The organism is Pseudomonas sp. BCA17 (assembly GCF_004519405.1).
GTDB lineage: Bacteria > Pseudomonadota > Gammaproteobacteria > Pseudomonadales > Pseudomonadaceae > Aquipseudomonas.
Map to the genome: position 1 here is coordinate 1,832,631 of NZ_SGWI01000001.1, position 53,716 is coordinate 1,886,346.

The window sequence follows — 53,716 nt, forward strand, 5'->3', positions numbered from 1 at the left end:
AATGCCGGGGAACTGCTGGTGAAGTTCTTCGCCCAGGCGGCTGAATGAAAACCGCGACTGGGGATAGGTCAGCGTCGGCTGATAGTCACCGGTACCACTCTCGCGGAACGCCGCACGAATGAACTGTTCCACCTCGGCGCGCAGCTTGGTGCGCTGCTCGACGGTCAGCAGCGGCCGTGCCCACAGGGTCAGGCTCAGCGCGTGCTGGGTTTCTGGCATGACCATCACCAGCAGGTCATCACCGTGGCCATGGTTTCCTTGATCGCGGATATGCGCGTTGATTTGCTCCAGGTAAGTCGCCGCCGGCACGTCTGCATCAAACAGCACGTAGGCATTGGCACTGCCTGGCCCACGTGGTGCACCGTGCAAGAAATACACGCCGTCCGGCCGCACGCCCGGGAAGGCGGAGATCATGGCGCGATACACAGAGTCGGTGTGCCACTGGTTGACCGCCGAGAACTGGTTGCGTATGCGCAAACGCAGCTGATCGTCCGGCTCAGGATCTGCACCTGGTGCAATCAGCCAGCCGTCCGCGTTCACCACTTGGACAATGCCGGCAATGGGCACCGGCAGGATGGCGTAGTAACCCGGGGCCAAGTTGTAACCGCTGCCTACGTCCTCGGCTTCTACCGGGACTTCCAGCTGCAGCACGCCGTCCCCGAAGGTCACGGTCTGGGTAGTGATCAACTGATAGATATGCCCGTTGATCGCTGCGGACTGCACCACGACGCCGGCGGGCAATTCCAACGCACCACCCGGCACATCGCGGGTAAACAGCAGCACCCCTTTGGCCTTGGTCGCGCCTTTGCGCTCGACATTGACCGCCCAGGCCAGCATATCCAGCCATTTGTCGCGTGCGGTTTTGACAAAGAAGTTGGGCAGGATCGTGCCGCTGACGAAATTGATCAGCCACAGCACTGGCTTGGTCACCAGGGCGGTAATCACACGCCAGAACGGCGAATAGGCGCTGGTGTTGCTCATCTTGCTGCCCTGGGCCGCGACTTCCTTTTCCCACGCCTGGCGCAAGCCCTCCTCAGTGACTGGGATGCCGCCGTCAACCAGGGCCTGCTTAAAATCTACGTCGCTCACAGGGTCACCTCGATGTCGCCAAATTTCAGCGTTTTCGCCGTGACCAGGTACTGGCCAGACTCCACTTGTTTAATAAGGGCTGTGCCCGGTACCAGGCGCTCGTCGGCCTCCACCAGCAGTTCCAGTTGCTGGATGCAGTCGCGCTGACGCAGCTTGCTGCGCTCGGCCACCAGCGTGACCAGCAAGCCGCTCTCGCGGATCATGTGCGCGATGTCCTGGGCGATGCTGGCCCGGTCCTCGATCAGCAACGGCTGACGCGATGGGTCCAACACCAGGTCGTTGTCGGCGATCAGCAGGTCGATGTATTCGCTCATCCGCCCACCGCCATGGCCAACATGCCTTCCAGCTCCAGCGGGTTCATCGGTTTGCCGGTGTGAATGTTGACGTTCTCCACGTGCGTGCCCTTGTTTTGGGTTTGGTTGTTGTTCTGGATGCTGGCCAGCAAGCCGCCCCGGGGCACGGCGTCGGGCCGTTTAGGTGACAGGCTGGTTACGGCGTTGTTGATCCGTTGCTGGCTCTGCTCGGCCTTCTCGGTCGGCTTGGACGCGGTGACCAGCGCCGGCGGTTGCGTTGGCTGCGCAACGTGTAGTTGCGGCCCGATCGGCGCCGGTGTTTTTAATGCCGGCGCGGCGACCAGGGCCGGCGCTGCGCGTGGGGCTTCGGGAGCAGTCAGTGGCTGGGCGATCGGCGCCGGTGTTTTCGGCACCGGTGCCAATACCAGAGCAGGAGCTTGGGTCTGCGGCTGCAGCGCGTTGAGTGCTGGCATCGCCGGCGCCGGTGTCTTTGGTGTAGCAGCCAGCATCAGGGGCGACGCCTGGATCGGCTGCTGGGGCGCGCTGACCAACTGCGCCAGCAATGGCGCCTCGACCTGGGGTGCGCTGATCGTCGGCAGATCCGGCGCCGCCGGCATGTCACCGAACACCGCATCGATACTCACGCCGGGGATCTTGTTCAGCATCTCGATCAAGCCATTGATAGCGCTTTTGAAGATGTTGACGATGCCGTCCCAGGCCGCGCTGGCCAGGTTCGACCAGCCGCCCATGGAGTCGAACCACTCCGACAATGCGGTCAGTTGGCTACTGACCCACTGGAACGCCTCACTGTTGAGTAGCGCACTGGTCCACTCGTCCCAGTAAATAATCGCTGCCGCTACGGCCGCGACCAGGGCAACAATGCCGATCACGATCCAAGTCACCGGGTTGGCCAACAACGCCGTGTTAACCAGCCAGATCGCGCCCTGCCACAGCAGCATCCCGCCTTTGACAAGGCCCATCCAGGCGACCATCAGCACCAGGCCGGCCACAAAGCCGATCACCATCACGGTGTGGTAGAGGAACATGGCGATACTGCGCAGGCCGGCCATGGTTAGGACTTTCCACACCGTGACCATACCCAGCCAGACCATCTTCGACATGCCCACAGTCAAGGTAAGCAAGGACATGGCGGCGATGATCCCGAACACCACCAATGTGGCGATTCCGATCACGCGGGTGATATTGGGGAACAACTGGGTCCAGCGGGTCAGCGTCCCGGCAATGCCCACCAGGCGATCCATCAGCGGTGTCAGGATGGGAATCAACGACTGGCCAAAGGCAATACGCAGGGCCTGCACGGCGGCGCTGAACTGCTGCCACGGATCCACCATGTTTTTGGCCATACGCTCGGCATTTTCCAGGCCGCGCACATTGCCCAGCTGTTCCATACCGTTCTTCAACCGCTCGGTGTCGCCCATCAAAGTGGTGATCAACCGCGCCGCTTCGCCGCCAAAGGCGTCGCGTAGCTTCTTCCCATTGGCCTCGATTGTCAGATCCCCGAACTTGCCTTTGAGCTTGTCCAGGACGTCCATGATCGGCAGTAACTTGCCCTTTTGGTCCACAAAGGACATGCCCAGCTTTTCCGATGCACCGCTGACGTTCTCAAAGAACGACTTGTAGAGACCGCCAGCCTCCCCGCCGTCCATGGTGTTGCCAAGGGCGCCCAGCACGGCCATTTGTTCGGCCAGGCTCACACCGGCGGTGCTGGCCAAGCCGCCTGCAGCTTTGAACGCTTCGCCAATCTGCTCGCCACTGGTGCGAAACAGCTGCACCGCCGTGGCGGTTTGGCCTGTCAGGGTTTCGACCCACTGACCTTTGCCCATGGCGTCAGCCTGGCCCTTGAACAGGTTGTACATGGTGCCAACGTAGGTGCCCATGGTGCCGGCGTCGGACTTGGTGGCCTTGGCCAACAGGTTGCTGGCATTGGTGAAGGTGGCCAACTGACTGCCCGCCAGCCCCTTAATAGCGCCCTCGATGTGATACGCCGAGGCAACAAAGTCTTTGGCGTTCTCGCCGTAGGCCACGGAAAACTCCAGGGACTTGCGATTCAGCGCATTCAGCGCGTCTTCGGCCACGTTCAGCGAACGGACTTCGCCCAGGGCGCGGTTCATCTCCAGCGCCGGCTCCATTGATTGGGTGATACCGACATATGCGCCCGTAATGCCCGCAAGGCCGAAGCCCATGGTCTTAATGTGCTTTTCGCTCTGTTCAGCCAGGTCAGAAAAGCCCATTTTCACCTTGCCCATGGGAGCTGTGACCTTATCGGTCAGGCTCAAAATGAAAGCCAGGCGGGCACTTTTGTCAGCCATCAAAATTCATCCGTTCAGTGCGTAGGCGATGCCATTGGCAATGGCGATTTCCATACGGCGCCAATGCTCATCCTCCAGCCACTTGGCCGTGCCCATCACCTCGGCGGTGGGCTCGGCACCAGGTAGCCAGCGGCTGGCCAGGGCCACCAGTTGGCCAAGGCCGTTCTCGGTCAGTCGTTCGGCGTGGTCGAGGGCTTTTTTACGGTGATTTCAACGTCCGGGCCGTACTCTTCCAGCAGCGCACCGGCCAGTTGCATGACCAACACAGGGTTGCCCAACTGGGCCTTGAGGGTGGCGCGTTCTTCCTGCTTAACGGTGGTCACCAGCAAGTTATTCGCCGGCGAAACCTTGTTGGCTTGGGTCACGGCATTGAAGTACTTGGTCACGTCCTGCGGGGTCAGTGCGAAAGTGAATTCCTTGTCGCCTACTTCCAGGGTGATATCGCGCGTATCGGTCATGGGTGTTGCTCCGTTCAGGGTTCAAAGTGGGATGAATCAGCGCAGGCAAACCCGGCGCACGTGGTCCTGCAGGCCCAGGATCATTTGCCGACTGAGGGCAAGCTGATCTCTGAGGGTGAAATAATCTTGTCGAGCGTCGTCTGTGAGTTCGGCGGCTCTGCCATCAGCCAAGCCGCCGGCGCCGGTGGTGTCGGTCGCGGTGGCGCTGCAGGTGGCGTTGAGGTGCAACCGCTTACGGCCAGCAGCAACGTCAAGGCGCAGAGCATCGTTTTCAGCACGTTCATGGTTCAGTTCCAGGGTTCGTTGACGATCAATCGCGTCACGCTCGGCCAGCATCTCGCCGCTGATACGCGCCGCTTCACGCAGGCCGCTGGCTTCGAATAGCGCGGCGTCACGCTCGGTACGTGCGGTGTCGCGCTGCTGCTGCAGCAGGTCGAAGCCGAAGAAGGCGACCAGGCACAGCACCAGGACAAAAATGCCTTCACGCATCACAGGCCCGCCTGACACAGCGCGGCTTCTGCCAGGCGGCGGGCATGTAGCCCCGGGATAAACACCTTCTTGCCCTGGGCGGTGGTGACGAAGGCCCATACCGGTGTTTTGCCGTCAGGTGCCCAGGCCAGTGCCTGACAACCGTCTTTGATGCGACCCGCATTGATCAGGCCCACGGCGCGACTGGCGCACGTGCTGGGCGTGCCGAAGTTGTGGCCATGGCTGCTCAGGGCATCGAAGGTGTTCTGGCCCACGTCCTGGTTGGTGATGCAGTCGGCCAGTTGCAGTTGGCCTTTGCTGATCACCAACTGTTCTACCTCGCTGCAGCGGTCGTCTGACCAGTAGTCACCTACAACCACCGGGTAGGGGCTGGTATGGCGGGTGACGCCCTTGCACACGGTTGGCAACCCACGGGCCAGCTTGTCGGCGTAGACGGTGTTTTGGCCGTTGCCTTCCCAGGTCCCCAGGAACACCACCAGCGTGGAGCTGCAAAGCGCAATGGCGCCGGCAGCGATCTTGCCGCGCAGGCTCATGGCTTCACCTTCCAGTCGCGCAACATCTGGCGGTACTTGGGCACCAACAGCAGGATCTGCAGCACCATATAGAGGGCTGTCAGCATGTAGGCGATAGCCGACCAGTCGACGGCCCCTGTCGCGCCAGTGGCCGCTACACCGATCGCAGGCGACGCTTTTGCCAGTGCGATGGCGGTGTCCTGGGCCGCCTGATTCGTGCTCATCGCTGCATTCCTTTTTCGAAAAAAGACTGGCACGGGACACAGCGAGTCTTGCCGCCGAGCGCTTGGCGCGCTGCCGGAATCTCGTTATCACAGTCCTGGCAGTGGGTAAGGCTTGGGCCCGCTGACTCACGCCGGGCCTGGGCCAACTGGGCGTTGATAGCCTGGTCCCGCTGACGTTGTTCCAGGACTTGGGCGCGATCGAACGGGCAGACCATCAGCTAATACCCTCGATCTCGGTGGCATCCAGGTACGGCACGCCGTTGACACGGATAAAGTCCGGGCTGGTGACCTCGAACGGCACCTTGTGCTTGGTCTTCTCGCCACCTTTGGGATCGATGCTCAGCAGGCTGGATACCTTCAACTTGCAACCGAAGGCCTCAATGCGCAGTTCGTCGTCGCCTGCCTTCGCAAAAAACACCGTGTCGAAGGCATCGAGCTTGCGAAAGCTGCCGGCAGTGCGCGCCGCTTCGATCAGCAGGTTGAAGTTGGTGGAATCCAGCTCCAGTTCGCCGGCCGCTGCCACATCGCCGTCGACGTAGCCGTCAGGCACGCCCCGGGTTTGTGCAGTCTTGCTGTTGTCGGTGATATCCAGGGTGCAGCTTTCGACATGGACCAGCAGATCGCCCAGGTTCACGTCAAAGTTCTTGCCGCCAATACGTGACATGGGGGGTTACTCCGAATCGTCGTTGGAAAGGTCCAGGGCAATGTTCGCCGTGAGGTCTTTCGGGCAGTTGTGCGGCTTGAGCTTGATGAACGCCTCAACGGCGGTTTTGCTCTTCCAAACCAGCACGATGTCGCCGTCCTTGGGCGTTTCGATCTCGCCCGGGAATACCTCGCCGGCGAACTTGACCGACTTGGCCATGCGCCGAAGAGGTGCCATCAGCGCATTGGTGTTTACGGCCATGCTGTTGGGGGTGCTGTTCAAGCGGCGATCGGCCACTCGGCGGATCAACAACGGCCGCACCTGGCGCGCTGCCTTGTCGGCAAGACGTAGGTATTCAATGACCTGGTAGTCGCTACCTGGTGCATCCAACATGTTGCCGTCGCCCCAGTACACGCCCGGGTAATCGGAATAGGTCTGCGAAACCGAGAAGCGCGCCTTGTCCAATTCCGAGCGGATCGAGGACGGCAACGGCACACCCTCGGAGTCGACAGGTACGGGGCCAAGCCCCAGCACCGCACCGGTGGCAACACGCATGGGGCTGTCAGCGATGCTGACCGCCGCGTTGGCCAGCCGGCCGCCCAACACGCCCAGGTCGTTACCGTGCAACTGCGGCACCACCAGGACACGCGGCGCGGATACACCGGCCGTAATCGCTTTTTGGGCCACCAGGTACTCGGCCCAGCTTTGGAATGGGCTTAGCGACAGGCCGGCCGTGGCCGCCATGACGAAGGCACGACGGCCGTAGGTGTCATTCATCGACACGGCGGCGTCATGCATGGCCGACAGTTCGGCACCGGTGGCCACCGGCTTGGTGATCACCACCGCCTCGACGGAAAAGCCCTGCTGCTGGGACATCTCCAGCGCTTTGGTCCAGTCGCCGTCCGGCGCAATCGGCGCCGCCAGGCACGCCCAGCGATCGCCACCGTTCAGGCGTGCGGCAGTGACCTGGGTTTTCAGGTCACTGGCCGGTAGGCCCAGTTGCGTGTCCAGATCGCTGTCAGTGTTGAGGGCGATCAATTTGCCGGTGTTTTTCGGACCGGGACCGATGAAGAGAAAATAGCGCTCGATCTCAGTCACGGCGCCTTGGCCCAGATTGAGATTGTTAACGCTGACTTTGCCAAGTGCCATGCTGTGCCTCGTTAGCGGGGTGAATTAAGGATTTGTTGGAACACCTGGTTAACCAGGTCGCGGGTTTCGCTCCCGCTCTCCACACCGAGGAACTGGCGTTTGGGCAGGGGGATGTCCCAGCTTTGCGCGCCGGTGGACTCGGTTCGTTCGTCGTTCAAAATGCGGATCAGCAAGCCGGCCTTGGCGTAGTTCACGTGTTCTTGAATCCAGGCCACCGACGGCCTGGCCAGTGCCTTTTTGCCCTTCTGGCGAACACGAAAGCCCAGCCGGCGCAGGCGCTTGGCCTGTTTGTCGGTGCAGGCGATGCCTGGGGGGACTTTGTTCCAGCGGCGCATCTGCGCGGCGGTACGTCGCTCGCTGACGCCGTTGTGCTGCTGCGCCGCGACCCAACGGATCAAGGCGTTTTTCCAGCCCAGCTCGGCTTCGTCGGAGCTGACGCGGGTGACCTGCAGCAGCTTGGCCAGGCCGGCTTCCATCTTCTTTTTGCCCTTGGCACTGCCCTTGCGTTCAGCGAATGGGGTGCCGTCGGTGTTCTTCTGTTCTCGCACTCGCTTACGGCTCATCGTCCGCACACGTGTGGTCACTCTGTTCAGCAAACGCCGGCGCAGTTGGGGCGGCAGCTCAAGCAACGCCAACTGAGCGTCGACATCGAGCAAGCCCCTGACATCGAGGTCGAGTGGATTAGCGGCCATGGCTGCCCACCTCGCCATGCTCGGCAACCCACAGATCGAATGGCACGAACGCCCAGGTCTTGCCGAACGCCTCAATCTCGCCATCAGGGTCTTCGGCCAGGTACTGCGGCTCGACGAATTCCAGGGACAGGTCCACGTCGAAGCTGTCCTGGTCGAGTGGTTCAACCGCGAACAGTGGTGCCGGCAGTTCGTGGCGGTCCCGATCGGGATCGTGGTTTTCCAGCCAACTGCCCACCAAAGCCATCAGCCTGGCCGGGTTGCCGGCGAATCGCTCCAGGGAGAACACAGCGCGGTAGCGCATATCGGCCATGTGCAGGCCGTCGCGGTCGGGCTTCCAAATCAGTTCAAGACTGACCTGTTCCGTCCAGCTATCGAACTGCTCCGGCGCCACCAGGTTGCGCGCCATCAGGAAGGCGGTCAGCGCCTGCAGTTGGATCATTGCAGCGACGCCGTGATGCGGCCACGCCCCTGCAACGCACGGACGGCCTGTTGGCTGAAAGCCAGGAAGGTTTCGGCGCGCTCGGGCGCTTCCTTGCCGGTGTTTTCGGCGCTCTCGCGACGGGTAACAGTGGCGAACTGAGGCAGCGAATTACCCTTGGCACGGCTGTAAACAGCACGTTTATAGAGCGTGATTTTATGGGAGTAGGCCCATTCGGCCGGGGTGGCCAAGCCTGCCGCTGCCTGCAGGTTCGATACACCTGCCGCCTGCAGCTTGGTCTTCACACGGGCCAGGTCGGTGTTCACATCGAACATGGCGCTTTTCAGTGTGTCGGCCAGCAGCTCCACCAGGTACTCCGCCGGCAGGCGTTGTTCCTTTTGAAACTCAGACAGAGAGAGGTCAGGCCAGAAGCCGTCATTCTCGATTGTCAGTTCCACAAAGGTGGTGGGTTTCCCGGAAAAGCTCATTGCTGGCCGCTCAAATAGGGCGGGAAGCCTGTTTTCAGTGGGACGATCCATAAATGGGCGGCCACTTCCACAGGTTCCCGCTGGGGGGGGTAGTCGGTTATTCGGTGGCCGGGGTAGCGGCCGCTTGTTTTGCCAGGGCCTTGCGGACCTTTTTGATGCGCGTGTCGTTGCCTGCCTGGGCGTAAAGCTCAGTGGAGCGCTCCAAATGCTTGAGCGCGGTTTGCCACTGCTCGGCCTCCATTGCGCGCATGCCGATCAACTTGTGGTACTTGCTCGGGATCTGCTCCGTCAGTTGCCATTCGCCATCTACACGGGGCAGCAGGTCGGACAAATAAGGCTCAGGACTGCGGCCGGCGTTGTACTCGGCATAAGCCCACTCGCACACGGCGTCGGCCACAAAGGTCTGGATGTCGCGGCGCTTGAAGCGCTCCGGCATCTGTTGGCCCTGCTCCATCAGGAAGTCGGCCAGTTCCAAGGCGTCTTCGAACTGGGCGGTGTCGAACAGCCACACCATGACCTGCACCGCAACGCGGTTAGGGAAGTTCAGGCCCGATTCGCAGTAGCGCTGCACGTATTCCTGATACTTGGGCAGCAGCTCTTCGCGCTTGAGAGCCTGACGCCCTGCCAAGCCGTTGATGGCGCTGATTCGCTCCAAGTCCTGGTCCAACGCCGCTTCCTGCAACAGCAAGTGCTTGCGGGCATTCGCGGGGCTACTCAGAGCCTCGGCCGGGGAGTACGGCAGGGATGCGGCAGATGCCGCCGCCACTACCGCTGCACCACCCGCCGCCAAGGTGCGGCGCTTATGCGCGAGAGCCAGGCTCACTTCACCAGCTCCACATTTTCAGTCATCGCGAACTTTTCCATCTGCTCGATCACGTAACCTTCGTTGCGGCTGTTGTAGTCCTCAACACGGGAGCGCTTCGGGTTGTCGATGGTCTGTTTGCGCCAGCTGGAGTCCTGGTAGTAGATCGACAGGTTGTCGAAGCTGGTAACCACCACGCCGTTGACGGGGAAGAAAGGCACGCTGAACGCTGGCAGGCCACCGTAGGTCGCGATCACCTGGGCGTCTTCGATACGCTCTTTCTCAGTCGGCACGTCGCCTTGCTTCGCGTACAGCTTCGCTTTGTCAGCGGCCAACAGGTCGGTGCCGATGATCGCGATCAGGTCGCCGGCATCACGCAGGCGTTCGTCCACCAGTTGCTTGGTGTCGTGCACCAAAGCATCAAGATTGGCGTAGTCGCCGCCGGCGCCGAGGGTGACTTTGCCGGCAACCTTGCCTTCCTTGAGTACCTGGGCTGGGATCTGTTCACGCGCCTGTTGCAGCCAGCCTTTGTTGACGTCCTGCAGCATCGGGTATTTTTCGATGTCGGTCTGCTGGGCAGCGTGGGTGCCGTGGAAACCCACCATGATGCGGTCCAGGGCGATCTGCTTTTGTACGGCTGCCGAATAGCGCTGATGGAAGTCCGGGAACTTGGCCCAGGCATCGATCTTGGCGTATGGCATGCCTACATCGGATTCGGTCGACGACAGTTCGTAGGTCGACTGATCCAGCGCGGAGGCGTCTTTGGCTTCACGATCGGTGGTTTTGGTGTTGGTTCGGCCGGTGACTGGACCCGACACGCCAATGAAGACTTTCTGGCCCTTGATCTCGCTGACCGGAATGATGTTGATCCGCTCCAGGAAATCGGCCTTCGCGGTAATCGCGTCGTTCAGTTCCTGGGCAATAGTCGGATCGACGCTAAAGTGCTTGCTGGCCAGCTCTACGCCATAACTTTCGGCAATGGCCAGTTGCAGTTCGGCGTACATCTTTGCGCCGTAGGCGCTCAGTGAATAGGCCATATCAGAGCACCCGCTTTTTGACGGTGGTCACCGGGCCGGCGTTGCGGGGCAACTGGCGACCGACTGAGGTTTCCTGCAGAGCCGAGAATTGCTTTTGCAGCTTCTCCAACTGGATCAGTACTGCCTTATTCGAACCACCATTACGGCGGAACTCACGTTCTTGCTCGGCTGTAGTGACGATGTCGTCTACGGCCGCGCTCACATCATCGATGGGTGCCTGGTCGGGTTCTGGTGCATCTGCGGCGGCGGGTTCAATCACAGCCTGAATACCGGCAGCAACGACAAGCAGCTGCTCCAGCAGGGCTTTGAGGGCCGTTGCGGTAGCTTCATCCATTGGGGGTTTGCTCTCTGTTTGGGGTGGAGTGGTTTCGGCGGGTAACGCATCAGCGGCGAAACGCTTGAAGAAGCTGGTCAAGGCATGAATCAGCCCCGTTTCGGCGATGCTGGGGCTGTCGTCCTGCAGGCGGCCGAGTTCGACCGAGGCGGCGTAATAGGAGGCGCGGTTGTTCTTGTGCGAAAAGTAGAGTTCCTGGGTGCCCACGCTGGCGGGCTGGTCGGTAACGCCCAAACCAGTCAGGTAGGCTTTGCCACTGCCACGGAAGTCAGGGGTGATCTCAATGCTGGTGAACAGCTTCTGGCCCTGATCATTCAGGTACAGCAATCGATCGTTGGGCTTCAATTGCGCTTCCAGCGCCACTTCGCCCGGCTCCAGGTCTTCGGCCTCTTCAACTAGGCGTACGGCGTAAACGGTGCCGTGAGAACCTGGCCAGCGTTCGTGATCGCACCAGATCACTGCCGTGTAAAAAGACGGCTTGTAGGTTTCAGCAATATCGCGCAGTTCCTGGGGAAGGATCACGCGCCCATCAACGGTGGCTCCGCTGGTGGCGACACGTTTCCAGAACGAAACAAGGGAACGGGGCATGGGTTTGACTGCGCTCAATCACTGAATGAGCCGCCACGATAGGGAGCAGCCAAGCCCCAAACAAACGGTTCACATGCGCGTTTCTCCTATATCCGCCATATAGTTGAATCGCGGAATTTAACCCCGCGTTCCCAGCGTTTTCGCCGCATAGACTGCGGCCCATGTACTACTCGACCGAAGTTAAAGAAGCCGCCAAACGCCTGTTTCTGCGCCGCTGTAAGGCCAAGGAAATTCAGGCGCAGCTCAACCTGCCGAACATCCGCATCGTGTATTACTGGATACGCCAGGGCGGATGGGAAGACATGCTGTCGGACGAGGAACCGCTGACTGCTGTCGGCCGGCGAATCACCCTGCTCCTGGACAAAGCCAGCAGCCTGACCAAGGACGAACTCAACGAGCTGGACCGGCTGACGACTGTGCGCGAACGCCTGTTAAAGCAAGCGATCAAACCGTCGCCGGCTACTGCCGGAGAATCAGCCGGCGAGCCCCAGGAACGCCGCCAGGGCGGGCGTAGCGAACGTTCGGGTCGTGGCGATAGCGCAGGGAAGAAACGCGAGAAGAAAGCCAAGAACGACATCAGCGGGCTAACCGAAGTCGACTTCCTGGATAAGTTCATCAGCAAGATGTACCGCTATCAGCAAGAGCTGTTCGCGGCCAAGCAAAACCCGCTGACGTGCCGAATCCGCAACATCCTGAAAAGCCGCCAGGTGGGCCTGACGTACTACTTCGCCGGCGAAGCGTTCATGGATGCGGTACTGACCGGCGACAACCAGGTGTTCCTGTCCGCCAGTCGCTCGCAGTCGGAGATTTTCCGCAGCTACATCATTCAGTTTGCCAAGCAGTGGTTTGACATCGAGCTGACCGGCAACCCGATCACGCTCAGCAACGGCGCCGAGTTGCGGTTTCTCAGCACAAACAGCAGCACCGCTCAGGGCTACCACGGCCACGTCTATGTCGATGAGTATTTCTGGATACGTGACTTCGAAAAACTCAGCACCGTGGCCAGCGCCATGGGCACCCACAAGAAGTGGCGCAAAACCTACTTCTCGACGCCAAGCGCGGTGTCACACCAGGCATACCCGTTCTGGTCGGGCGAGGAATTCCGTAACAGCAAGCGCGGCAAGAAAGCCGGCGGCGTCTGGCCCACCGAGGCGTCCTACACCCAGGGCGCACTATGCCCCGACGGTCAATGGCGCAAGACAATCACCCTGGACGACGCCATCGCCGGCGGCTGCGATCTGTTCGACCTGGAACAGCTGCAGCTGGAGTACGACGAAGACAAATTCCAGCAGTTGTTCTACTGCAAGTTCATCGACAGCAGCCAAAGCGCGTTCGGCCTCAAGGATCTGGAGCGGTGTTATTCCGACCTGTCGCTGTGGGAGGACTACAACCCGGAACTGGATCGACCGTTCGGCAACAGTCCGGTATGGCTTGGCTACGATCCGAGCCGTACACGCGACGACGCCACCTGTGTGGTGGTCGCGCCACCACTGGAACCCGGGGCAAAATTCCGCATTCTGGAGAAACACAGCTGGAGGGGGCATTCGTTCACCTTCCAAGCAGCCCAGGTCAAAAAGCTTACCGAACGATTCAACGTGCAACATATCGGCATCGATATCACCGGTGTGGGCTATGGCGTATTCGACCTGGTGCGCGACTTCTACGCGAAAGCCACGCCGATCCATTACAGCCTGGAGACCAAAAATACATTGGTGCTCAAGGCCCAAGACACGATCCAGGGCAGTCGCATCGAGTGGGACGCGGGCTGGACCGATATCGCTCAGGCATTTCTGACCATCAAGCGCGGCACCACCACGAGCGGCCAGGTCACCTATAGCGCATCGCGCACCGACGCCACCGGCCACGCCGACATCGCCTGGGCGGTCATGCACGCCCTGGCCAATGAACCCCTCAACACCAACAAGCGGCGCCGTAGCCGCTACGTCACGAGCGGAAACAATGCCCAAGCCACGACACAGAAAGCCCCAAGCCAACCAGCAGACACGACAGCAGCAGCCCATGCGAGCGTTCACCTTCGGGGAGCCGGAACAGGTGCTGTCTGGCAACATCGGCGAGTACCTGGGGGTATTTCTCAGCGACGACGGCGAAATCTACAAGCCTCCAGTGTCGCGGGCGGGCCTGGCCAAATTGCTACGTGCCAACGCACACCACGGCGCCATTCCCAAGTTCAAACGCAACCTGCTGTTGCGTGAGTTCATTCCGTCCGAAGGCTGCAGCACGCAGACAATGGGCCGGGCGAGTCTGGATTACATGGTGTTTGGCGAGGCGTATTTCTATCGCGATACCAATGCCTTTGGCGAAGTGCTCGAGATGCAGCACCTCCCCGCTATCAACATGCGTGTGAAGGTCGACGGCGGGTTCAGGATGCTGCTGCCAGACAGTAAGTACATGGACTTTCACCAGGACGAAATAGAACACGTCCTGGACTACGACGTGGAACAAAACATCTACGGCGTGCCCGACTACCTGGGCGGCCTGCAAGCGCTGTTGCTCAACGAAGCCGCCACCCTCTTCCGCCGCCGCTACTACAGCAACGGCGCGCATGCGGGTTACATCTTCTACACCAACGACCCAGACCTGACCGAAGAAGACGAGGAGAACCTGCGCGCACAGATCAGCGCCAGCAAGGGCGTGGGCAACTTCCGCTCGATGTTCGTCAATATCCCTAACGGGAAGGAAAACGCGATTCAGATCATTCCCGTGGGGGACTTTCAGGCCAAGGACGAACTGGAGAAGGTGAAGAACATCACGCGCAATGACGTAATCGCGGCGTGGCGTATGAACCCAGCCCTAGCCGGGATTATCCCGGAAAACAACGGCGGGTTTGGGGATATCGAGAAGATCGATCGCGTTTACACAAGCAACGAGATCAGGCCGATCTGTCAGTTGTTTGACCAGATCAATGAGGCATTACGGCGAGACAGAAGGTTTATATGGAGACTTTCAGAAACCAATAGTATTTCAAATGCCTGAACTTGAACCAACAGCTTTAAACATATTTAAGTCTGGCAAAATAGAGGCTATTTGCTACACCCTGGGGAGGGACAAATGCGAGTAACTTGTAAATGCGGGCATAAGGGGCGGATTGCCTCTAGAGAGGCCCTATCTGTGGATTTTGCAAAGCTCTATTGTCAATGTCTTGATGCAACATGTGGACATACATGGGTCGCAAATCTCACTTTCTCGCACACCCTAAGTCCATCAGCCCAAACGTTTGAGCGGATGCTTTATGACCGACTTCGAGAGTTACCAAGAACCCAACAACGCGAGTTGTTTGACCGGTTGGGAATGCAGCCCGTCATATGACTACAACCGCCGCCTCCATGAGCCGACGGTTGAACATCGTCAATGACTACTTGTGATCGTTCCAGCCATAGCTCATGACCATCACTTCAGTGACTCGGCTAATTTTCTGTCGGTCTCGTTCACTCATCGAACGAATGAGTTTTATTAAACGACGCTCAAGATCATTTAGATCATTCCAGTGAGGGTCTTCGTTTTTCGAGGCCATACGATCGACTTGAATGTGATCCAACATGCGTAATTGCTCCATAAATGCATTGCTGGATCGAAGGTATCGGCACCGCATAACTTTTAAAGTAAAAGGTATAAAAATGTCTGACCTGGTTATGAACGATCGCCCTTTGATTGACGCGCCACATCGTCCGCCATCGCTTTCAAAATTCGGACAATGGTGCGCTGGTCGTCTTCGGGGATACTTCGAAAGTTTGCAACGACTTTCGCTTCATCGTCACTCAGTCCCGCACCTACGAACCGTCGACCGCAGAGCACATAAATCGTGTCCACGCCCAACGTTGCCACGCCCGCGAGATATGACGTGTCTGGATTCCGGCCGCCACGTTCATAGGTTCCTTGTGTATTGCGGTTCACCCCTCCTGCCTGCGCTAAGTCCTCCTGACTTAGGTTCAACCTGATGCGTTCTTCACGCAAACGGTCGCCAACAGAATCTTCATTCCCTGAATCGGATGCACAATTTTTCAAGCTTCGCCCCTGTACAAGACCAAATTTACGTGCATAATCACCACCAATGAACACAAAAAAACCCGTTTCAACAGGAGTGAACACACTATGCCCGCGCCCGTTACACCGGAGCAAGCCCGCGCAGCCCTTGATCGGAAGGGTATGAGCATCGCGGAATTCTGCCGAATTCATGACCTGAACAAAAATTTGGTCAGCGACCTATTAAACAGGCGTCGAAAAGGTCGCCGTGGGGAGGCACATCGCGCTGCCGTCCTGCTGGGGATCAAAGACGGCGAAATTACACAGTAATGGTCAGGTCTCTGAGGGAACAGCAGAAGATGAAAAATCAGGTTCTAAAAACACGCAGGGAAGTCGTCAGTGCAATTATTTGCACCTTCGAAGGTGGCCGCGAACGAGCCGCTGCTCACATCGGCCTGCCACTCAAAAAGTTTGATAACCACGCTTACGAGAACAACAACTGCCGCCCGCTGACGGACTTGCAGATTTTCGACCTGGAACAAGTCACGGGGACACAGCACCTGGCCAATTACGTTGCCGCAATGTACGGCGGTATGTTTGTGCCAATCGTCCATCCAGAAAACTTGGACAACGTTGAGATGTATGCCCGAGCAGTGCAGACCTCAGCCAAGCGGGGCACCGTGGATCAGATCATTGCCCAGTCGCTTGATGACGGTGTAATTACGGAGGATGAAGCCGAACTGATCCTGAACGCTCATATCTTGCACATGGCCGCACGCACTACCGAAGTCCACGCCGCTATCGACCTGTACTGCGCCAAATCAGGGAAAGGCCAATGAACACTCAACCCAACACTCTGGACTACCAACAATGCGTACAGAACGCTGCTCTGGCATTTCTTGAGCGCCATCAAGCCGAACACCTGGGTTACACACGGGCACTACACCGCCGTGCGGTCGATCACTTGATTGACCGCTTCAACCTGCCCGAACCCGTAGCAGACAAACTGACCGCCCTCGCCCACAGCGAGCTGGTGGACATCGCACGCCGTAAGCGCCCCGCCAATCCGTAACACCTAACCCAACCAACGCCGCCCCCACGTGCCGTGGGTTTGGGTGAGCTGCGCCCGAAATTGAGGTTTAACGATGACAAACGCCGTAATTGTCACCACACAACTGCCCCCAGCCGAGGCCGAAGCGTTGCTGGCCAACCTGCGTGAACAGTATCGCTTGAGCCTCAACGAACACTGGTACGACGACCAATTCCGCCTCGTGGCAGCCGGTCTGCGCCACGGCGCGATTCTCGCTCACATTCCGGTTATGGCTGCGCAAAAACGCCTTATGGCAGCCCTGTCCCACAGCCTCAAAGCAGTGAAGTAACCCCATGAAAGAAGATCTTCGTCACGACGTGCTGCAACGCCTCCAGGCCGACTTCGGGCTCAAGCACCGCACGGGCACCGACTACATGCGCGGCGGCACCTGCCCGAAGTGCAAAAAGAAAGAGTTGTATTCCCGGTTTGATACGCCATGGATGGTGATTTGTGGTCGCCCTGAAAAGTGCGGCCACACCCTGCACGTCAAAGAGCTTTATGACGACCTTTTCGAAGACTGGAGCAAGCGAGCGCCCGCGACAGACCAGCATCCCAACGCAACAGCACGCGCCTATCTGGAGTTCGCCCGAGGCTTTCGGTTTGAGCTGATCCAGGGTTGGTTCACCCAGGAAACGTTCTATTCCGTTGAACACAACGCCGGCAGTGCCACTGTTCGCTTCGCCCTGGAAAAAGGTGGCTGGTGGGAACGCCTGATCGATCAGCCCCATCGCTTCGGCAAGATGAAAGCCCGCTTCAAGTCCAAGGACAGCTATCGCGGCGTTTGGTGGTGCCCGCCCTGCGTCGACCTGCTTGAAGCCAAGGAAATCTGGATTGTTGAAGGTATCTTCGACGCCATCGCCCTGGTGCACAACGACATCGCCGCCGTGTCGGCCATGTCTTCCAATGCGTTCCCCGGGGACTCACTCAAGGCATTGATTAAAACCCGCGAGGGCGGGAAGTTGCCGAAGCTGGTTTGGGCGCTTGATAACGAGCCCGGCGCCAACGCCTACACCCGACGTTGGGTACGCGACGCCCGCGCCCTGGGCTTTGCGTGTGAGTCTGCGCAGATCCCGCAACGCGACGGCCGCAAAGCGGACTGGAACGACCTTCACCAACGCTGGAGCTTCATTCAGGACGACACTAAACGCGCTGATCAAATCGCCACCGACCTCAAACAAACCCGACACCTGGGCGCCCTGCTGCTGGCTGAGAGCGCGGCGGAAAAAGCATTGCTCATGTATGACTGGAACAAGCGCGGGGAATTTCACCTTGGCTTTGGGAACCGCCTGTACTGGTTCAAATTGGACATGGAGAAATTCAACCGGGCCATGTCCGACATCGAGGACAGTGAGAACCACGACGATCAACTGCTCAACCAGGCACAACAGCGTGAAAAGGCGCTGCAGCAGTCCGGCAGTGTCGTGGAGATTGCCAACTGCTACCCACAAGCCTTGTATTTCCAGCGTAACGAGGTAACAGACGAGTCCTGGTACTACATGCGCGTGGACTTCCCACACGACTCTGAGAGCGTGAAAAACACCTTCACCAGCGGCCAGCTGTCGGCCGCCAGCGAATTTAAAAAGCGCCTGCTCGGCATGGCAGCGGGCGCGATGTTCACCGGCAGTGGCCAGCAGCTCGACAAGCTTATGAAAGACCAGCTGTTCGGCATCAAAACCGTTTCGACCATCGACTACGTAGGCTACAGCAAGGAATACGCTTGCTATGTCTACGGGGATATCGCGATCAAGGACGGCACCACCTATAAGGTCAACAGTGAGGACTATTTCGAGTTCGGCAAGCTGCGCCTAAAAACCCTGCAGAAAGGCGTCCCTATCAAACTGCAGCGCGACGCAAAGGGCTTTGATGAAAAGTGGGTGCAGTTGCTGTGGACTTGCTTCGGCGCCCAAGGCTTTGTCGCCCTGGTGTTCTTCTTCGGTTCGCTTTTCTGCGAACAGATCCGTGCTCGCTACCAGTCCTTCCCGTTCTTGGAAGCTACCGGTGAAGCCGGCGCCGGCAAAACAACCCTGCTGAACCTCCTATGGAAACTCCTCGGCCGCGAAGGCTATGAAGGCTTCGACCCGATGAAATCGACCAAGGCCGGTCGCTCTCGACTAATGGGCCAGGTATCGGGCATGCCGGTTGTATTCCTGGAAGCCGATCGCCACAGCGATGATCGAGCACACGCTAAAACCTTTGAATGGGACGAGCTGAAAGACTTCTACGGCGGCGGAACCTTGGCGACGAAGGGCGTCAAGACAGCCGGTAACGAGACGTACGAACCGCCGTTCCGGGGAACGATCGCTATCAGCCAAAACGCGGCCGTAGTCGCCCACGAAGCGATCATGACGCGCATTGTAAAACTGCACTTTGTACGCCCGACCGTGACGCTGGAAAGCCGTGCTGCAGCTGACCAGTTGAACGCGCTGGATGGCGGCACTCTTAGCCATTTCCTGTTGCGGGCCGTCGGCAAAGAATCCGCGGTGCTTGAGCTGTTCGCTCAGCGTATGCCAGAACACGAAGCCAAGCTGCGCCGCCTGCATACCCATTGCTTCGCCTGTGGTACCGCCTATACCAGCGACGCGGGTATCTGCAGCAGCTGCGGCTATGACTTGCGTGGCTATATCCGCGTCGAGCGCATCAGCAAGAACCACGCGCAACTGCTCTCGCTGCTGGATTGCCTGCGCCTGGTGCTGAAACTGAGTGATCCCCAAGTCGCTGCCACCCAGCGCCAGATTGTGCGGATGGCTATCGAGCGTCAGACCTCAATCAGTTCCGACCATTCAGCCGTGGCCGAGTTTTGGGAGGTCTACGACTACCTCGAATCGTTAAGCGAAGACCCGGTGGTCGACCACAGCAGCGACCCCACCGTGATCGCTATCAATCTCAACGAATTCTGCGAGCGCGCCGCCGAACACAAACAGAAGTTGGCAGACGTGGCCACGTTGCGCGATCTGCTCAAGGAGTCCCGTTCCCGCAAGTTTCTGGACAGCAACAAGGCGGTGCACAGCGCTGTTCGTGCTGCTTTCAACAACCGCAATCCGTGTTCACAACCCCGGCCGACCACAGTTAAGTGCTGGACATTCAAGGCGTAAAGGAGAGCAAGACCGATGCAAATCCAAGTGTTTATGGGCAGTGCCAGCGAAGGCAAAACCAGCAAGCTCCAGTCAGTTCAGGACCGTCTGGACTTTACGGGAGAAAGGGCGCCGATCATCCAGGCTGAGGCTTATGGGGAAGATGGCTTGCTGGAGATTTTGGAGGTCCGCGCAGCCGGTGGCCAGCGCGAAATCCTGGTGGACGACTGCAGCCGGCAACAGATTTTGAGGGTGTTGGAATGGCAATCATGTGTCGAGCATGAGCCAAATTTTGGTGACCTGGTGATCCACCTGGCCCGCAAGGACTGACCTTTAAAAAAACAGTGCCGAGGAGTTGCAGCTCCTCGACACCCAACCGCAACAGAGGGCTATACCATGCAAGCACAGAACCTAAGCAGCGGCGCCGCGAAGGCTACCACACCGGCGCGGCACCTGGTGGCCACCGCGATTATCGGCGCGGCAGTCATCGGCTACCTGGTGCACAAAACCCCGGAATCACGCATCCGCCTTGAAAGCCTGAGCCAGATGGCCAACACCCTGGGCGAACTGAGCGAAACGGATGCGGCAGTCGTCGCTCAACTGCTCGCCAACAACGCATCCCGGGGGGCGGCGCGCCATGCCTAAGCAACCCCATTCGACCCGCGCGCGACGTTTCCCCTGGAACATCGACTACACCAGCATGTGCGACCTTTGCGATCGGTGGCGTGCGCAGGGCAACCACGAGCAATGCAGCCGGCAACGCCAACGGCTGAATGCCCATCTACGCAATCACAAGCCTAAGCGTTAAGCCGCGTCCACCAGAAGACGCGCTTCTAAATACTTGGCCCGGAAACGGGCCTTTTTGTTTCCGATCGTCAGACTGTCGCCATACGAGTACAGCGTTAGGGGTTTACATGAGTGGGGTCGAAGCTCGCGGTAATTCCGTGAGAATCTATTTTCAATACGACGGCGAAAAATGCCGCGAATCGTTACCTGGAGGAAACACACCGGCGAACGTTGCCCAGGCCAAGCGCTTGCTCGCCATCATCGAATACGAAATCCAAGCTGGCATCTTTGACTACGCACGCCACTTCCCCAATTCAACCAGGCTGGTAGAAAACACCTTCGGTCATTACCTGGACATCTGGTTGCGCATCAAAGCCAACAGCGTCGCGGCATCGAGTTATCGAGGTTATGCCAACAAGGCCGAGGTACATGTACGACCGCGCTGGGGCAAAGTGCAGATCAACGCGATCGATCACCTGGACCTGCAAGAGTGGATCCAGGGCCCGCTGTCGAAAACCCTCAAAAATAAGACCATCCGCGACATTATCAGCAACGTGCGCCAGGTTTTCAGGCTCTACCGTACTCGGATGAAAGTCGCGCACGATCCTACCGAAGGCTTGATGGTGCGCCTGCCTGACCCCGAAGCACCGGACCCGTTCACTCGTGCGGAAATCAAACAGATCCTCGACACACCGACCACTCGTACGCTTGAGTTACTGATGGTGCAGTTCATGATTTGGGCCGGTCCTCGGGTGTCTGAAACCATTGCTTTGGCGTGGGAGGACGTCGACCTGGAACAAGGGATGGTGACCTTTCGTCGATCGAAGGTGCGCGGCGCCTATCGCGTCACGAAGACGCGTCGCTCGATGCGCAAGGTTCGCCTCTTGGCGCCGGCGTGGGATGCGTTGCGTAAGGTCGACGCACTGACCCGAAAAAGAAAAGCTGAAACTGTGGAAGTCGTGGAGCGGGACAATAAAACAGTACGCCGGCACACACTGCACTTTGTATTCTTGAACACCAAAAGCGGTTTGCCGCACGCCAACGATTTTGTCGTGCGTGACCGTTTTTTCAAAGCTCACTTGCTCGCGGCCGGGGTCCGCTATCGTGGTCCTGGGCAATGCCGGCACACCTACGCCAGTCAGTTACTCACGACGGGCATTGCCTCAATCGATTGGATCGCTGAACAGATGGGGCATACCAACGGTAATATGATTCGCCAGCATTATGGAACGTGGATTAATGAAGATGGGCCGGATGTAGTAGGCATGCTGCAGCTGGCCCTCAAGCTTTCGCCGGTCCCAGTTCACAACTGAGGCGAATAAGGTCCACCGACACGACAAAACGGTCAACATCCGTCAAACGCCTGGGCGCGCTGCGGTTCAAGCCCGTGAGCGCACCGGAATGCGCCGGGTGGCCCATTTAAACGGATGGACAGGGTTCATTCCCTTTTCATGGGACACCCTGCCTTCCAATACCTCCCCAACCGCGTGCTGGCAAGGCGATTAGGGTGTCCGTCTGGATGGACTCTCTGATGATAATTGCAGCTCCCGGCGGCGCTTCGAGGCTGCTACCTCTATCGCTATTAATAGGATTTCGAGGGTGTCTTGACCCACGACACCTGCCGCTTCAACGCCCTCTAAAAAGCTCTCTGCACGTTCCTGGAGCAATGTCAGAACGTGCATATCTCCACAACAAACCAAACCTTCCAGATGGGTGGCCAGCCTTATGCGGATCTGAACAGGAAGCTTTAACCCGTTCGCTGAGAACACAGCGCTGCCGCTGAATACCGCGCTACGGTCTTGCAAGATGGTGCATAAATCACGCAGCGGGAAATGTTCATGTACCAGTTCGCAGCCTTCACAATGGATCAGCGGCACATCAGCGTTGCTCGGCTGTTGTGAGGCTAGACAGTAGCTACAACGCACGTGCTCGTCGCGCATCAACCAGCGGTCATTCCATATGCCCAAAGCAAAATTGGCAATCGTCCTTTCATCCTTGGTGGAGACTATGTCTCGTTCGATTGTCATGCATCCCCCTTAGCGCCGAGGGTCTACGCCCCACGCTAGAAACCGTTATTACCGATCAAAACCACGCGATCAGCGCACTCAACGCCGCATCTTTCCGAGTCATTGGCGTTGTATGCTTCAAACCCAATGTAGGCGGTTCTGGCATCCCACGCCAGTGAAGTCCGGTGTCCCCCGATACAAAAAAGGCCCCAACATCGGGCTCAGGTGTGGGGGCCTTTTTGCACATAAGCGGCGTTCTGTATCACGGTGTCCGAGGCCGCAAACGACCAAAAGGGGATGTACAATTTTTCCGTTTTCAACCAGATCTATCCCTCAGAAATGGCCTACACTAAAAGCCGCCAATAAGGCGTCTTGAGCAAAACAGATCGGATACAGGAACGATTCAATGCACGACGAGTGGGAAAAACTTTTGCTCATCACGGGATCGGTGATAGTGGTTGAAGACGATCCAACACTTCGTTTGCTGATGGTTGAAATCTTGTCTGAGATTGGGTTACAAACTCTCGACTTCGGCACGGCAGACGAGGCACTAACCCACATGCTGGGTATGTCGGTTAGCTGTCCACTCGTGATCGCAGATCATGGATTACCGGGCAAACTCCAAGGCGCGGACCTCATAGCGTTGATGAAGGCGAAATGGCCAACAACTGCCACGATCCTCACTTCCGGCTACGGATTGGATCCGTCGATCGTGCCATCTTCAACTACGTACCTAAACAAGCCTTGGTCCATGAATGACTTGGTGACGGCGGTAGCAAAAGCTTTGGCTCGTCAACTCGATCATTCACTTCAAAAAAAGCGTGACGGTTAGATTCTGCTTTTTCCGTACTGGAACGACTTGGGAGCCATTATAAAAGCCGAAATAACGCCATCCGGCTGGCCATAGCAATCAAAGAATTTTCTGGGGTTGGAAGGTAACAATCAGAATCGCCCAAGCCTCATACGCTAGCCTCTGGCGCAGAGTTGCTTCATTCCAAATGGAGCCAGAGACGTTGTTCGCCACTACTAGCATCATTAGATGATTTGTCGCCGCATCCAGATCCAATAGCAAGTGGTGAGATTTGTATCGAAAGTCATCGATGTCGATCATAATCAAACTTCTGAGTAGGACTGGTCCGATACTACGAACCTCTATTCCTCTGAAGTCAGTATGGCCTAAATATCGTGGCTTGCCTGCGCGTCATGTGGAAATCTTTGCCCAACCGAATTTGGTGCGTCTCACGGCCATCTCAGCTCGCAACTCGCCGATGAGTTTAGCAATCGCCCTACTGGACGTTAGCTTGTCTGTTTTGATTGCAGTAACCAGCAGTTCAACCTGACCAGAGGCAGGCTCAAACACTCTAACCCTCAACGTACCATCGGGATTCGATGTACATGTGCAAGAAAGCGGGAGAAAACCGCATTCGATCATATGGCGCAATTCAAGAATCGAAACCATGACTTACGTCCTCAAGGTCAGCGCAGATTCGATTATTGCTGAAATGATAGCAGCCAGTTTTGACGCGGCCATAAAAAAGCCGTAGTCGCGTAATCGCGTCAGATAGCTTTCGCATTGGTGTCTGGGGCTTCCATAGCCGTTACTGGGTTACCTGCGGTTGGACGGCAGCCATTTGCGGGTCTCCATTTACGCACCAAAATAGGGCCCCAGTCCCATCTCAGTCCCATATGGCCTTTTTTGAGGCGCCAAAAACCACAACCCCCCGACTTTCTCTAGGAAAATCAGGGGCTTGCGTTTTCGTAATTTGGCGGTGAAGGAGAGATTCGAACTCTCGATACAATTTCTTGTATACACACTTTCCAGGCGTGCTCCTTAAGCCACTCGGACACTTCACCGTATCTCGGCAAACCAGTTCAGTCTGTCGAGGCGCGCTAATGTAGTCGAAAGCCTTTCTGATGGCAAAGGTTTTTTTCAGAATTTTCATGCGGTTAGACGGTTATGTCAGTACCCGCCTGGTCAGGGCGGTGATTCTGCCATTCTTGGGCATGGGTAACATGAGCCTGGGACAGCCGGTGCGCCCTGCTCCGGGGCGTCTACCCTTGGGTATGGCGCGAATGTCTGACTGGGTAGTCAGTCACGACGCTTTACCGGGGCGGGCGTGGTGGGTAACGTCTGCGCACGCATTTCTATCAATAGTCTCTCTATAACAAATCCTACAAGGAACCGCGTCATGAGTGAGTTGATTGCCTACCACCTCGAAGACGGTATCGCGACCCTGACCTTGAGCAACGGCAAGGTGAATGCCATTTCTCCGGCAGTGGTCAGTGAGTTTAATGCGGCGCTGGATCAGGCCGAGAAAGACCGGGCCGTGGTGGTGATCACCGGGACTCCGGGGATGCTGTCGGGTGGTTATGATTTGAAGGTGATGACTGCCGGCCCCAAAGAGGCGATCAGCCTGGTGACGTCCGGCTCGACGTTAGCGCGTCGCCTGCTGTCCCATCCGTTCCCGGTCATCGTCGCTTGCCCAGGGCATGCGGTGGCCAAGGGCGCTTTCCTGCTGTTGTCGGCGGATTATCGGATTGGTGTGGAAGGCCCGTTCAGCATCGGCCTGAACGAAGTGGCGATCGGCATGACCATGCACCACGCCGGCATCGAGCTGGCCCGCGATCGTCTGCGCAAGTCGGCCTTTCACCGTTCGGTGATCAACGCCGAGATGTTTGATCCGCAAGGTGCGTTGGCTGCCGGCTTCCTGGACAAAGTTGTCGCCCCCGAAGAGTTGCAGGCGGCGACCCTGGAGGCGGCGCGTCAGTTGAAGAAGATCAATATGAACGCACACAAGCACACCAAGCTGAAAGTGCGCAAAGAGCTGCTGGAGGCGTTGGACGACGCCATCATCCAGGATCAGGGCCATATCCTGAACTAAGTCCTTATAACTGCGGCACCGAAGCCCGACCTTGAGTCGGGCTTTTTCTTGCAAACAAATCAGAATCGTCTCTAGCCGCTCTAATCGGGCTGTATCGGCACATATTGAAACATGTGCTCAAACATCGCCTATCTCCTACGTCTGTAGGGGCAATTGCCGAATACAGTGCACATCCGTACACTGCGCCACCTTTGTCCCGATAGGCCGTGTCGATGCTATTTCTGTTACGTATGTTGTTGATGGGCCTGCACTTTATCGTCGCCGGCGTGTTGGGCGTGGTGCTGGGTATTTGCCGACCGTTCAACCCGGACAACAGTCGCCTGTGCGCCCGCCTGTACGCCCTGCCCGCCATGTGGATCCTGCGTCTGAACGTTAAGGCGGATGTCGACTCGTTGCGCAACAAACCCGGCACGTGCGTGATCATCGCTAACCACCAGTCCAACTATGACTTGTTTGTGTTCGGCACCGTGGTGCCGCACCGCACGGTGTGCATCGCCAAGAAGAGCCTGAAATGGGTGCCGCTGTTCGGCCAGTTGTTCTGGCTGGCGGGCAATGTGTTGATCGACCGAGGCAACGCACATAAGGCGCGCCGTGCGATGCTCACCACCACCCATACATTGCAGCATGAGGACACGTCGATCTGGGTGTTCCCGGAAGGCACCCGCAACCTGGGCAACGGTCTGTTGCCGTTCAAGAAAGGCGCATTCCATATGGCGATTGCGGCCGGAGTGCCTATCGTGCAGGTGTGCGTGAGCAATTACGTCACGCATATGCAGCTCAATCGCTGGAACAGCGGCGATGTGCTCATACGTTCGTTGCCGCCGATTCCTACGACTGGGCTGACTTCGGATGACATCCCTCAGTTGATGCAGGCTTGCCAGAAGCAAATGGATGAATGCATCGCGCAGATGGATCGTGAGCTGCAGGCTGCTTGAACACCGCCTGGGGGCGCTTCGCACCCCAGCGCGAGCAAGCTCGCTCACCACAAAAAGCTCGTCGCAATGACAGCTACGAAGGAACGTCATTCAAGCTAAGCTGCCCAACATCTGTCATCCCAATAAGAAGCGATCAGCACCATGGGTAGAGTTGTTGCGGCCGCCGTCTACAGCGCCGGTAAGAAAGTCACCGATATCACCCTCGACGAAGGCGCGGCCTGGGCCGCCAAACCCGACCACTTTGTATGGATCGGCCTTGAAGAACCCAACGCTCAGGAGCTGGCCAATCTGCAACGCCAGTTCAACCTGCATGAACTGGCCATCGAAGATGCCCTGGAAAAACACAGCCGCCCGAAGCTGGAAACCTTCGGCGATGCGCTGTTTATCGTCACTTATTCACCCGTGCGCGAAAACGGCAAGCTGCTGTTTATCGAAACCCATATCTTCGCCGGCAACGGCTACATCATTACCGCCCGCAATGGTCATTCGGCATCCTACGGCTATGTACGCCAGCGTTGTGAGGCACGGCCACTGTTGCTGGAGCATGGGGAAGATTTCGTACTCTATGCACTGCTGGATTTCGTCACCGAGAATTACCAACCGGTGAGCGAAGCGATCCATGCCGAGATCGATGAGCTGGAACGCAACGTACTGTGCAGTTCGCTGAGTGAGCGTGATATCCAGAATTTGCACGGCTTGCGCCGCGACGTGCTGCGGCTCAAGCGCTACGTCGCCCCGATGGTGGAGATCAGTCAGGAGTTGCAGAAGCTGAGCTTCCCGTTTATCGACAAAAACATGCGCCCGTATTTCCGCGACGTGCAGATCCACGTGACACGTCAAATGGAAGACCTCACCACCTTGCGCGATATCGCCAGCCAGACCATTGAGATCGGTGTGTTGCTGGAGGCTTCGCGTCAAAGCGTAGTGCAACGCAAGTTCGCCGCGTGGGCAGCGATCCTCGCGTTCCCCACGGCGGTGGCGGGGATTTATGGGATGAACTTCCAGAACATGCCCGAGCTGCAATGGCACTACGGCTATTTTGCAGTGCTCGGGTTTATCGCGGTGGGCTGTACCGGTTTGTGGGCCAGCTTCAAGCGTTCGGGCTGGCTTTAAACCTTGGCCTCGGATTTGTGCGCCACAAAACGCATCATCCATTCCGCCACGGTGACGCCGTGGTGGTCGCGTTCCAGGCTGGCGACGCCATGGGTGTAGACCTTCTCACCCAAGGTTGTCTGAAGAATCTCCAGCAGCTCGCGGGAATAGTCATGGACGAATTCCGGGTGCCCCTGGAAGCACAGCACCTGATCGCCAATGTGATACGCCGCAAACGGGCAAAACGCGCTGGACGCAATGACCGTGGCGTTTTCCGGCAGCGTGGTCACTTGGTCCTGGTGGCTGATCAATAGCGTCAACTCTTCCACTTCAGGGCTCATCCACGGCGCCTTGGCATCGAGCTTGTAGTCGTGGATGCCCATGCCCCAGCCCTGCCCGGCGCGCTCGGTCTTGCCGCCGAGCAGCAGCGCCAGCAACTGGTGACCGAAGCAGATACCCAGCAGCTTGTCGCCACGCTCGTAACGTTCGAGCAGGTAGGTCTTGAGGGTCTGGATCCAGGGGTCGGTACCAAAGGAGTCGGCCTTGCTGCCAGTGACCAGGTAGGCATCAAACACTTCATCTTCCGGCGGGTATTCGCCCTGCACGACGTTGTAGATGACAAATTCGGCGGCAATCGGCTGCTTGGAGAACAGGCGCTTGAACATCTGCCCGTACCCTTGGTATTGATCGATCAAGCCTGGACGCAGGATATCGGTTTCCAGGATACAGACGCGTAGCGACATAAAAAATACCTGACACGGTGATGGGAATAATGCACACCCCAGAGCCTGCCTTGAAACCCCTCCACAAGGCAAGCCCCGCACATGCCCAAAACCGTCAGAAGGTCGCGTTCCGTGCCGCTTTCTCCAACAATAAGGCCGGCGGCAGGAACCGCTCACCATATTGCTCCGCCAGGTAGCGCGCCCGGGCGATGAAGTCGCTCAACCCGTACTGGTTGATAAATTGCAACGCACCGCCACTCCATGCGGCAAAGCCAATGCCGAAGATCGAACCCACGTTGGCATCCGCCGTGGACATCAACACCCCCTCTTCCACGCAACGCACGGTTTCGATGGCCTGGATAAACAGCAGGCGGTCACGCACATCCTGCGGCGAAATCTGTTTGCCGGGCTGTTCGAACCGGGCTTTCAGTTCGGGCCACAGGTGCTTCTGCCCACTTGCCGGATAGTCATAGAAGCCGCCACCCGCCGCCTTGCCGGCGCGTTTGTACTCATTCACCAGCAGCTCGATCACCCGCGTCGCCGGATGCGTCGGCACGTCCTTACCTTCCGCCTGCAGGTCCCTGGCCGTCTGCTGTCGGATTTGGCTCATCAAACTGAGCGACACTTCATCGGACACCGCCAACGGCCCCACCGGCATGCCGGCCTTGCGCGCTTCGGTCTCGATCATCGGCGCGGCCACGCCTTCACCGAGCATAGCAATGCCTTCGTTGGTGAAAGTGCCGAACACCCGCGAGGTGAAGAACCCGCGGCTATCGTTGACCACGATCGGGGTTTTCTTGATTTGCAGTACGAAGTCAAAACCTCTGGCCAGGGTTTCGTCGCTGGTTTGCGCGCCCTTGATGATTTCCACCAACGGCATCTTGTCCACCGGGCTGAAGAAATGCAGGCCGAGGAACTTGCCTGGATCGGCTACGGCCTTGGCCAGGCCGCTGATGGGCAAGGTCGAGGTGTTAGAGGCGATCACCGCCTCGGCGCCAACCACGCCTTGGGCCGCCGCCGAAACCTGAGCCTTGAGCTCGCGGTTTTCAAATACGGCTTCGATGATCAGGTCGCAACCGGCCAGGTCGGCATCAAGGGCCGTAGGATGAATGCGCGCCAGGGTGGCGTCGCGCTGTTCGGCGGTCAATTGCCCACGACCGACCTTCTTATCCAACAGCGTGGCCGAGTGAGCCTTGCCTTTTTCGGCGGCGGCAAGATTGATGTCCTTGAGCACCACGTCGATGCCCGCACAGGCACTGACATACGCGATACCCGCGCCCATCATCCCGGCGCCGAGCACACCGACTTTGCGCGTCACGCAAGGCGCATACCCTTGGGGTCGCGAGCTGCCGGCATTGATTTCGTTGAGCTGGAACCAGAAGGTGCCGATCATGTTTTTCGCCACCTGGCCGGTGACCAGCTCGGTGAAGTAGCGGGTTTCGATCAGGTGTGCGGTGTCGAAATCTACCTGTGCGCCTTCCACGGCGGCGCACAGGATCTTCTCCGGCGCCGGAAAGCAGCCGTGGGTTTTGCTGCGTAGCATCGACGGCGCAATCGCCAGCATCTGCGCCACCTTGGGGTTCGACGGCGTCCCCCCGGGAATTTGATACGCCTTGTTGTCCCAAGGCTGCCTGGCCTCGGGGTTGGCGAGAATCCAGGCGCGAGATTTGGCCAACAGTTCATCGCGGTTCACGGCCAGCTCATTGATCAAGCCGGCTTGCAGCGCCTGCTGCGGCCGTACTTTTTTGCCTTCCAGCAAATACGGCAGGGCCTTTTCCAGCCCCAGCATACGTACCATGCGCACGACCCCGCCGCCGCCTGGCAACAGGCCCAGAGTGACTTCCGGCAAACCGAGTTGAGTGGATTTATCTTCCAGCGCGACGCGGTAATGGCAGGCCAGGCAGATCTCCCAGCCACCGCCCAGGGCCGCGCCATTGATCGCGGCCACCACCGGTTTGCCGAGGGTTTCCAGGCGGCGCAACTGCGCCTTGAGTACCCGCACACCGTCGTAGAATGCCTTGGCGTGGAGCTTGTCGACCTTGATCAACTCATTGAGGTCGCCACCGGCAAAAAACGTCTTCTTGGCCGAGGTGATGATCACACCGGCAATGCTGTCCTTCTCCGCTTCCAGGCGCGTGACGGTGGCCGCCATGGCCTCGCGGTACGCGGCGTTCATGGTGTTGGCAATCTGGCCAGGCATGTCGAGGGTCAGTACCACAATCTGGTCCTGGCCTTTTTCGTAATGAATAGCATCAGTCATGACAGGTTCCTTCGGCTCAAAGGCGTTCGATGATGGTAGCGATGCCCATGCCACCGCCGACACACAGGGTGGCCAGGCCATAGCGCTGCTGGCGCACCTCCAGCTCGTCGAGCAAGGTGCCGAGGATCGCGCAGCCGGTGGCGCCCAACGGGTGGCCCATGGCGATGGAGCCGCCGTTGACATTGACCCGTACGGCGTCGATGCGCATGTCCTTGATGAACTTGAGCACCACCGAAGCGAAGGCTTCGTTGACCTCGAACAAATCGATGTCTTCTACGCGCAACCCGGCTTTGGCCAGTGCCTTACGCGTGGCCGGCGCCGGGCCGGTGAGCATGATGGTCGGGTCGGTGCTGGTGACCGCCGTCGCGACGATGCGAGCTCGCGGTTGCAGCCCCAGTTCGCGGCCCTTGGCCTCGGAGCCGATCAACATCAACGCAGCACCGTCGACAATCCCGGAGCTGTTGCCCGGCGTGTGTACATGGTTGATGCGCTCCACATGGCTGTAGACCCGCAACGCGGTGGCATCGAAGCCCATCTGCCCCATCATTTCGAAGCTGGGCTTGAGTTTACCCAGGCCGTAGAGCGTGGAATCGCCGCGGATAAATTCGTCATGGTCCAGCAGCACGATGCCATTCTGGTCCTGCACCGGGATCAAGGATTTGCTGAAGGAACCTTCTGCACGCGCCCTGGCCGCTTTCTGCTGGGACTGCAGGGCGAAGGTATCGACATCCTCGCGACTGAAGCCTTCAAGGGTGGCGATCAAATCGGCACCAATGCCCTGGGGCGTGAAATGACTGTGCATATTGGTGTGCGGGTCGAGTACCCAGGCCCCGCCATCGCTGCCCATAGGCACCCGCGACATGGACTCGACGCCGCCGACCACCACCAGGTCCTCGAAGCCTGAGCGCACTTTCATCGCGCCAAGGTTCACCGCTTCCAGGCCCGAGGCGCAAAAGCGGTTGACCTGTACGCCTGCGACGCTGACATCCCAATCCGCTACCAGCGCGGCCGTCTTGGCGATGTCGGCGCCCTGATCGCCCACCGGGGTCACGCAGCCGAGGACGATATCATCCACCTGCTGCGTATCGAGGTCGCCGCGTTGCGCCAATGCGGTGAGCAAACCGGCCACCAGGTTTACCGGCTTGATGCTGTGCAAGGCGCCATCGGCCTTGCCTTTGCCGCGGGGCGTGCGTATTGCGTCAAAGATCAAAGCTTGGGTCATGACATCCTCGAACCGCTGTGCGTGTGCTCCTACCTTAGGCCCGATTGACACGGTTTCAATGACGGATGCGCTCATTGCTTTTGACACCCTCGCTCGGACGAACGGTAGGCAGCTAAGCGAAACCGCTGATTAATCGTTTTAGCTGTCTAGCCCTAGGGCTGGCGCCAAGATGGCGAATAGCCTCATGCCGTTTTTAGCTCAAAAGCAGATGAGGTGATATGAAATGGATCTAAGTCGCGCAGAACAGGGGCTCTAAGGTTGAATCTGTAAGAGGCTGCTGCCGGGTTTTGCTGGAGCAGCTGTAAGAAAAGCGACACGTCATTTCGTCATAGTGAAATTTACCGGCACGCATTTGACGCTCAGGAATAACAACAAAAGGCAGTCAGCCATGTTTAAACAATCGAAAGTACGCCAGGCGGGACTCATTCTTTTCGCCACCACACTGATTCTGATCTTGCCCAATCTGACCAAGATTATCGGGTGACGGCTTAACACTCACATTCGGTGCACACAGCATCAGGCCTGCAGTTTTGGCAGCACCTGTCGGGACATTGCGAATAGCGGTCCTGTGCAGGCGCTGCCGTTTTGCGTGCCAATTTCCGTTATCGTGAGTGCCATTGCCATTCATATCGGGCCCTTCTCTTGAAAACGATCCTCGCCCTGCTCATCGCGTTACTGACTCTGCCTGTTTCTGCCGCGCAATTGACCATCGAACTGGAGCACACCACCAAGACCTGGCAGACCGCCGACTTGCTCAAGCGGCCGGATATACAAACGGTGCAGATCGTCGATGACGTTTCCTACAAGCGCACTATGACCTATCGAGCAGTGCCACTCGCCGCCCTGCTCCCGGGGCTGAAACCGGATAGCCACCTGCAAGCCGTCGCCCTCGATGGCTTCGCCGCCGAACTGGCTGCCGCGCCGCTGCTGCAAAACCACGGCGCCCGCGCCTGGCTGGCGGTGGAGGATCCCGCCCACCCATGGCCGGCGCTGGCGGAAGGTAAACCGAGCGCAGGGCCGTTTTATCTGGTGTGGACCGACCCGCAAGTCGGCCATATCAGCCCTGAGCAGTGGCCGTTCCAGATCTCCGGGATCAAGCAATTGAAGACAGTCGCCGAACGGTTTCCAGCCTTGCTGCCCGACCCGAAGCTGGCGGCGAATGACCCCATCAACCAAGGCTTTGCGTTGTTCCAGAAAAACTGCCTGGCCTGTCATCGCCTCAATGGCGCCGGCGACGCGCAAGTGGGACCGGATCTGAATATTCCCTACAACCCCACCGAATATTTCAGCGGGGATTTCCTCAAGCGTTATATCCGCGATCCTCAGAGCCTGCGCCATTGGCCACAGGCGAAGATGCCGGCGTTTACGGCCAGTGTGTTGCCCGATACCGAACTGGATTTGCTGGTGGGGTATTTGAGGCATATGGCGGGGCGTAAACAACAACCCTGATCGTCGCGACGACCTCCCTGTAGGGAGGCTTGCCCCACGATAGCCGCGTGTCAGTCAGGCATTTTCAGCTGACGCGCCGCTATCGGGAGCAAGCCCCTTCCCGCCTGCGATCGCGTCAGTTTTCCGATCATTGCTGATGGACGGAGATGACCGGGGTCTGGGCCACGTAGACTTTGGCATGCATCTGCTCATGCCCGCCGCCCCGGCGCATGCCGCGTACCGGGCAGGCATCCAGATAATCCAGGCCCACGGCCAGTTTCAAATGCCGCTCCGGTCGCGCCAGTTGGTTGGTCACGTCAAAGCTGTACCAGGCGTCATCCAGCCAGGCTTCAGCCCAAGCGTGGCTGGCCAGGTGCGTACTGTCTTCGGTGTACAGGTACCCCGACACATACCGCGCCGGGATCCCCAGGCTACGTGCACAGGCCAGGAACGCGTGAGTGTGGTCCTGGCATACGCCCGCCTGCCCGGCAAAAGCCTCGGCGGCGCTGGTGTCGATGGCGGTTACGCCGGGCGTGTAGACCATCGTCTGGTTGAGCGCGTGCATCAGGTCGATCAATGCGCTGCGGTCACGACGTTGCCGGCAGTGCTGCTCGGCAAAGCTGCGCAACGCCTCGTCGGGCTCGGTCAGGCGCGTGCTGCGCAGGAATGGAAAGGCCGACTGACTCTCGTGTTCAGCCTCGCGTAACTCATCGATGTCCACCTGGCCACGGGCGCCAATGATGATAGCGTCGTGGGGTTCGTCCAGGGTCAATACATGCAGGATATTGCCGAACGGGTCGATCTGCGCCCGCACCGGCCGTGGCAGGTCGAGCTTCCAGCTGATGACGTGCTGGCGCTCGCTGTCGTGGGGCGTAAGCCGCAGGTACTGGATGCTGGCGCGCACCTGGTCTTCATAGTGGTAGGTGGTTTCGTGGCTGAGAGAGAGTCTCATGCGGCCTCCAGGTAGGAACTGTAGATGGCGTCGCCCAGCTGGCGGACCAAAGGGATAAAATCGGTCAGCCAGGCGTGCAGGCCTTCCTCAAGGATTTCGTCGATGGCGGTAAAGCGCAGGCGTGCGTCCATTTCAGCGGCCAGGCGCTGGGCCGGGCGGCCGTTGAGCCCGGGCAGGCTGGCAAGGATCTGGTCGATCTCCTCGCTGCAGGCGCGCAGCGAGCGTGGGACATCAGCGCGCAACAGCAGCAGCTCCGCCACTTGCCGGGCACCAGGCGCGTCGCGATAGATCTCGGTGTAGGCCTCGAACGACGACAACGCGCGCAACAAGGCGCTCCACTGATAGTAGGCGTGGGCTGTGCCGTCGGTGACGGCGGCGGCCTGGTCGCCGGCCATTTCATAACGCGCGTCCAGCAGGCGCAAGGTGTTGTCGGCGCGCTCGATGAAGGTGCCCAGGCGGATAAAACGAAAGGCGTCGTTACGCATGATGGTGCCGTAGGTCGCGCCCCGGAACAGGTGCGAGCGCTCCTTGACCCACTCGCAAAACCGGCTCATGCCGTAATGGCTCAAGCCTTGTTGGGCAATGTCACGGATGTCCAGCCAAGTGGCGTTAATGTTTTCCCACATATCGGCGGTAATTCGCCCACGCACCGCATGGGCGCTGGCCCGCGCTGAGCCGAGACAGCTGTAGATGCTGGCCGGGTTGGCTGCATCCAGCGCAAAGAAGTGCAGCAGGCGTTCGGCATGCAATTCACCGTGGCGCTCACGGTAATCATCCAGGGTGCCGGTGATCAGCAACGGCATGGCCAGTTCATGCAGACCGTCACCGTGCCCGTCTTGCGGCATCAGGGACAGCGAATAACTGACATCAAGCATGCGCGCGAGGTTTTCCGCGCGCTCCAAGTAGCGCGACATCCAGTACAAATCCGAGGCAGTTCTACTCAACATGGCATCAGTCCTCGACCACCCAAGTGTCTTTGGTGCCGCCGCCCTGGGACGAGTTGACCACCAGCGAGCCTTCACGCAGCGCCACGCGGGTCAGGCCGCCGGGTACCACGCGGGTTTCCTTGCCGGACAACACAAAGGGACGCAGGTCGATATGGCGCGGTGCAATGCCGTTTTCGACGAAGGTCGGGCACGTGGATAAACACAATGTCGGCTGGGCGATATAAGCGTGGGGTTTGGCTTTGATGCGGGCACGAAAGGCTTCGATTTCAGCCGCCGTGGACGCCGGGCCCACCAGCATGCCGTAGCCGCCGGAGCCTTGGGTTTCCTTCACCACCAAGTCCGGCAGGTTGGCCAGTACGTGGGACAGTTCGTCAGGCTTACGACATTGGAACGTCGGAACATTCTTCAGGATAGGTTCTTCATCCAGATAGAAACGGATCATCTCGGTGACGAAGGGGTACACCGACTTGTCATCCGCCACCCCGGTGCCGATGGCATTGGCCAGCACCACGTTGCCCGAACGGTAGGCGGCGAGCAGGCCGGGCACGCCGAGCATGGAGGCCGGATTGAAGGCCAGCGGGTCGAGGAACGCGTCATCGAGTCGACGATAGATCACATCCACGGCCTTGGGGCCATCGGTGGTGCGCATGAACACGCGGTCATCGCGCACGAACAGGTCGGCTCCTTCCACCAGTTCCACGCCCATTTCCCGGGCCAGGAACGCATGTTCGAAGAATGCACTGTTGAAGCGCCCCGGCGTCAGCACTACCACGCTTGGGTTATCCAGAGGGCTTGAGCTTTTGAGGGTATCGAGCAACAGGTTCGGATAATGATCGATCGGTGCAATACGCTGGGCGGCGAACAGTTCGGGGAACAGGCGCATCATCATCTTGCGATCTTCGAGCATGTAGCTGACACCGCTCGGTGTACGCAGATTATCTTCCAGCACGTAGTAGGTACCGTCGCCATCCCGTACGAGGTCGACGCCGGAGATGTGGGAATACAGGTCGCGGTGTAGATTCAGGCCTTGCATAGCCAGCTGGTACTGCTCGTTGGCCAGCACCTGTTCAGCGGGAATGATCCCGGCCTTGATGATGCGTTGGTCGTGATACAGGTCGGCGAGGAACATGTTCAGCGCCTTGACCCGCTGGACGCAGCCGCGTTCGACAATGCGCCACTCGCTCGCCGGTATGCTGCGCGGGATCGTATCGAAGGGGATCAGGCGCTCGGTGCCCTGCTCGTCCCCATACAGGGTGAACGTGATCCCGGCCCGGTGGAACAGCAAATCGGCTTCACGCCGGCGTTGGGCGAGCAGCTCGGCAGGGGTTCCGGCCAACCAGCGGGCGAATTCGCGGTAATGGGGGCGGACCTGGCCGGCCTCATCGTACATCTCGTCGTAATAAGTGCGGATCATGCCGTACTCCTTGTCACCCGGACGCAAGAACCATCGCAAGGCCCGTGCCATCGGCATAAACACTTATAAATCAGTCTTTTGGATAACCAGCGAAATCCAGCCGCACCGTCCTGGTGCGAAGAATGCCCGCCGTCTTGCTTCACGCTTCATCCCAATGCGGGCTTTGACTATCAACAGCATAGACAGAGTTGATTTCATTGCCCGGCAGCCTCCAGGGATAATCACTCCATCTGCTGAACTGCCTTCAGCGCTCCGCTCTTCCCTTTAGGCCACCCTCATTGGGTGGCTTTTTTTTGAGGCCGAAAAAGTGCAGCGCAAGTTCAGAACATTTTCAGACGACACAAACAAAATCGGCCGACCCGAAGGTCAGCCGATACATTGAGGCGCTACACAAACTACATGGGCAAGCCGCGCACCTCCTGCTTCACGCCCCAACCCTCGATGATCCCGCCCAGCGGCTCGACCACCGCTTCAAAGTCTTGCTCGAAGTCTCCTATACCGTCGTAGGTCGCGGACATGATTTTGCTCAGTTCCAAGTACCACGCGCCATCGTCGCGCGCGCTGACCTGGGCATTCAGCGATTCCCCACGAAATCGACCCGCAGCCCTGCGCGCCCGCTCTTCATCGGGGAAAATGGCGTAGAACTCAATGGGGTGAAAACGCGAGAAGTCGAAGCCGCCTTCTTTCATGCGGCGCAGAACATGGGTGCTGATATCTTCTTGATAGGCTGTGCTCATGAAACGTCCTCCTCAAACCGATGGATAGACTTTCCGTGCTTCCCGAAGCCTGCGCCGTACTGGCGCAGGAACTACGGCAATAACAACACCGCTGGAAAACAAGCATGTAGCTGACAAGACCAGACCTTAGCGATTCATTCGCTGATCTCGTTTGCAGAGTAGCGCGAAGCTATCACCTCCACCAGAGGTGGTTTGGATGACTTACAGGGATTGTTCAGGCAGCAGGTGAGATGTCGAGGATCTGGATACTGTTCTGGTCCTTGAGGATCTTGACCGTAGGCTCAGGCTGGCGTCCCTCAAGGTCATTGAGGTCGAGTTCGGCGGCCACCGGCACCAGCTTGCTGCGGATCATGTGCGCCGCATCTTCGAGGCTGGGCTTTTGCGCGCAATCGAATTGCTCCACGGACTTCACGCCGTGGTCATCAACAAAGGTAATCTGCCACTTTTGCATCGGTGCCTCCTCGATAAAACCCAAGTGTGGGCTCACATCTATCTTGACCTTGGGGGCTCGGCAAATGTTCCACCCAAGGTCGGAGGCACCTGATCAACCACGTTTATTTTTCAGCGTGTTCTTTCAAGGCTTTCAAGGTGTTGAACGGGGCGTCCACCACGAACTTGTTGGCCAGCCACGACGGCACGCTGCCGCCTGGCTCGGTGTGCACCTGGTAAGTCACTTCGGTCTGGTTCTCGCCTTTGGGCACGAGCTTCCAGAAACCCTCAACCTGGGCCACACGAACATAGCCTTTGACTTCCGGCTGGTAGGTCGGCACTTCCAGCAACTTGCGGGTCACGGTGCCGTCGGCAGCCTTGGAGGTGGTGATTTCGAGGATGGAGTCGCGGTCGGTCACCGGGAACGGTGCCTTGAACTGGGTGTAGGTCCAGCTCTTGTCGCCTTCCTGCTTGAGCAGCTTTTGCGATTTGCATTCGTGAATCCAGGAACAGGCACCGGCCACGTCTTCCTGCAAGGCCTGGATCTTGGCAACCGGGGCCTTGATCACTGTGACACCGCGATAAGCCTTGTACTTGGAGCCGGCGATTTCGCTCAAGGACACCTTGATACCGTCCTCGTCCTTGGCAACCTGCCAATCTTCCGCCTGGGCAGTGGCAGCGAACAACACTGTAAAACCGCACAATACCGCCATTCGTTTCAGCGAACCCATTGTTGTATTCCTTATTGTTGAAGTTCCGATAGTAAAGCCCATCAAGCCGCCGTCATCTGCTCCCACCAGCCAATCAGCCGGATCGCGTCGGCCTGGTCGTTGCCGCAGACCTCGATATCCGCCTTGAAGTCGCTGCACACCGCCGGTCGCTCCGGACGGCCAAACAGCTGGCACAGCTGTTCGACCGACAAGTGCACGCAGCGTTCTCCCGCGGGTTTGCCGTTGGGCATTCCCGGTAGCGGTGAACTGATGGAGGGGGCGATGCAGCAAGCGCCACAGCCTTCACGGCATTTCATGACCAGCAGTCCTCGACGACGGCTCAATAGAGATGGCCGGACTAGAGTACGCTCTAAAACAGCCGTTTTAAAATGGTCTAACAGGGGTTTTTCGCACAAAACAAAAGTGACTGGCCAGTCTGCGACAGATGGTCAAAGGCGAACGTCACGTTGCAGGGAAAGTTTACTGCTTGAATTCGAAATCCAGCGCGGCGCCTTCCACTTCACGCCGTTCTTCGTTACGCAGTTGTAGCTTCATCTCATTACTGAGCAAGCGGCCGTTGATCTGGAACGCGCTGTTATCGGATGGCTTTTCGCCAAACATCGGCGGCAACAACGGCACGCTCTTGGGCTTGGGCATGGTGCCGATTGGCTGCAAGTGCCTCACCATGTCCGTGGGCAAAGACAGGTCCAACTGCGCCGGTGGCAGCTTGGTCTGCGCCACTTCATGGGCCGACTTGGATTTGCTGGCAACCGGTGCACGTTTCTTCGCCGGCGCGGCTTTCTTTTTGGCGGGGGCTGTTTTTTTCGCTGGAGTCTTCTGCTGAGCCTGGGCGGCGGGCTTGGTTTCACTCACGGGCGACGCGGCCAGCACAGTGCCGACGTTACACAGGGTTAACAGGCCAACCATCCAGACAGCGCGAAAAATAGAGGTCATATCGCCAACAGCATTAACGGCAGAAAGCCATATGCTCGCTTGTTGTGCGCGGCATGACAAGCGCGGTGATCAGCCATGCGGGCGAACTGTCCCCTTTCTACACCTCAAAAGCCTGCCGCCGTTTCCTGGCACAACTGGTTGGCGAGCATGCCAAGGGTCATCAATGCCCGCTCTGCCTCGCGGTTCCACGGCGTCCCACAGTTCAGGCGAATACAGTGGTTGAACTGTTCGGTATTACTGAAGATCACCCCAGGCGCAATACTGATGCCTTGTTGCAAGGCGCGCACGTGCAGTTCCTGAGTATTGACCCGCCCCGGCAAACTGACCCACAGGATAAAGCCGCCGGTTGGCCGGGTCATTTGCGTGCCTTCAGGAAAATACTGCTGCACAGCCAGTTGGAACGCGCTGAGATTCTTCCGGTATTCCTGGCGGATGTAGCGCAAGTGTCGGTCGTAGCCACCGTTCTCCAGGTAAGCCGCAACGCCCATCTGGGTGACGCTGCAGGCAGAGTGGGTGCTGAACATCTGCAGGCGCTGGATTTCCTGCTGGTACTTGCCGGCGATCATCCAGCCGATTCGCACACCGGGCGACAATGTCTTGGAAAAGCTTGAGCAGTAGATCACTCGATCCAGGCGGTCATAGGCTTTGAGGGCCTTGGTGCGACCGACTTCGAACATCAGTTCGCCATAGATATCGTCTTCAACGATCTGGATATCGAAATCCGAGGCCAGACGCAGCAACTGTTTCTGTCGCTCTTCCGGCATGGTCGCGCCCAACGGGTTGCTCAGGCGCGTGGTCAACACCAGGGCCTTGATCGACCACTGGTTCGCCGCCAGTTGCAGGGCTTCCAGGCTCATGCCGGTGGCCGGATCGCTGGGGATCTCGATGACCTTCAGCCCCAGCAGATCGGCCAGTTGCAGCAATCCATAATAGGTGGGTGATTCGGCGGCGATCAGGTCGCCGGGACGGGTGAGCACACGCAGTGACATCTGCAGCGCATCTACGCAACCGTGGGTGATCACCACTTCGGACGGGTCCACCACCACGCCGGCGTCGCGCATGCGAATCGCCACCTGGCGGCGCAGCGGTTCGAAACCGGGGCTGAACATGTAGCTGAACGCCCGTGGGCTCTGGAAGCGCGTGACTTTGGCCAACTGTTGATGCAGCGCGCGTACCGGGAGGTAGTCGACACTCGGCACCGCCGCGCCCAACGGGAAGACGCCTTCGCGGCGCGACTCGACCAGTACCTGCTGGATGATGCTGCTGCGGGTGACCAACCCAGGGCGCTCGACCCGCGCGATGTCCGGCGTGGGTGCCGTCAGCGCAGGGGTCTGGTGCACGTAATAGCCCGACTGCGGCCGCGCCCGAATCAGCCCCTGGTCTTCCAGGTTGGCGTAGGCCTGCAACACCGTGGCATGGCTGACGTTGAGCTGGGAGCTCATCTTGCGCACCGACGGCACGCGCTCCCCCGGCTGATAGACACCGCGCCGGATGTCCTCAGCCAGTTGCTGGGCAATGCGCTGGTAAAGCAACAGATTGGTCATGACGCAGCACTCGATTTCACGGGTATTTTATTTTTGTGTGAAACATACCGGCACAGTTTAGAAGTGTACGGGGACAGTTGCCACAATAGTCGAGCGCGGGCGGGAGTGACAGCAAAAACTGTGGGAGGGATTGCCCTGGTACCGTGCAGGAGCGAGGTTGCTTGCGAAAAACCCACAGGCGCCGCATTCATTCAGGCAGCGCGCGTGATCGTTGAGGTTTTTCGCAAGCTCGCTCCTACAGTTGATGTAAGGCGAGCTTTCAGCGAGCGGCGCCCAGTTGGCCCTTTTCGTCCGAAAATACGATTTCCACCCGGCGATTCTGGGCGCGGCCACGCTCGGAGGCATTGGCTTCTACCGGGTACTGGTCGCCGTAACCTTCGACCTCGATACGCTTGTCATCGATACCCAGGTCCATCAACAGGTCCGCGACCGATTGAGCACGGTCGCGGGACAGCTTCAGGTTCTCCTGCTCGCCCCCGGTGTTGTCGGTGTAGCCCTCGACGCGCACCCGACGCTTGGGGTTCAGTTGCAGGAACTGCACAATCTTCAGCACTGTACGGTTGGCCGAGTTCTGCAGTTCAGCTTCGCCGGTATCAAACAGCACATCTCCCAGGGTCATCACCAGGCCCCGGTCGGTCTGGGTGGTGAGGCTGGCGATTTGTGCTTCGACCCACTTGCCCTGCTGCTGAACACTGGCCAGTTTGTTTTCACGCAGGGCCAATTGCAGGCGCTGGCGTTCCAGTTCGAGCTTGGTGCCGCGCTCGGCGTTCAGACCCTGCTCGGTATGCTCACGGGCGATCGCGCTGTAGCGCTGGCTCAGGTAGGCGTAATGCACCACGTCGCCACCGCTGCCCCAATAGCTGGACAAGCGGTCTGCACGGGCCAGGGACTCGCCCGCGCGAATCACGTCTTTAGGCGCGAAACGCAACACGTTGGCGTCTTCCTTGACCTTCTGGAAGTCACTGCCGGCCTGCTGCAATGCCTGCTCGCTGTTGGGCTGGCTGGCGCAACCACCCAGGGCGGCACTGCTCAGCAACAGGACACAACTCAAACCACGCATGATCGGGCTCATTGGGCGTCTCCCAACTGCAACTGCTTGCGCAGGCGGGTGATGCGCGTGTTGAGCACGTTCAGTTGTTCCTGGCTTTTGCGGGTCAGAATCCGCGCTTCGGCGAGGCGCGCGTCCAGCTCGGCCTGTTCAGCCTGCATACGTGCATCCTTGTAGGACTGGCCAGCCATATCCGCCTTGGCCTTGGCGAACTTGTCTTCAGCCAGTTTCAGTTCAGGCGATTCGTCGGTGTTGGCACCCACGGCGCGGGCTTGTTCCAAGGCTTGCTGGGTGAGGCGCATTTGTTCATTCGGCGCAGGATCAGCTGCACATCCCGCCAAAGCGACAACGGCGAGGGCCGCGAGAAAAGGTCGAAGAGTCACGGTAAATCCTTACTTTGCTGAGGTGCCGACCGGTTGCTGCAGTTGCGCTTTCCAGCGCTCAAGATTGCGCTGCAGCGCGGTGTTCGCGACGTCGGACGTGGGCAATTCTGTCATCTTTTTGGCCAACTGTCCGCGTAGCCACGGGTCATTGCAGGCCGAGTTGTGGGAAACCGCCAAGTACAATCCGGGCTGGTCGACAGGCGTTTCGCGCGCAATCAGATCATTGCTCATGCCCAGGCTCTGGGCCATGGCCATCCCGGAGTAGCGTCCGGCAAGTACGTAGTCCACTTCCCCGAGCAGCAACTTCTGGAAGGCCTGTGTCAGGCCAGGCAAGCGTTGCAGGCTCAACTGCTGGCCCGCAAAGGTTTCAAAGCCTGCGCTCAAGCGGGCACGCTCCGACACCGCACCTTTATGCCCATGCAGGTCGGCGGCCGTGGCGTAGATCAGGGGCGAATCCTTGCGGGTCCAGACCAGGTAATCGATCTGCATCAGCGCGGGGTGGATGTAATCGAGGGTTTCCAACTCGCCCAGGTTCAGCGGCGCATCGGCGAGTATGTCCATGCGCCCGCTGCGCACTTCATCCAGGGCCAGGGAGCGCTTGCCGCCGTAGAGCAGATCGATTTTCAGCCCAAGGTCCTTGCCCACTTGTTGCAGCACGTCGGCGGTGGCGCCAATCAGGTGCGTCGGGTCTTGGGGATCGCGCCACAGCAAGGGCGGTGCGTCCGGGCTGCCGGTGATCACCAGGCGCTCACACTTGCCGGCGGCCAGCGCCAGGTCTGGCAGCAGCGTGAAGCCCAGCAGTACCGCCCAGGGGCGCAATTCCATGGCGAAGCTCTCCGAGTAGTCAAAAAAAAGCCCGGTCACAAGGACCGGGCTCTTTATAAGTGAAGCCGCTGGATTAGACCAGCTTCTCCAGCTCAGGTACGGCTTCGAACAAGTCCGCCACCAGGCCGTAATCAGCCACCTGGAAGATCGGTGCTTCTTCGTCCTTGTTGATCGCAACGATCACTTTGGAGTCTTTCATACCGGCCAAGTGCTGGATCGCACCGGAGATACCGACGGCGATGTACAGCTGTGGCGCAACGATCTTGCCGGTCTGGCCGACCTGCATGTCGTTGGGTACGAAACCTGCGTCGACCGCGGCGCGGGAAGCGCCGACCGCAGCGCCCAGCTTGTCGGCCAGGGCGTACAGGTGTTTGAAGTTGTCACCGTTCTGCATGCCACGACCGCCCGAAACGACGATCTTGGCAGCGGTCAGCTCAGGACGATCCGATTTGGCCAGCTCTTCGCCAACAAAGCTGGAAGTACCAGCGTCGTGGGCAGCAGCAACGGCCTCAACGGCAGCCGAACCACCCTCGGCTGCAACCGGGTCGAAACCGGTGGCGCGTACGGTGATGACTTTTACCGAAGCGTTGGACTGTACGGTCGCGATGGCGTTACCGGCGTAGATCGGGCGCTTGAAGGTGTCGGCGCTTTCGACCGAGATGATCTCGGAGATCTGATCAACGTCCAGCTGCGCGGCAACGCGTGGCAGGATGTTTTTACCGTTGGAGGTCGCGGCAGCCAGGATATGGCTGTAACCAGCGCCCAGCTCTGCAACCAGCGGGGCAACGTTTTCCGGCAACTGGTGAGCGTAGGCCGCGTTGTCGGCGACCAGTACTTTGCTCACACCAGCGATTTTTGCAGCGGCTTCAGCCACGGCGCCAACGCTTTGGCCGGCGACCAGAACGTGGATATCACCACCGATTTTGGCGGCGGCGGCGACAGTGTTCAGGGTGGCCGGAGCCACTACCTTGTTGTCGTGTTCTGCGATTACCAAGATAGTCATGGTTAGATTACCTTCGCTTCGTTTTTCAGTTTCTCGACCAGTTCGGCCACCGACTTGACCTTGATGCCCGCGCTGCGTGCAGCCGGTGCTTCAACCTTGACGGTCTTGTTGGTGGAGGCGGTGGAAACGCCCAAAGCATCCGGAGTCAGCGTCTCAAGCGGCTTCTTCTTGGCTTTCATGATGTTTGGCAGCGACGCGTAGCGTGGCTCGTTCAAACGCAGGTCGGTGGTGACGATGGCCGGCAGTTTCAGGGAAACCGTCTGTGCACCGCCATCGATTTCACGGGTAACAGCAACGCTGTCGCCGCTCACTTCGACTTTGGAGGCGAAGGTGCCCTGGCCGTAACCGGTCAGCGCAGCCAGCATCTGGCCAGTCTGGTTGTTGTCGCTGTCGATCGCCTGTTTGCCAAGGATCACCAGTTGCGGCTGTTCCTTGTCGACCACGGCTTTGAGCAACTTGGCAACGGCCAGGGAGGTCAGCTCTTCAGCGGACTCGACCAGGATGGCACGGTCGGCGCCCAGGGCCAGGGCAGTACGCAACTGCTCTTGAGCAGTGGTCGGGCCGATGGAAACCACCACGATTTCAGTCGCCACGCCTTTCTCTTTCAGGCGCACAGCTTCTTCCACGGCGATTTCGCAGAAAGGGTTCATCGACATCTTGACGTTGGCGAGGTCGACGCCGGAATTGTCCGCCTTGACGCGAACTTTCACGTTGTAATCGACAACGCGTTTGACAGCTACAAGAACCTTCATGGATTCCTCGTTACTCTCCGGTGAAAAGAAAGTCGCCTAGGCGAACCTGGCGGTTGATGCTCATCGGCACACAAGGGCACCTCCAAAAACCGCAGAGATGGCGCAGCAATGGGATAGCGATGACCGTTCGTCAGTAGTGACCGGGAGGTCATTCCTTATCGCAGTGTGTAAAATGCGCGCCATCGTTCAGGCTAGCGTGACCTGTCTTGCTTTTGGACGTGCTCTTGAAACCTGCAGTCTGCCTACGGTAAGCGCAAAACCGACCGTATATTGACCGGAACGCCTATTCTGGTCAATACGCCAAAATAGCCAGTCATAAGCCGCGTTGCTTTGATTTACCTAGCTTCCAAGGGATTCAAACAAACGTTTGTATTGGACGCTGACAGTGGTCTATATATAATGCGCCACCTAGAGAGCAAGGTGGGTCGGCCTAGACGCCAGACGACACCGAAACCTCCACCCATTAGAAAAAAAAGCCTGTTGAGCCTTGAGTAGGAGATAGCCTGTGGAACGCGAATACATGGAATTCGACGTGGTCATCGTCGGCGCCGGCCCGGCGGGGCTGTCTGCCGCCTGCCGACTGAAGCAGAAGGCCACCGAAGCCGGTAAAGAAATCAGCGTCTGCGTGGTCGAGAAAGGCTCCGAAGTCGGCGCCCACATCCTCTCCGGTGCCGTGTTCGAACCACGCGCCCTGAACGAACTGTTCCCGGACTGGAAAGACCTCGGCGCCCCGCTCAACACGCCTGTGGTGCGCGATGACATCTATGTACTGCGCAGCCCCGAAACCTCTACCAAGGTGCCTGACTTCTTTGTGCCCAAGACCATGCACAACGAAGGCAACTACATCATCTCCCTGGGCAACCTGTGCCGCTGGCTGGCCCAGCAGGCCGAGAACCTGGGCGTGGAAGTCTATCCGGGCTTCGCTGCCCAGGAAGCGCTGTTCGACGAAAACGGCGTAGTCCGCGGGATCATCACCGGCGACCTCGGTGTCGACCGCGAAGGCCATCCAAAAGAAGGCGTCTACACCCCAGGCATGGAACTGCGTGGCAAGTACACGCTGTTTGCAGAAGGTTGCCGTGGCCACATCGGCAAACAACTCATCCAGCGCTTCAACCTGGACAGCGAGGCCGACGCCCAGCACTACGGCATCGGCTTGAAGGAAATCTGGGAAATCGACCCGGCCAAGCACCAGCCTGGCCTGGTGGTGCACACCGCCGGTTGGCCGCTGGACATCATGAGCGCCGAAAACACCGGCGGCTCGTTCCTCTACCACCTGGAAAACAACCAGGTGGTGGTGGGGTTGATCGTCGATTTGTCCTACAGCAACACCTTCCTGTCGCCCTTCGATGAGTTCCAGCGCCTCAAGCACCACCCGGTGCTGGCCCAGTACCTCGAAGGCGGCAAGCGCATCAGCTACGGTGCCCGCGCCATCTGCAAAGGCGGCCTTAACTCGTTGCCGAAGATGGTCTTCAAAGGTGGCGCACTGATCGGTTGCGATCTCGGCACCCTGAACTTCGCCAAGATCAAGGGCAGCCACACCGCGATGAAGTCCGGCATGCTCGCCGCCGACGCCGTGGCCGACCGTTTGTTTGCCGAATCCGAAGGCGGCGACGAACTGACCGCTTACGTCGACAACTTCAAGTCCAGCTGGCTCTACGAAGAATTGTTCGCCAGCCGCAACTTCGGCCCGGCGATGCACAAGTTCGGTCCGATCCTCGGCGCAGGCTTCAACTGGTTCGACCAGAATATCCTCGGCGGCAAGATGCCGTTCACCCTGCACGACACCAAGCCGGACTACGCCTGCCTCAAGCTGGCCAAGGACAGCCAGAAGATCGACTACCCCAAACCCGACGGCAAGCTGAGCTTCGACAAGCTGAGCTCGGTGTTCATCTCCGGTACCAACCACGAAGAAGAACAACCGTGCCATCTGAAATTGAAAGACCCAAGCATCCCGATCGGCACCAACCTGCCGCTCTACGATGAACCGGCACAGCGCTACTGCCCGGCGGGCGTGTATGAAGTGATCACCCAGGAAGACGGCGAGAAGCGCTTCCAGATCAACGCCCAGAACTGCGTGCACTGCAAGACCTGTGACATCAAGGACCCTTCGCAGAACATCACGTGGGTCACCCCGGAAGGTGCGGGTGGGCCGACTTACCCGAATATGTAAGCCAGCCGCATAAAAAAGCCAACGCCCTTCGGCGTTGGCTTTTTTGTATCAGCGCAACAAATACACCGGAAAACATTCACACAAGTGCATCACCCGGCGTCGCGTCTTATCCAGCAGCGCCGCGTTGTTCGGCTGCTCCAGCAAGTCAGCGATAAGGTTCGCCACTTCGGCGCACTCCGCTTCGCCAAAGCCCCGAGTGGTCAGCGCCGGCGTACCGATGCGAATGCCGCTGGTGACCGCCGGTTTCTGCGGATCATCAGGGATCGCATTCTTGTTCAGTGTGATGTGGGCGCTCTCCAGCAACGCCTCGGCATCTTTGCCGGTGATGTTCATTGAGCGCAGATCGAGCAGGAACATATGGCAATCCGTGCCACCGGACACCACACGCAAACCACGGCGAGTGAGAATGTCGGCCATGGTGCGGGCGTTGTCGATCACCCGTTGCTGGTAGTGCCTGAACCCATCGCTCAGCGCCTCATTGAACGCCACGGCTTTGGCGGCGATGACATGCATCAGCGGCCCGCCCTGATAAACGGGAAAAATGGTCTTGTCGAGCAGCGCCGCGTATTGCGCCTTGGCCAGGATCAAGCCACCGCGCGGGCCACGCAAGGTTTTGTGGGTGGTGGAGGTGATGAAATCGGCGATACCGACCGGCGATGGGTACACGCCGGCTGCGATCAAGCCGGCGTAATGCGCCATATCCACCATCAAGTAGGCGCCGACTTCATCGCAGATCTTGCGAAATCGCTGGAAATCGATGGTTCGCGAATAGGCAGAAGCCCCGGCGATGATCAACTTCGGCTTGTGTTCTCGGGCCAGCGCTTCCATTTCGGCGTAGTCGAGAGTCTCGGTTTCACGCTCCAAGCCGTAGGAAAACGCCTGGTAGAACTTGCCCGAAAAATTCACCGAGGCGCCGTGCGTCAAGTGACCGCCATGAGCCAGGGACATCCCCAGGATAGCGTCGCCCGGTTCAAGCACCGCCAGAAACACCGCCTGGTTCGCCTGGGACCCGGAGTGCGGCTGGACATTGACGTACTCGCAATTGAACAGCTTGCGGGCACGCTCTATGGCCAGGTTTTCGATCTCGTCGACAACGCTGCACCCGCCGTAATAGCGCCTGCCCGGATAGCCCTCGGCGTATTTGTTGGTGAGCACCGAGCCCTGGGCCTCGAGCACTTCGTCGCTGACGTAGTTTTCTGACGCAATCAATTCCAGGTGAGTTTCCTGACGGTTGCGCTCACGATCAATCAGGCGGGCAACGGCGGGGTCAAAGTTTTGCAGGCTCATGCTGTGATTCCTCAGGTGAACTCGTCGGCCAGTGCCGCAGGTACAGGATGCGACTGCACCCGTGAAGGGTTTCTGGCCGAGTCGGATAGAAAAATGGAGGTGTCTTTCAAGCCGCTGCCGGTGATCAGGATCACGGCAGTTTGCGCAGTACCGGGATTCTCCTCGGCATATTTGAGCAGGCCGGCGAAAGCGCTGGCGGCGCCCGCTTCGGGAAACACCCCAGTACTGGTGGCTAGCCGGGAAGCGGCGGCGACAATGCTCGGGTCACTGACGCAAATGAACTCGCCCCCACTGGCGGTCACCGCACGCAGGGCTTTGAGACGGTCGCGCGGCAGGGCTACATTGATGCTGCTGGCCAGGCTGGTGGGAGCAATGCGTTCCACCTGCTGCATTGGCAGGTCACTGCGCCAGGCTCGGTACATAAAATTGCTGTGCTCGGCCTGCACACCGATCAGGCGCGGAATACGCTCAATCCACCCCAACTGCAGCAAGTCGAAAAAACCCTTGTACACCGAGCCGAGAATGCAGCCATTACCCACCGGCACAAACACCAAGTCCGGTACTTGCCAGTTGAGCTGTTCGCACAGCTCGAACGCTACGGTTTTCTTCCCTTCGCTCATGTACGAATTGATTCCGGTGGTGCGGTTGTACCAGCCGTGGGTTTCGCAGGCGTCAAGGCATTGTTCAAAGGCTTCGTCGTATTGGCCGTCCACCAGCACAATCTCGGCGCCGTAGCCTTGCATCTGCGCGAGCTTTTCCCGGGGTGCGCTCTTGGGCAGGTAAATCACATTGCGCAGCCCCAAGCTGGCACTCATCCCGGCCAGAGCCGAAGCGGCGTTGCCGGTGCTTGCCACCGCGATAGTGCGCGCGCCGCATTGCATGGCATGGGCCACTGCCAGGGCACTGGCACGATCCTTCAGCGACCCGGTGGGCTGGCGGGATTCATCCTTGATAAAGACTTTGATCCGCGCACCCTTGCCGAGCAGTTCCGGGCGCGAATACAGCGGCGTGTTCCCCACCAGTAACGGCGGAATGAATTGCGTCGAACTCAACGGCATCAACCGGTCATAGCGCCACATGCCACGGGCATGCTCGTGGGCCAGACTGCCCCTGGACCATTCGCGTTTGAGCGTCGGGTAATCGTAAAGCGCATCGAGCGCACCCTCAGTCTTGCAATGAGGGCAGTAATAGCTGACCTCATGCGGCTGGTAGCTGCGATCACAAACCAGGCACTGCAACACATACTCTCTATACGAATGATTCATAGCCCCCTCCTGAAAGTATGGTGTGCGGGTGGTTCCCGCCGAGGCCGGCCCCTTTGGGCCGGCGGGCACTTCACGGACGGAAGGTGTTTCAGACCACCATGATCGCGTCGATCGCAACCAGGGTGTTGCGTGCCAGGGCACTGGCGCCGGCAGTCGTACGGGCGGGATACGGTTTGGTGAAGTACTCCTCCATCACCCGGTTGAGCGTCGGAAATTCGCTCAGGTCAGTGATGAACGCCGTGACCTTGACCACATTCGCCAATGTGCCACCCGCCGCTTCGGCCATTTGCTGCAAGTTGTCCAGGGTCTGCCGCAACTGGCCTTCGAAGTCCTTGGCCAGCACCTCATTGCTCAACGCCGAGACTGGAGTCTGCGCCGAGAGGTAAATAGTTTGCCCGTGACTGACCTTGATTCCCTGGGAATACGTACCCAGGGGCAGCGGCGCCTTGTCAGTGAAAATCACGTTGTCTTCGCCCAGGAAAGGCTTGGCGACAGGCTGGAGCTGAGCATTTGTCTGCATGGTGACGTTCCTTGTTAAGCGGGTTGGGGTTAGTGCAAATCGGCAACCTGTGTGACGGCCAGGCCTGAAAAATCCTCGTCACGGCAACGGGACGGGGAAAAATGCTGATAGTTGAGTTTCAGCGCCGCGAGGTCCGCTGGCATGGCGATGCCCAGCGCTGCGTGGCTGCACAACCGGGCAATGGCCGGCGCCGCCTGAATGCCGTAGCCACCCAGCGCGGCCAGCCAAATAAAGCTTTCTTGCTGTGGATCTTGGCCGAGTACCGGGGAACGGTCAGCGACGAAAGTGCGCAGGCCCGCCCACTTGTTGATGATCGAGCGTGGGCGTAAACGCGTCGTGCTTTGCAGACGGTCCATCGTGATGGCCAGATCCAGTTCTTCCGGCAGCGCATCGCAAGGCAGCGAGGGGCTTTCATCACAGGGTGAAACGATCAGACGCCCGGCTTCGGGCTTGATGAAAATATCTTCGTCAATGGTGCCCAGGTAAGGCGTGTGGTGCACGTCACAGTGCGGGTCAACGGCCAGCACCGTGCGACGCAGCGGCCGCACACCGACCTTTTCCATACCGCAGCGCTCGGCGAGTTCATCCGACCAGGCACCGGCGGCGTTGACCACGACGGCCGTTTCCAACCGTTGGCCGTCAGCGGTATGCAAGGCCCAGTGACTCTTACGATGTTCGCCGCGAACAACCTCGGCCTCACGCTTGATCACACCGCCCCTGGCCCGAAAACCGCCGAGGTAGGCGCCGTGAATGCCATGCACATCCAGATCGAAAGCGCTGGGTTCGTAGATACCCGCGCTCCAGACGCCTTCGGCCAGGTACGGCGCCAGCTCCAGCACCTGCTTATCGTCAAGGAGCCTGGCGGTCGGAACCTGCTCGAGCACGGCATGCAAACGCGCCGCCAGTGCCTCCACTCGCGAGGCCTGCGCCACGATCAATGCACCCCGTGGCGACCATAATGGGTGTTCGGCCAGACCTTCGGGCGGGCTCTCGAAAAAGCTCCGGGAAGCACAGGTCAGCGAGCGGATCTGCTGGTTGCCATAGCTTTCCATGGAAATGGCCGCCGAGCGGCCGGTGGTGTGGTAGGCCAACTGCTGTTCCCGCTCAAGCAGGCAGACACTGCCATGGGCCGCCAGCTCATACGCGGCAGACACACCGGCGATGCCACCGCCCACCACAATAAAGTCATAACAGGCACTCATGGTCGGCTGCCCTCGGCCAATGCGGCAGCTTTGCTTTCCCGGGTGTACGTCAGCACAAAGTGCGCCACCAGGCCAAAAATCAGGCCCCAGAAAGCAGCGGCCAGACCGAGGAAACTCATGCCCGAGGCCGTCACCAGAAAGGTAATCAATGCCGCCTCCCGTTGTTTCTCGTCCGCCATAGCACCGGTGAGCCCGGCACTGATTGCACCGAACAGCGCCAGACCGGCCAGGGAGGCAATCAATTCTTTGGGCAATGCGGAAAACACGGAGGCCAGGGTCGCGCCAAAGGTTCCCATCAGGATGTAGAACACCCCGCATGCGATCCCCGCGATGTAGCGTTTATCGCGGTTTTCATGGGCTTCGCGACCGGTGCAGATGGCGGCTGTGATCGCGGCGAGGTTGAAGCCGTGGGAGCCGAACGGCGCCATCAGGACCGAACCGATTGCCGTGACCGAGATGATCGAACGCGCCGCAGTGTTGTAGCCCGAAGTACGCAACACGGCCATGCCCGGCACGTATTGGCCGGTCAGTGTCACCAGCGCCAGCGGCAGGCCAATGTTGATGATCGCGTGCCAGTTCCACTCCGGCGCGATAAACACCGGATGAGCCACGGCGATGGTGATTGCCCCACTGTTGAGCTCACCAAACGAGGCGGCCACCGCACACCCGATAATCAGCACTGACAGAATTGCGTAGCGCGGCGAAAAGCGTTTGAACATCAAGTAGGCCGCGATCATCGACAGCACCAGCGCCGGCTGCAGCTTGATCGAGGTAAACAGTTCAGCGCCAAAGCGAAACAGAATGCCCGCCAGCATGGCGGCGGCGATCGCTTTGGGCAGGCGACTCATCAGCTTGTCGAACGCGCCGGACAAACCGACCAGCGCAATGATCACCGACGCCACGACGTACGCACCGATAGCCTGCGGCAGGGTCACAGTGGGCAGCATCGACACCAGCAGCGCCGCCCCCGGTGTTGACCATGCCGTAATGACCGGTACCCGCAGGCGCCAGCTCAGGAACAGACCGGTGATGCCGCTACCGATGGAAATCGCCCAGATCCATGAAGACACCACGTCATTGGTCAGGTGCGCTTCCTTGGCAGCCTGAAACACGATGATCAAGGGGCCGGCATACGAAATGATCACGGCGATAAAGCCCGCGATGACGGCTGACAGGGATAGATCCTTTCTGAGTGTGTCCATGATGTCTCGACTTGGCGCGGCGGAGTCGCGCAGTGACCAGTGGATTGATTGAGTCGATTGATTCGATTCGAGACGAGTGTATTTGAATAAATTGAGTTGATTCAATAGCCAATGAGATTGTTACGAGATGTTTTTTTGCCAGCAGCTCTGAATTTGGCGTAATTAATCAAATAATTTATTGATTTATATAACCTTTTTTATTTTAAAAAATATCGTGATCGTCTAATTATCTTCGACCCAACTACGATATCAATCGACTCAATTATCAGATTGACTCGATTTATCAGTTGTCTAACCTCCATGTGATATGCTCGGATATTCATCATTTCTACGATGGCAGTGATCATTCATGTGGGTTCCCCAGCTAAGCGAGTTCAACCAGCCGATGTATTTGTCGATTGCCGATGCGTTGGCGCGCGATATCAATAACGGCGTGTTGAGCGAGGGTGACCGTCTTCCGACCTTGCGAGAACTGGCCACGACGCTGAATGTCACACCGGGCACCATCAGCCGGGCGTATAGCGAAGCCCATCGGCGTAGACTGGTGCAGGGGGAAGTGGGGCGCGGTACGTATGTGCTTAATCAAAAACAGCTGGAGCTGCCCGCCAGTAACAGCGCTGCAACACTGAACCTGGGTCAGTCCGAACTGCTCGATCTTTCGATCATCAAGCCCTACAGCGAAACCCTGGAGTACTGGCTGCGCGACGCACTCGTGGGCTTGGCCAAGAGCACCGATTTCGCCCGAGCCCTGGATTACGCGCCAGACGGCGGGCACCCGGCACACCGTGAGGCGGGGGCGCAGTGGCTGCGGCATTCGTTGCCCGACGCACAATGGCAGCAGGTGATCATCACCGCCGGCGCGCAGCACGGCTTGATGGTCGCAATGAGTGCCCTGACCAACGCCGGTGACTTGGTACTGTGCGAAGAACTCTGCTATCCCGGCATCATTTCCCTGGCCCACGGCCTTGAACGCCGCCTGCGTGGCGTGCCGATGGACGATGAAGGCATCATTCCCGAGGCGTTGCGCGAGCTGTGCCTGCGCGAAAAACCAGCCATGCTGGTGTGCGTAGCGACCTGTCAGAACCCGACGGCGGCGATCATGTCGCAAAGACGCCGGGCACAAATCGCGGCGCTGGCGGAGGAGTTCGACTTCATCATTCTCGACGATGACATCTATGGTTTCCTGGCCACCGACCCGTCAATCAAACCCCTGTCGGCGTTTGCCCCGGATCGCTCGGTGTACCTCACCAGCCTGTCGAAGTCGGTGATGCCCGCGCTGCGCATCGGCTATCTCTATAGCCCGCCAAAACTACTCTCACGCCTCACTTCGATGGTGCGCAGCAGCGTATGG

Annotated in this window: 63 protein-coding genes and 1 tRNA gene (2 of these 64 only partly in view); 19 read left to right on the top strand and 45 right to left on the bottom strand. The window is 58.9% G+C overall.

Going from position 1 to position 53,716, the window contains the following annotated elements; genetic code table 11:
- The 17 genes from EXW71_RS08430 to EXW71_RS08505 form a co-directional block, all read right to left on the bottom strand.
- A protein-coding gene (locus EXW71_RS08430) for a baseplate J/gp47 family protein (RefSeq protein WP_134657035.1) crosses the window boundary here: on the bottom strand, positions 1-1,089 show its 5' portion. 84 nt of this gene lie to the left of the window's left edge; the window shows 1,089 of its 1,173 coding nt (coding positions 1-1,089); it begins with the start codon at positions 1,087-1,089; its stop codon lies off the left edge, out of view.
- Positions 1,086-1,403, bottom strand: a complete 318-nt coding sequence (locus EXW71_RS08435; RefSeq protein ID WP_122561079.1) for a DUF2590 family protein — start codon at positions 1,401-1,403, stop codon at positions 1,086-1,088. The genes EXW71_RS08430 and EXW71_RS08435 overlap by 4 nt, the downstream gene beginning before the upstream one ends.
- Positions 1,400-3,712 (bottom strand): phage tail tape measure protein, encoded by a 2,313-nt coding sequence (locus tag EXW71_RS08440; RefSeq protein ID WP_134657036.1) that lies wholly within the window; start codon positions 3,710-3,712, stop codon positions 1,400-1,402. The genes EXW71_RS08435 and EXW71_RS08440 overlap by 4 nt, the downstream gene beginning before the upstream one ends.
- 6 nt (positions 3,713-3,718) lie before the next feature.
- Entirely contained in the window at positions 3,719-3,862 is a 144-nt protein-coding gene (locus EXW71_RS28750; RefSeq protein ID WP_032862709.1) for a hypothetical protein, read from the bottom strand.
- Between the two features lie 20 nt (positions 3,863-3,882).
- Positions 3,883-4,170, bottom strand: coding sequence for a putative phage tail assembly chaperone (locus EXW71_RS08445; protein WP_134657037.1), 288 nt, complete (start codon positions 4,168-4,170; stop codon positions 3,883-3,885).
- Positions 4,171-4,206: 36 nt separating this feature from the next.
- Positions 4,207-4,659: a lysis protein gene (locus tag EXW71_RS08450; protein ID WP_134657038.1), complete on the bottom strand. Its 453-nt coding sequence runs from the start codon at positions 4,657-4,659 to the stop codon at positions 4,207-4,209.
- Positions 4,659-5,192, bottom strand: a complete 534-nt coding sequence (locus tag EXW71_RS08455) for a lysozyme (RefSeq protein WP_134657039.1) — start codon at positions 5,190-5,192, stop codon at positions 4,659-4,661. The genes EXW71_RS08450 and EXW71_RS08455 overlap by 1 nt, the downstream gene beginning before the upstream one ends.
- Positions 5,189-5,395, bottom strand: a complete 207-nt coding sequence (locus tag EXW71_RS08460) for a hypothetical protein (protein ID WP_134657040.1) — start codon at positions 5,393-5,395, stop codon at positions 5,189-5,191. The genes EXW71_RS08455 and EXW71_RS08460 overlap by 4 nt, the downstream gene beginning before the upstream one ends.
- Positions 5,392-5,610, bottom strand: coding sequence for a TraR/DksA family transcriptional regulator (locus EXW71_RS08465; protein ID WP_134657041.1), 219 nt, complete (start codon positions 5,608-5,610; stop codon positions 5,392-5,394). Before EXW71_RS08465 ends, EXW71_RS08460 begins: the two co-directional genes overlap by 4 nt.
- Positions 5,610-6,059, bottom strand: a complete 450-nt coding sequence (locus tag EXW71_RS08470) for a phage protein (RefSeq protein WP_134657042.1) — start codon at positions 6,057-6,059, stop codon at positions 5,610-5,612. The genes EXW71_RS08465 and EXW71_RS08470 overlap by 1 nt, the downstream gene beginning before the upstream one ends.
- Before the next feature lie 6 nt (positions 6,060-6,065).
- Complete coding sequence (locus EXW71_RS08475) at positions 6,066-7,187, bottom strand: DUF2586 domain-containing protein (RefSeq protein ID WP_134657043.1); 1,122 nt, start codon at positions 7,185-7,187, stop codon at positions 6,066-6,068.
- Positions 7,188-7,198: 11 nt separating this feature from the next.
- The gene (locus EXW71_RS08480) at positions 7,199-7,879 is read right to left on the bottom strand and encodes a virion morphogenesis protein (protein WP_134657044.1); all 681 of its coding nucleotides are present in this window, start codon (positions 7,877-7,879) and stop codon (positions 7,199-7,201) included.
- Positions 7,869-8,318, bottom strand: a complete 450-nt coding sequence (locus tag EXW71_RS08485; RefSeq protein ID WP_134657045.1) for a phage tail protein — start codon at positions 8,316-8,318, stop codon at positions 7,869-7,871. The genes EXW71_RS08480 and EXW71_RS08485 overlap by 11 nt, the downstream gene beginning before the upstream one ends.
- Positions 8,315-8,785: a head completion/stabilization protein gene (locus EXW71_RS08490; RefSeq protein ID WP_134657046.1), complete on the bottom strand. Its 471-nt coding sequence runs from the start codon at positions 8,783-8,785 to the stop codon at positions 8,315-8,317. The genes EXW71_RS08485 and EXW71_RS08490 overlap by 4 nt, the downstream gene beginning before the upstream one ends.
- A gap of 97 nt (positions 8,786-8,882) precedes the next feature.
- Positions 8,883-9,608 carry a phage terminase small subunit gene (gene gpM, locus EXW71_RS08495; protein ID WP_134657047.1) on the bottom strand — a complete coding sequence of 242 codons (726 nt, stop codon included), beginning with the start codon at positions 9,606-9,608 and terminating at the stop codon, positions 8,883-8,885.
- A complete protein-coding gene (locus EXW71_RS08500; protein ID WP_134657048.1) occupies positions 9,605-10,624 on the bottom strand; it encodes a phage major capsid protein, P2 family in 1,020 nt (339 codons plus the stop codon). Before EXW71_RS08500 ends, gpM begins: the two co-directional genes overlap by 4 nt.
- A gap of 1 nt (position 10,625) precedes the next feature.
- Positions 10,626-11,546 carry a GPO family capsid scaffolding protein gene (locus EXW71_RS08505; RefSeq protein WP_134657049.1) on the bottom strand — a complete coding sequence of 307 codons (921 nt, stop codon included), beginning with the start codon at positions 11,544-11,546 and terminating at the stop codon, positions 10,626-10,628.
- Positions 11,547-11,707: 161 nt separating this feature from the next.
- On the opposite strand from EXW71_RS08505, the gene EXW71_RS08510 reads away from it, so the two are divergent.
- The 3 genes from EXW71_RS08510 to EXW71_RS08520 all read left to right on the top strand — a co-directional run bounded on the left by EXW71_RS08510 (position 11,708) and on the right by EXW71_RS08520 (position 14,873).
- Positions 11,708-13,759, top strand: coding sequence for a terminase large subunit domain-containing protein (locus tag EXW71_RS08510; protein WP_134657050.1), 2,052 nt, complete (start codon positions 11,708-11,710; stop codon positions 13,757-13,759).
- On the top strand, positions 13,671-14,540 hold the full coding sequence (locus EXW71_RS08515) for a phage portal protein (RefSeq protein WP_167659649.1): 870 nt from the start codon (positions 13,671-13,673) through the stop codon (positions 14,538-14,540). Before EXW71_RS08510 ends, EXW71_RS08515 begins: the two co-directional genes overlap by 89 nt.
- Positions 14,541-14,615: 75 nt before the next feature.
- Positions 14,616-14,873: an ogr/Delta-like zinc finger family protein gene (locus EXW71_RS08520; protein ID WP_134657052.1), complete on the top strand. Its 258-nt coding sequence runs from the start codon at positions 14,616-14,618 to the stop codon at positions 14,871-14,873.
- A gap of 46 nt (positions 14,874-14,919) precedes the next feature.
- Here the strand turns inward: EXW71_RS08520 and EXW71_RS08525 are convergent, their stop codons facing one another.
- Both EXW71_RS08525 and EXW71_RS28755 read right to left on the bottom strand, forming a co-directional pair.
- The gene (locus tag EXW71_RS08525; protein WP_134657053.1) at positions 14,920-15,105 is read right to left on the bottom strand and encodes a hypothetical protein; all 186 of its coding nucleotides are present in this window, start codon (positions 15,103-15,105) and stop codon (positions 14,920-14,922) included.
- A gap of 89 nt (positions 15,106-15,194) precedes the next feature.
- Entirely contained in the window at positions 15,195-15,740 is a 546-nt protein-coding gene (locus EXW71_RS28755) for a helix-turn-helix domain-containing protein (RefSeq protein ID WP_167659643.1), read from the bottom strand.
- On the opposite strand from EXW71_RS28755, the gene EXW71_RS08535 reads away from it, so the two are divergent.
- The 9 genes from EXW71_RS08535 (at position 15,657) to EXW71_RS08570 (ending at position 21,787) form a co-directional block, all read left to right on the top strand.
- The gene (locus tag EXW71_RS08535; RefSeq protein WP_134657054.1) at positions 15,657-15,857 is read left to right on the top strand and encodes a DNA-binding protein; all 201 of its coding nucleotides are present in this window, start codon (positions 15,657-15,659) and stop codon (positions 15,855-15,857) included. The two genes, EXW71_RS28755 and EXW71_RS08535, sit on opposite strands and share 84 nt — an antisense overlap.
- Before the next feature lie 29 nt (positions 15,858-15,886).
- Entirely contained in the window at positions 15,887-16,366 is a 480-nt protein-coding gene (locus EXW71_RS08540) for a YmfL family putative regulatory protein (RefSeq protein ID WP_305955824.1), read from the top strand.
- Complete coding sequence (locus tag EXW71_RS08545; RefSeq protein ID WP_134657056.1) at positions 16,363-16,599, top strand: hypothetical protein; 237 nt, start codon at positions 16,363-16,365, stop codon at positions 16,597-16,599. The genes EXW71_RS08540 and EXW71_RS08545 overlap by 4 nt, the downstream gene beginning before the upstream one ends.
- A gap of 73 nt (positions 16,600-16,672) precedes the next feature.
- Positions 16,673-16,906 (top strand): hypothetical protein, encoded by a 234-nt coding sequence (locus EXW71_RS08550; protein ID WP_038451200.1) that lies wholly within the window; start codon positions 16,673-16,675, stop codon positions 16,904-16,906.
- Between the two features lie 4 nt (positions 16,907-16,910).
- Complete coding sequence (locus EXW71_RS08555; protein WP_134657057.1) at positions 16,911-19,709, top strand: toprim domain-containing protein; 2,799 nt, start codon at positions 16,911-16,913, stop codon at positions 19,707-19,709.
- A gap of 15 nt (positions 19,710-19,724) precedes the next feature.
- Positions 19,725-20,018 carry a hypothetical protein gene (locus tag EXW71_RS08560; protein WP_134657058.1) on the top strand — a complete coding sequence of 98 codons (294 nt, stop codon included), beginning with the start codon at positions 19,725-19,727 and terminating at the stop codon, positions 20,016-20,018.
- A gap of 66 nt (positions 20,019-20,084) precedes the next feature.
- Positions 20,085-20,333, top strand: a complete 249-nt coding sequence (locus EXW71_RS08565) for a hypothetical protein (protein WP_134657059.1) — start codon at positions 20,085-20,087, stop codon at positions 20,331-20,333.
- Complete coding sequence (locus EXW71_RS28760; RefSeq protein ID WP_167659644.1) at positions 20,326-20,496, top strand: hypothetical protein; 171 nt, start codon at positions 20,326-20,328, stop codon at positions 20,494-20,496. Before EXW71_RS08565 ends, EXW71_RS28760 begins: the two co-directional genes overlap by 8 nt.
- 106 nt (positions 20,497-20,602) lie before the next feature.
- On the top strand, positions 20,603-21,787 hold the full coding sequence (locus EXW71_RS08570) for an Arm DNA-binding domain-containing protein (protein ID WP_134657060.1): 1,185 nt from the start codon (positions 20,603-20,605) through the stop codon (positions 21,785-21,787).
- A 189-nt stretch (positions 21,788-21,976) separates the two neighbouring features.
- Here the strand turns inward: EXW71_RS08570 and EXW71_RS08575 are convergent, their stop codons facing one another.
- A complete protein-coding gene (locus EXW71_RS08575) occupies positions 21,977-22,501 on the bottom strand; it encodes a hypothetical protein (protein WP_134657061.1) in 525 nt (174 codons plus the stop codon).
- A 385-nt stretch (positions 22,502-22,886) separates the two neighbouring features.
- Between EXW71_RS08575 and EXW71_RS08580 the strand changes: the two genes are divergently transcribed.
- On the top strand, positions 22,887-23,312 hold the full coding sequence (locus EXW71_RS08580; protein ID WP_134657062.1) for a response regulator: 426 nt from the start codon (positions 22,887-22,889) through the stop codon (positions 23,310-23,312).
- Between the two features lie 78 nt (positions 23,313-23,390).
- Here the strand turns inward: EXW71_RS08580 and EXW71_RS08585 are convergent, their stop codons facing one another.
- The 3 genes from EXW71_RS08585 to EXW71_RS08595 form a co-directional block, all read right to left on the bottom strand.
- A complete protein-coding gene (locus EXW71_RS08585; protein WP_134657063.1) occupies positions 23,391-23,591 on the bottom strand; it encodes a hypothetical protein in 201 nt (66 codons plus the stop codon).
- A gap of 90 nt (positions 23,592-23,681) precedes the next feature.
- Positions 23,682-23,939, bottom strand: coding sequence for a DUF1652 domain-containing protein (locus tag EXW71_RS08590; RefSeq protein ID WP_134657064.1), 258 nt, complete (start codon positions 23,937-23,939; stop codon positions 23,682-23,684).
- Between the two features lie 305 nt (positions 23,940-24,244).
- Positions 24,245-24,334: transfer RNA gene (locus tag EXW71_RS08595), tRNA-Ser, on the bottom strand.
- 335 nt (positions 24,335-24,669) lie between these two features.
- On the opposite strand from EXW71_RS08595, the gene EXW71_RS08600 reads away from it, so the two are divergent.
- The 3 genes from EXW71_RS08600 to EXW71_RS08610 all read left to right on the top strand — a co-directional run bounded on the left by EXW71_RS08600 (position 24,670) and on the right by EXW71_RS08610 (position 27,410).
- Positions 24,670-25,362, top strand: a complete 693-nt coding sequence (locus EXW71_RS08600; protein WP_123714280.1) for a crotonase/enoyl-CoA hydratase family protein — start codon at positions 24,670-24,672, stop codon at positions 25,360-25,362.
- A gap of 212 nt (positions 25,363-25,574) precedes the next feature.
- Positions 25,575-26,297 carry a 1-acyl-sn-glycerol-3-phosphate acyltransferase gene (locus tag EXW71_RS08605; protein ID WP_134657065.1) on the top strand — a complete coding sequence of 241 codons (723 nt, stop codon included), beginning with the start codon at positions 25,575-25,577 and terminating at the stop codon, positions 26,295-26,297.
- A gap of 141 nt (positions 26,298-26,438) precedes the next feature.
- Positions 26,439-27,410 (top strand): magnesium and cobalt transport protein CorA, encoded by a 972-nt coding sequence (locus tag EXW71_RS08610; protein ID WP_123714278.1) that lies wholly within the window; start codon positions 26,439-26,441, stop codon positions 27,408-27,410.
- On the opposite strand, the gene EXW71_RS08615 is transcribed toward EXW71_RS08610, so the two are convergent.
- From EXW71_RS08615 to EXW71_RS08625, 3 genes are all read right to left on the bottom strand, one after another.
- Entirely contained in the window at positions 27,407-28,132 is a 726-nt protein-coding gene (locus EXW71_RS08615; RefSeq protein ID WP_134657066.1) for an amidotransferase, read from the bottom strand. The two genes, EXW71_RS08610 and EXW71_RS08615, sit on opposite strands and share 4 nt — an antisense overlap.
- A gap of 94 nt (positions 28,133-28,226) precedes the next feature.
- On the bottom strand, positions 28,227-30,371 hold the full coding sequence (locus EXW71_RS08620) for a 3-hydroxyacyl-CoA dehydrogenase NAD-binding domain-containing protein (RefSeq protein WP_134657067.1): 2,145 nt from the start codon (positions 30,369-30,371) through the stop codon (positions 28,227-28,229).
- Between the two features lie 16 nt (positions 30,372-30,387).
- The gene (locus EXW71_RS08625) at positions 30,388-31,593 is read right to left on the bottom strand and encodes an acetyl-CoA C-acetyltransferase (RefSeq protein ID WP_134657068.1); all 1,206 of its coding nucleotides are present in this window, start codon (positions 31,591-31,593) and stop codon (positions 30,388-30,390) included.
- A 642-nt stretch (positions 31,594-32,235) separates the two neighbouring features.
- Here EXW71_RS08625 and EXW71_RS08630 point away from each other — a divergent pair.
- Positions 32,236-33,042 (top strand): cytochrome c, encoded by an 807-nt coding sequence (locus EXW71_RS08630; protein ID WP_134657069.1) that lies wholly within the window; start codon positions 32,236-32,238, stop codon positions 33,040-33,042.
- 127 nt (positions 33,043-33,169) lie between these two features.
- Here the strand turns inward: EXW71_RS08630 and EXW71_RS08635 are convergent, their stop codons facing one another.
- From EXW71_RS08635 to EXW71_RS08705, 14 genes are all read right to left on the bottom strand, one after another.
- Positions 33,170-33,973 (bottom strand): transglutaminase family protein, encoded by an 804-nt coding sequence (locus EXW71_RS08635; protein ID WP_123714273.1) that lies wholly within the window; start codon positions 33,971-33,973, stop codon positions 33,170-33,172.
- Positions 33,970-34,920: an alpha-E domain-containing protein gene (locus EXW71_RS08640; protein ID WP_123714272.1), complete on the bottom strand. Its 951-nt coding sequence runs from the start codon at positions 34,918-34,920 to the stop codon at positions 33,970-33,972. The genes EXW71_RS08635 and EXW71_RS08640 overlap by 4 nt, the downstream gene beginning before the upstream one ends.
- 4 nt (positions 34,921-34,924) lie before the next feature.
- Positions 34,925-36,334 carry a circularly permuted type 2 ATP-grasp protein gene (locus tag EXW71_RS08645; protein WP_134657070.1) on the bottom strand — a complete coding sequence of 470 codons (1,410 nt, stop codon included), beginning with the start codon at positions 36,332-36,334 and terminating at the stop codon, positions 34,925-34,927.
- A 395-nt stretch (positions 36,335-36,729) separates the two neighbouring features.
- A complete protein-coding gene (locus EXW71_RS08650; RefSeq protein WP_060756266.1) occupies positions 36,730-37,071 on the bottom strand; it encodes a ribonuclease E inhibitor RraB in 342 nt (113 codons plus the stop codon).
- 214 nt (positions 37,072-37,285) lie between these two features.
- The gene (locus EXW71_RS08655) at positions 37,286-37,522 is read right to left on the bottom strand and encodes a hypothetical protein (protein WP_123714270.1); all 237 of its coding nucleotides are present in this window, start codon (positions 37,520-37,522) and stop codon (positions 37,286-37,288) included.
- Between the two features lie 103 nt (positions 37,523-37,625).
- Positions 37,626-38,231, bottom strand: a complete 606-nt coding sequence (locus EXW71_RS08660) for an START domain-containing protein (protein ID WP_134657071.1) — start codon at positions 38,229-38,231, stop codon at positions 37,626-37,628.
- A 41-nt stretch (positions 38,232-38,272) separates the two neighbouring features.
- Positions 38,273-38,527 (bottom strand): YkgJ family cysteine cluster protein, encoded by a 255-nt coding sequence (locus tag EXW71_RS08665; RefSeq protein ID WP_134657072.1) that lies wholly within the window; start codon positions 38,525-38,527, stop codon positions 38,273-38,275.
- Positions 38,528-38,690: 163 nt separating this feature from the next.
- Positions 38,691-39,164, bottom strand: a complete 474-nt coding sequence (locus tag EXW71_RS08670; protein ID WP_123714267.1) for a translation initiation factor 2 — start codon at positions 39,162-39,164, stop codon at positions 38,691-38,693.
- A gap of 104 nt (positions 39,165-39,268) precedes the next feature.
- Positions 39,269-40,708, bottom strand: coding sequence for a PLP-dependent aminotransferase family protein (locus EXW71_RS08675; RefSeq protein WP_123714266.1), 1,440 nt, complete (start codon positions 40,706-40,708; stop codon positions 39,269-39,271).
- A gap of 259 nt (positions 40,709-40,967) precedes the next feature.
- Positions 40,968-41,780, bottom strand: coding sequence for an OmpA family protein (locus tag EXW71_RS08685; protein WP_134657074.1), 813 nt, complete (start codon positions 41,778-41,780; stop codon positions 40,968-40,970).
- Complete coding sequence (locus tag EXW71_RS08690; protein WP_134657075.1) at positions 41,777-42,139, bottom strand: DUF4398 domain-containing protein; 363 nt, start codon at positions 42,137-42,139, stop codon at positions 41,777-41,779. Before EXW71_RS08690 ends, EXW71_RS08685 begins: the two co-directional genes overlap by 4 nt.
- A 9-nt stretch (positions 42,140-42,148) precedes the next feature.
- Positions 42,149-42,964, bottom strand: coding sequence for an ABC transporter substrate-binding protein (locus EXW71_RS08695; RefSeq protein ID WP_134657076.1), 816 nt, complete (start codon positions 42,962-42,964; stop codon positions 42,149-42,151).
- A gap of 73 nt (positions 42,965-43,037) precedes the next feature.
- Positions 43,038-43,967, bottom strand: coding sequence for an electron transfer flavoprotein subunit alpha/FixB family protein (locus tag EXW71_RS08700; RefSeq protein ID WP_123714263.1), 930 nt, complete (start codon positions 43,965-43,967; stop codon positions 43,038-43,040).
- 2 nt (positions 43,968-43,969) lie between these two features.
- Complete coding sequence (locus EXW71_RS08705) at positions 43,970-44,719, bottom strand: electron transfer flavoprotein subunit beta/FixA family protein (protein WP_014719538.1); 750 nt, start codon at positions 44,717-44,719, stop codon at positions 43,970-43,972.
- 505 nt (positions 44,720-45,224) lie between these two features.
- Between EXW71_RS08705 and EXW71_RS08710 the strand changes: the two genes are divergently transcribed.
- Entirely contained in the window at positions 45,225-46,889 is a 1,665-nt protein-coding gene (locus EXW71_RS08710) for an electron transfer flavoprotein-ubiquinone oxidoreductase (protein WP_123714262.1), read from the top strand.
- A gap of 48 nt (positions 46,890-46,937) precedes the next feature.
- Here EXW71_RS08710 and glyA read toward each other — a convergent pair whose 3' ends face one another.
- From glyA to EXW71_RS08735, 5 genes are all read right to left on the bottom strand, one after another.
- Positions 46,938-48,176: a serine hydroxymethyltransferase gene (gene glyA / locus EXW71_RS08715; RefSeq protein ID WP_134657077.1), complete on the bottom strand. Its 1,239-nt coding sequence runs from the start codon at positions 48,174-48,176 to the stop codon at positions 46,938-46,940.
- Positions 48,177-48,187: 11 nt separating this feature from the next.
- On the bottom strand, positions 48,188-49,441 hold the full coding sequence (locus EXW71_RS08720; RefSeq protein ID WP_123714260.1) for a threonine synthase: 1,254 nt from the start codon (positions 49,439-49,441) through the stop codon (positions 48,188-48,190).
- 88 nt (positions 49,442-49,529) lie between these two features.
- The gene (locus EXW71_RS08725) at positions 49,530-49,961 is read right to left on the bottom strand and encodes a Rid family detoxifying hydrolase (protein WP_123714259.1); all 432 of its coding nucleotides are present in this window, start codon (positions 49,959-49,961) and stop codon (positions 49,530-49,532) included.
- A gap of 29 nt (positions 49,962-49,990) precedes the next feature.
- Positions 49,991-51,163, bottom strand: coding sequence for an FAD-binding oxidoreductase (locus EXW71_RS08730; RefSeq protein WP_123714258.1), 1,173 nt, complete (start codon positions 51,161-51,163; stop codon positions 49,991-49,993).
- Positions 51,160-52,365 carry a benzoate/H(+) symporter BenE family transporter gene (locus tag EXW71_RS08735; RefSeq protein WP_123714257.1) on the bottom strand — a complete coding sequence of 402 codons (1,206 nt, stop codon included), beginning with the start codon at positions 52,363-52,365 and terminating at the stop codon, positions 51,160-51,162. The genes EXW71_RS08730 and EXW71_RS08735 overlap by 4 nt, the downstream gene beginning before the upstream one ends.
- Before the next feature lie 349 nt (positions 52,366-52,714).
- Between EXW71_RS08735 and EXW71_RS08740 the strand changes: the two genes are divergently transcribed.
- Positions 52,715-53,716 carry the 5' portion of a PLP-dependent aminotransferase family protein gene (locus EXW71_RS08740; RefSeq protein WP_123714256.1) on the top strand. It continues 387 nt past the right edge of the window, so only the first 1,002 of its 1,389 coding nucleotides appear in the window; its start codon is at positions 52,715-52,717; its stop codon lies off the right edge, out of view.

Excerpts from the sequence above, each read along its gene's own strand:
- EXW71_RS08435 (WP_122561079.1), bottom strand. The coding sequence starts at position 1,403 with ATGAGCGAATACATCGACCTGCTGATCGCCGACAACGACCTGGTGTTG.
- EXW71_RS08440 (WP_134657036.1), bottom strand. The coding sequence starts at position 3,712 with ATGGCTGACAAAAGTGCCCGCCTGGCTTTCATTTTGAGCCTGACCGAT.
- EXW71_RS08445 (WP_134657037.1), bottom strand. The coding sequence starts at position 4,170 with ATGACCGATACGCGCGATATCACCCTGGAAGTAGGCGACAAGGAATTC.
- EXW71_RS08450 (WP_134657038.1), bottom strand. The coding sequence starts at position 4,659 with ATGCGTGAAGGCATTTTTGTCCTGGTGCTGTGCCTGGTCGCCTTCTTC.
- EXW71_RS08455 (WP_134657039.1), bottom strand. The coding sequence starts at position 5,192 with ATGAGCCTGCGCGGCAAGATCGCTGCCGGCGCCATTGCGCTTTGCAGC.
- EXW71_RS08460 (WP_134657040.1), bottom strand. The coding sequence starts at position 5,395 with ATGAGCACGAATCAGGCGGCCCAGGACACCGCCATCGCACTGGCAAAA.
- EXW71_RS08465 (WP_134657041.1), bottom strand. The coding sequence starts at position 5,610 with ATGGTCTGCCCGTTCGATCGCGCCCAAGTCCTGGAACAACGTCAGCGG.
- EXW71_RS08470 (WP_134657042.1), bottom strand. The coding sequence starts at position 6,059 with ATGTCACGTATTGGCGGCAAGAACTTTGACGTGAACCTGGGCGATCTG.
- EXW71_RS08475 (WP_134657043.1), bottom strand. The coding sequence starts at position 7,187 with ATGGCACTTGGCAAAGTCAGCGTTAACAATCTCAATCTGGGCCAAGGC.
- EXW71_RS08480 (WP_134657044.1), bottom strand. The coding sequence starts at position 7,879 with ATGGCCGCTAATCCACTCGACCTCGATGTCAGGGGCTTGCTCGATGTC.
- EXW71_RS08485 (WP_134657045.1), bottom strand. The coding sequence starts at position 8,318 with ATGATCCAACTGCAGGCGCTGACCGCCTTCCTGATGGCGCGCAACCTG.
- EXW71_RS08490 (WP_134657046.1), bottom strand. The coding sequence starts at position 8,785 with ATGAGCTTTTCCGGGAAACCCACCACCTTTGTGGAACTGACAATCGAG.
- EXW71_RS08500 (WP_134657048.1), bottom strand. The coding sequence starts at position 10,624 with ATGGCCTATTCACTGAGCGCCTACGGCGCAAAGATGTACGCCGAACTG.
- EXW71_RS08505 (WP_134657049.1), bottom strand. The coding sequence starts at position 11,546 with ATGCCCCGTTCCCTTGTTTCGTTCTGGAAACGTGTCGCCACCAGCGGA.
- EXW71_RS08510 (WP_134657050.1), top strand. The coding sequence starts at position 11,708 with ATGTACTACTCGACCGAAGTTAAAGAAGCCGCCAAACGCCTGTTTCTG.
- EXW71_RS08520 (WP_134657052.1), top strand. The coding sequence starts at position 14,616 with ATGCGAGTAACTTGTAAATGCGGGCATAAGGGGCGGATTGCCTCTAGA.
- EXW71_RS08525 (WP_134657053.1), bottom strand. The coding sequence starts at position 15,105 with ATGTTGGATCACATTCAAGTCGATCGTATGGCCTCGAAAAACGAAGAC.
- EXW71_RS08535 (WP_134657054.1), top strand. The coding sequence starts at position 15,657 with ATGCCCGCGCCCGTTACACCGGAGCAAGCCCGCGCAGCCCTTGATCGG.
- EXW71_RS28755 (WP_167659643.1), bottom strand. The coding sequence starts at position 15,740 with ATGAATTCGGCAGAATTCCGCGATGCTCATACCCTTCCGATCAAGGGC.
- EXW71_RS08540 (WP_305955824.1), top strand. The coding sequence starts at position 15,887 with ATGAAAAATCAGGTTCTAAAAACACGCAGGGAAGTCGTCAGTGCAATT.
- EXW71_RS08545 (WP_134657056.1), top strand. The coding sequence starts at position 16,363 with ATGAACACTCAACCCAACACTCTGGACTACCAACAATGCGTACAGAAC.
- EXW71_RS08550 (WP_038451200.1), top strand. The coding sequence starts at position 16,673 with ATGACAAACGCCGTAATTGTCACCACACAACTGCCCCCAGCCGAGGCC.
- EXW71_RS08555 (WP_134657057.1), top strand. The coding sequence starts at position 16,911 with ATGAAAGAAGATCTTCGTCACGACGTGCTGCAACGCCTCCAGGCCGAC.
- EXW71_RS08560 (WP_134657058.1), top strand. The coding sequence starts at position 19,725 with ATGCAAATCCAAGTGTTTATGGGCAGTGCCAGCGAAGGCAAAACCAGC.
- EXW71_RS08565 (WP_134657059.1), top strand. The coding sequence starts at position 20,085 with ATGCAAGCACAGAACCTAAGCAGCGGCGCCGCGAAGGCTACCACACCG.
- EXW71_RS28760 (WP_167659644.1), top strand. The coding sequence starts at position 20,326 with ATGCCTAAGCAACCCCATTCGACCCGCGCGCGACGTTTCCCCTGGAAC.
- EXW71_RS08570 (WP_134657060.1), top strand. The coding sequence starts at position 20,603 with ATGAGTGGGGTCGAAGCTCGCGGTAATTCCGTGAGAATCTATTTTCAA.
- EXW71_RS08575 (WP_134657061.1), bottom strand. The coding sequence starts at position 22,501 with ATGACAATCGAACGAGACATAGTCTCCACCAAGGATGAAAGGACGATT.
- EXW71_RS08580 (WP_134657062.1), top strand. The coding sequence starts at position 22,887 with ATGCACGACGAGTGGGAAAAACTTTTGCTCATCACGGGATCGGTGATA.
- EXW71_RS08585 (WP_134657063.1), bottom strand. The coding sequence starts at position 23,591 with ATGATCGACATCGATGACTTTCGATACAAATCTCACCACTTGCTATTG.
- EXW71_RS08590 (WP_134657064.1), bottom strand. The coding sequence starts at position 23,939 with ATGGTTTCGATTCTTGAATTGCGCCATATGATCGAATGCGGTTTTCTC.
- EXW71_RS08600 (WP_123714280.1), top strand. The coding sequence starts at position 24,670 with ATGAGTGAGTTGATTGCCTACCACCTCGAAGACGGTATCGCGACCCTG.
- EXW71_RS08605 (WP_134657065.1), top strand. The coding sequence starts at position 25,575 with ATGCTATTTCTGTTACGTATGTTGTTGATGGGCCTGCACTTTATCGTC.
- EXW71_RS08610 (WP_123714278.1), top strand. The coding sequence starts at position 26,439 with ATGGGTAGAGTTGTTGCGGCCGCCGTCTACAGCGCCGGTAAGAAAGTC.
- EXW71_RS08615 (WP_134657066.1), bottom strand. The coding sequence starts at position 28,132 with ATGTCGCTACGCGTCTGTATCCTGGAAACCGATATCCTGCGTCCAGGC.
- EXW71_RS08620 (WP_134657067.1), bottom strand. The coding sequence starts at position 30,371 with ATGACTGATGCTATTCATTACGAAAAAGGCCAGGACCAGATTGTGGTA.
- EXW71_RS08625 (WP_134657068.1), bottom strand. The coding sequence starts at position 31,593 with ATGACCCAAGCTTTGATCTTTGACGCAATACGCACGCCCCGCGGCAAA.
- EXW71_RS08635 (WP_123714273.1), bottom strand. The coding sequence starts at position 33,973 with ATGAGACTCTCTCTCAGCCACGAAACCACCTACCACTATGAAGACCAG.
- EXW71_RS08640 (WP_123714272.1), bottom strand. The coding sequence starts at position 34,920 with ATGTTGAGTAGAACTGCCTCGGATTTGTACTGGATGTCGCGCTACTTG.
- EXW71_RS08645 (WP_134657070.1), bottom strand. The coding sequence starts at position 36,334 with ATGATCCGCACTTATTACGACGAGATGTACGATGAGGCCGGCCAGGTC.
- EXW71_RS08650 (WP_060756266.1), bottom strand. The coding sequence starts at position 37,071 with ATGAGCACAGCCTATCAAGAAGATATCAGCACCCATGTTCTGCGCCGC.
- EXW71_RS08655 (WP_123714270.1), bottom strand. The coding sequence starts at position 37,522 with ATGCAAAAGTGGCAGATTACCTTTGTTGATGACCACGGCGTGAAGTCC.
- EXW71_RS08660 (WP_134657071.1), bottom strand. The coding sequence starts at position 38,231 with ATGGGTTCGCTGAAACGAATGGCGGTATTGTGCGGTTTTACAGTGTTG.
- EXW71_RS08665 (WP_134657072.1), bottom strand. The coding sequence starts at position 38,527 with ATGAAATGCCGTGAAGGCTGTGGCGCTTGCTGCATCGCCCCCTCCATC.
- EXW71_RS08670 (WP_123714267.1), bottom strand. The coding sequence starts at position 39,164 with ATGACCTCTATTTTTCGCGCTGTCTGGATGGTTGGCCTGTTAACCCTG.
- EXW71_RS08675 (WP_123714266.1), bottom strand. The coding sequence starts at position 40,708 with ATGACCAATCTGTTGCTTTACCAGCGCATTGCCCAGCAACTGGCTGAG.
- EXW71_RS08685 (WP_134657074.1), bottom strand. The coding sequence starts at position 41,780 with ATGAGCCCGATCATGCGTGGTTTGAGTTGTGTCCTGTTGCTGAGCAGT.
- EXW71_RS08695 (WP_134657076.1), bottom strand. The coding sequence starts at position 42,964 with ATGGAATTGCGCCCCTGGGCGGTACTGCTGGGCTTCACGCTGCTGCCA.
- EXW71_RS08700 (WP_123714263.1), bottom strand. The coding sequence starts at position 43,967 with ATGACTATCTTGGTAATCGCAGAACACGACAACAAGGTAGTGGCTCCG.
- EXW71_RS08705 (WP_014719538.1), bottom strand. The coding sequence starts at position 44,719 with ATGAAGGTTCTTGTAGCTGTCAAACGCGTTGTCGATTACAACGTGAAA.
- glyA (WP_134657077.1), bottom strand. The coding sequence starts at position 48,176 with ATGAGCCTGCAAAACTTTGACCCCGCCGTTGCCCGCCTGATTGATCGT.
- EXW71_RS08720 (WP_123714260.1), bottom strand. The coding sequence starts at position 49,441 with ATGAATCATTCGTATAGAGAGTATGTGTTGCAGTGCCTGGTTTGTGAT.
- EXW71_RS08725 (WP_123714259.1), bottom strand. The coding sequence starts at position 49,961 with ATGCAGACAAATGCTCAGCTCCAGCCTGTCGCCAAGCCTTTCCTGGGC.
- EXW71_RS08730 (WP_123714258.1), bottom strand. The coding sequence starts at position 51,163 with ATGAGTGCCTGTTATGACTTTATTGTGGTGGGCGGTGGCATCGCCGGT.
- EXW71_RS08735 (WP_123714257.1), bottom strand. The coding sequence starts at position 52,365 with ATGGACACACTCAGAAAGGATCTATCCCTGTCAGCCGTCATCGCGGGC.